This window comes from Leekyejoonella antrihumi, from assembly GCF_007845645.1.
GTDB classification, from domain to species: Bacteria; Actinomycetota; Actinomycetes; order Actinomycetales; family Dermatophilaceae; genus Leekyejoonella; species Leekyejoonella antrihumi.
The window spans coordinates 1-55,876 of sequence record NZ_VCQV01000004.1 but is presented as its reverse complement, the minus strand read 5'-3'; the positions used below and the strand labels follow the sequence as shown (position 1 = coordinate 55,876).

Below are 55,876 nucleotides of genomic sequence, written 5' to 3'. Positions count from 1 at the left end.
TCGCCACCTTCGAAAACGTGCGGTTGCCCGACCCGCTGGCCCCTGACGTCGCGGCCCGGCGGGCCGGACTGTCGATCCCCACGGTGGCCGAGCACGCCGCGTCCGTGGGCACGCTCGCCCGCAGCGACAACTACGACGTCGTGCTCGTGGAAGGCTCCGGCGGGCTGCTCGTGCACCTGGACTCCGAAGGCGGCGACCTCACGAGCATCGCCGCTGCCCTTGGCGCCGGCGAGCTGCGCGTCGGATTCGTCGTGGTCGTTCAAGAGGGCCTCGGCACGCTGAACCACACCGCCCTGACGCTGGAGGCGCTGGCGCACCGGGGCCTTGATCTCCTCGGCGTGGTCGTTGGCTCTCAGTCACCCACACCGGATCTCGCCGCCAAGACGAACGTCGAAGAGCTCTCGGACCTGGCCGGCGGGTTCCTCATCGGTGGGGTCCCTGCGGGCGCGGCCCAGTTGGACCCGGCACAGTTCCAGTCCCTGGCAGAAGGATGGGTGCATCTGTGATGCAGCGCACGACAGGTCGGCTCGCGGACGGGCGCGAGATCATCTGGTATGACGCTGACGGCACCCGGCGGGTGGCCGTCCCGGACCGGCGCGATCTGGCGCAGGCAACGAGCACCTCGCAGATGCGCCTGGATCCACTGACCGACGAGTGGATCGCAGTCGCGTCACATCGTCAGTCGCGCACCTACATGCCCCCGGCGGACCAGTGCCCGCTGTGCCCGACCACCGACGGGCGCCTGTCTGAAGTCCCTTCCAGCGACTACCAGGTCGTCGCCTTCGAGAACCGATTCCCGTCCCTGTCCACCTATCTGGACGACACCTCGGTGACGAACCTGGAGGGCCTGGAGCAGACCCGCCCTGGCGCGGGCCGTTGCGAGGTCATCTGCTTCACGAGCAGCCACGACACGTCGTTTGCCCAGCTTTCGAGCGCTGAGGCGCGTCTGGTCGTGGATGCCTGGGCCGACCGGACCCGCGACCTGTCGGGGATCGAGACCGTCCAGCACGTCTTCCCGTTCGAGAACCGCGGCGTCGAGATCGGCGTGACGCTCCAGCATCCGCACGGCCAGATCTATGCCTACCCCTTCATCCCGCCACGGGCGCTGACGGAGCTGACCCGGGCAGAGGCCTACGCCGCCGAGCACGACAGTAACCTCTTCGGTGATACCATCAAGGCCGAGATTGCCGATGGCTCAAGGGTTCTCATCGACTCGAGCGAGTGGATCGCATTCGTGCCGTTCGCGGCTCGGTGGCCTATGGAGGTGCACTTCTACCCCAAGCGCCAGGTGCCCGACCTGCCCGGACTGGACGACGCGCAGCGCGATGACTTCACCGCGGTCTATCTCGACATTCTCCAGCGGTTCGACCGCGCCTACACCCCACCGACGCCCTACATCGCCGCCTGGCAGCAGGCTCCCGTTCGTGAGCACCGCGAGCAGGCCTGGCTGCACCTCGAGCTCTACTCCGTGCGCCGCGCCGAGGGCAAGATCAAGTATCTCGCCGGATCCGAGTCGGGGCAGGGCGCGTTCGTCAACGACGGACTACCCGAGCAGCTGGCCGAGCGGCTGCGGGACGCCGCCTCGTGACCGGCCCACTCCAGCCGCCGCGAGCGATCGACGAGTCTGACGCGCTGGAGGTCTTCCATCGCGCATACGGCGGGGAGCCGGACGGAGTCTGGTGGGCACCGGGCCGCGTCAACATCATCGGCGAGCACACCGACTACAACGGCGGGTTCGTGCTCCCGATCGCCCTTCCGATCGGCACGGTTGCGGCCGTGCGGCGGCGCGAGGACCGAAGTCTGCGAGTGCGTAGCGCGAATGTCAAGGGCCGCAAGGGATCTCGGAAGATCGACCTGACCACTGTGCATCCCGGAAGCGACCTGGGCTGGGCCGCCTACGTCGCCGGAGTGGGCTGGGCGGCCGCCGAGCGCGGGCTGCCGGTGCAGGGACTCGACATCGCGTTGCGCTCGAACGTCCCGAGCGGCTCCGGCCTGTCCTCCTCCGCCGCGCTCTCCTGCGTGACCGCCAAGGCATGGGCCGACCTGCAGGGCTGGTCGCTCGACGACCCCACGATCGCCGCGCTGGGTCGCGATGCCGAGAACGAGATCGCCGGTGCACCCACCGGCGTCATGGACCAGCTTGCGTCGGTCTGCGGCCGAGCCGGCCATGCCATGCAGATCGACACCCGATCGGTCGACGTTGCCCAGATTCCCTTCGCGCTGGGCACATTCGGTCTCTCGCTGCTGGTCATCGACAGCCGGGCGCCGCACTCGCTGGTCGACGGAGAGTATGCCGAGCGCCGGCAGTCCTGCGAGGAGGCCGCCCTGCGGCTTGCGGTAAAGGAGCTGCGCGACGTGCCCGTCGAGGCACTGGACACCACGCTGACCAAGCTGCCGGAGCTGCTGGCCCGCCGGGCGCGGCACGTGATCACCGACAGCCATCGCGTCGAGCTGGTGGCCGAGATGCTCCGGTCCGGAGACGATCCCCGACGCATCGGCACGCTGCTGAACGATTCGCATACGTCCATGCGGGACGACTTCGAGATCACCGTGCCCGCCGTGGACACGATCCAGGAGGCCGCGATCGCCGCCGGCGCACACGGTGCCCGGATGACCGGGGGAGGCTTCGGCGGCTGCGTGATCGCGCTGGTCGAGCAGGACGCCGCAGGACCGATCGCCACCGCCTGCGCGGCCGCCGCGACCCGGGCCGGCCACGCCGAACCCGTGGCATTCACCGCGAAGCCGGCCGACGGCGCCAGGCGGCTGTCGCTGTAACCGTTGCCCTTGACCGCAACAAACCGTAAGTAGTAACTTACGGTTCGTGACGACTTACGATCCGGCTCTCAGCTGGGCGGCGTTGGGAGACCCCACCAGGCGCGCCATCGTCGAGTGCCTGGCGCAGCGGCCACGTGCAGTGGGCGAGCTTGCCGAGCAGCTGCCGATCAGCCGACCCGCCGTGTCGCAACACCTGAAGATGCTCAAGGACGCGGGGCTGGTCACCGACCGGGCGGCGGGAACCCGCCGGCTCTATCGGCTCAATCCGGAGGGGGTGGCCGCGATGCGTGACCAGCTCGACACGTACTGGGGCCGCGCGCTTCGCGGCTATCAGGACGCCGTGGAAGAACCGGCCAAGGAACGACCGACCCAGGAGAAGCCATGACTCGCACAACGGAAACCGCAGTGGTCCGCCGTCAGATCGTCGTCGAGGCGTCGATCGAGCGCGCCTTCACCGTGTTCACCGAGCAGTTCGGTGACTTCAAGCCACCGGAGCACAATCTGCTCGCCGTGCCGATCGAGCGGTCCGTCTTCGAACCACGGGTCGGCGGGCACCTCTACGACCGGGGCGTCGACGGCAGCGAATGTCGTTGGGCTCGAGTCCTGGCCTATGAGCCGCCGGATCGGGTGGTGTTCAGCTGGGACATCGGGCCGCAGTGGCAGCTCGAGGCCGACCCCGCAAACACCAGCGAGGTCGAGGTCCGCTTCATTGCCGAGACGCCCGGGCGCACGCGGGTGGAGCTGGAGCACCGCAACATCGACCGGCACGGCTCGGGCTGGCAGGGCATCACCGACGCCATCGGCGGCGATGCCGGGTGGCCGCTGTACCTGTCGCGCTACGCCGCACTGTTCGCCGACGGCACCTGACGCGCCACCGGGCCCCAGACGAGTGCGGTGTGATGACATAGGCCCATGGACACGCCTGCCGCCGACACCGCATACCGCATCTGCTTCCTGTGCAGCGGCAACATCTGCCGCTCTCCGATGGGCGAGATCGTGCTGCGTGCGATGATCGAGGACGCGGGTCTGAGCGACCGCGTCGCAGTGGACTCAGCGGGCACCGGTGACTGGCACGTCGGCGACCCTGCCGATCCGCGCACTCTCACGGTGCTCGAGCGGGCGGGATACGACGGCAGCGCGCACCGCGCCGGCCAGATCGACTCGACCTACCTGGAGCGTCGTGATCTGATCTTGGCCGCCGACAACGGACACGTGCACAAGCTGGAGCGGCTGGGCAGCGGCCCGGCGAAGATCGCCCTGGTGCGGTCCTTCGACGATGCGGCCGTGCGGGCGGGGAACACCGAGCTGGACGATCCGTACTTCGGCGAGATCGACGACTTCGAGCGCTGTCTGCAGGAGGTGGAGTCCGCCTGCCGTGGCGTGGTGCGGATGCTGCAGCAGCGCCCGATCTGAGACTCAGCGGACGGACAGGTTGGCGCGCGCCACCCCGGTGACCCATCGCAGGATGGCCACGTCATCGAGATGCCCCAGGGGCCCCGCGTCGGGGATGACGTCATCGTCCATGACCAGGTAGTGCAGCGCGGCGACCACCAGGCGATGGTGCGCGTCCTCGTCGCACGACCGGTCTGCGGGTCCGCTCCCGGCACCCTCCAGCAGCTCCTCGATGTGCGCCTCCACGACCGCGCAGGCAATGTCAACGTCGACGCCACTGGAGGTGTCCTTCAGCCGGCCGACTCCGAAGGCGTGGGTCTCGACCTGGTGGAGCAGCTTCTGCAGAGCACGCGGGTCCTCCGCGATGGCCGCGGCAGCCAACTGCGAACGCCGGAATGCCGGCGATGCCAGCAACCGGGTCACACCGGGCTCTTGCACGATCACAGCGTTAGATTAGGCCGCTGCGCGGCCCGGTGGGGGGGAATGCGCAGATCGGTTGATTCTGCTCGACGTGCCGCACATCGCGTCCCGACTGACAGTGGCCTCATCTAAAGTGTCGGCACGTGATCAATCCGCGATGACACCGCACAAGGAGCCACTACATGCCTACTCGTGAGACTGCCTGGTCGGCCGGCGCGCCCTGCTGGGTCGACTGCGCATTCGAGGCGGAGCATCGCGGGATGCACCATGCGCGCGACTTCTACGGCAAGCTCTTCGGCTGGCACATCGTGCAGGACGAGGAGCACGGCTATGCGATCTGCCTGAAGGATGAGCGCCCGGTTGCCGCGCTGGTGACCAAGACGGACCAGGACCAGCCGACGTCATGGACGACGTATCTGGCCAGTGCCGACGTGGATGCGAGCGCCGCGGCCATCGAGGAGGCCGGTGGCCGGACCGTGCTTGCCCCCGGCGACGTCGGCGACAGTGGCCGGGCGGCCTACTTCACCGACCCCACCGGTGCCTACTTCGGCGTCTGGCAGGCCCGCCAGCACACCGGATTCGGGCTGGTCGACGAACCGGGATCCGTCACCCACAGCAGCCTGCTGACTCGAGACCTCGAGGCGTCGAAGACCTTCTACGCCAAGGCCTTCGGCTACACGTATGCCGATGAGTCCGATGCCCACGCGACGATCCTGCTGAGCGACGGCAGCACTGGCGGCGGCATACACCGGGCCGGGCAGCTGCCGGATGACGCACCGCCGACCTGGCTCGTGCACTTCGCGGTCGCCGACCGCGACTCGTCCGCACAGATGGCGCAGGAGCTCGGTGCGACGATCCTGATGACCGTGGACACCCCCGGCGGCCCGGAGGCGGTGCTGCAGGGTCAGCACGGCGAGGTCTTCAACATCACCGCACTCCCCGACTGATCCGCAGAATCCGGACCGCGTTGCTGGGCACAGTCCGGGCTTGGGACACTTGCGCCATGCGCTCGCTTGCTGATGCCCAACCCCCGCTCGCCCTTGGTGCCCTCGACGGCCGCTACCGCGCCGCCGTCGCGCCTCTCATCGACCACCTCTCGGAGGGTGCGCTCAACCGCGAGCGCGTGCACGTGGAGGTGGAGTGGCTGATCCACCTGACCACCCACGGCGCCGTGCCCGGTGTGCGCGCGCTCACCGGTGCGGAGCAGCTTGCGCTGCGCCAGGTCGTGGCGGACTTCGACCTGGCCGACATCGCCGAGCTCGCCGAGATCGAGCGCGAGACCGTGCACGACGTGAAGGCGATCGAGTACTACCTGAAGCGCCGATTGCCGCGGATCGTCGGCGCGGCGAATGCCGCCGGGCTGGCCGAGCTGATCCACTTCGGCTGCACCAGCGAGGACATCAACAACCTGTCGTACGCGCTCATGGTCCAGGGCGCCGTCCGGCAGGTATGGCTGCCGAAGGCGCACGACCTCGTGGCGCAGGTCGCCCAGCTGGCCACCGACCTGAAGGACGTGCCGCTGCTCGCGCACACGCACGGTCAGCCGGCCACGCCGACCACGATGGGCAAGGAGCTTGCGGTGCTCACTCACCGGCTGCGCCGTCAGCTGCGCCGGATCGAGGGCGCTGAATACCTCGGCAAGCTCAACGGCGCCACCGGGACGTTCGGCGCGCATACCGCGGCCGTGCCGAGCACCGACTGGATCGCCGTCAGCAAGTTATTCGTCGAGTCGCTCGGCCTGACCTGGAACCCGCTCACCACCCAGATCGAAAGCCACGACTGGCAGGCCGAGATCTACAGCGACATGGCCCGGTTCAACCGGGTGCTGCACAACCTGTGCACGGACGTGTGGTCCTACATCTCACTCGGCTACTTCGCGCAGGTGCGCGGCCAGGGCAGCGTCGGATCGAGCACGATGCCGCACAAGGTCAACCCCATTCGCTTCGAGAATGCGGAGGCGAACCTCGAGGTCAGCAATGCGCTGCTCGACGTGCTGGCCACCACCTTGGTGACCAGCAGGCTGCAGCGCGACTTGACCGACTCCTCGATGCAGCGCAACATCGGCACCGCGTTCGGTCACTCGCTGCTGGCGATCGACAACGCCGGCCGCGGGCTGGCCGGGCTGGACGCGGTGCCGGAGACCATGGGCGCTGACCTCGACCGCAACTGGGAGGTGCTCGGCGAGCCGATCCAGTCGGCGATGCGCGCGCTCGGCGCGACGGGGACACCGGGGATGGAGCAGCCCTACGAGCGCCTCAAGGAGCTCACCCGTGGGCGCCGGATCACCGAGGCCGACCTGCGCGAGTTCGTCAAGGGGCTGGGTCTGCCGGCCGAGGTCGAGCAGCGGTTCCTGCAGCTGACTCCGCGCACGTATGTGGGTCTGGCGCCGGAACTGGTCCGCTTCCTCGACTGACCGGCTCCACCCCGCATACGGGCCATGCCGGCGTCGATATGCGGGTTTTGGGTCGGAACCACCCCGCATACGGGTATCGCCGGCGTCGATATGCGGACTCCCCGCCGGCCAACCTGGTCCGTTGACCAAGACGGTGGGCTCCAAGGGCTCCCATTCGCTAAGTTACCGGGTAGTTTTCTTGTATGGCGGACACGACGACATCGAGCACGACCAACGTCCACGCTTTTGCGCAGGATGCCCTCGGCGACCGGGATGCCACCGGAGTCGCGGCGGCGATCCGCACCGGTGAGATCAGTGCCACCGAGGCGGTCGAGGCGGCAATCGCTCGCAGCAACAAGGTCGAGGAGCGGCTCAACGCGCTGATGTACCGCGACTTCGATCGCGCTCGCGTGCGTGCCGCCGAGCCGCAGCCGGGCGCGTTCAGCGGGGTGCCGATGCTCTTCAAGGACAACATCCCGGTCGGCGGCCTGCCGATGACCGAGGGTTCGCGCGCCATGCCGCACAGCCCGATCGAGAAGGACGGCTGCGTGGCCGACCAGTATCGCCGGACCGGGCTGATCGCGATCGGCACGTCGACGATGCCGGAGTTCGGCTGGACCGCATCGACCGAGACCCTCGCCTATCAGACCCACAACCCATGGAATCTCGACTACTCGGCCGGCGGCAGCTCCGGCGGCTCCGCGGCATACGTCGCGGCCGGGGTGGTGCCGATTGCGCACGGCAACGACGGCGGCGGCTCGATCCGCATCCCGGCCGCGTGCTGTGGTCTCGTCGGCCTGAAGCCGACCCGCGGGCGGCTGCGCACCAACGAGGGCAACCGCACCATGCCGGTGCGCATCGTGTCGGACTCGGTGCTCGCGCGGTCGGTGCGCGATGTCGCCGGGTTCTTCGCGGACGCAGAGCGCGTCCACCACAACCGACTTCTGCCACGTATGGGGCTCGTGGACCAGCCGATCGACCGGCCGCTTCGCATCGGGATCATGGTCGACTCCCCGGTGGCGCCGCCGAGCGACCCGCAGACCCGGGCCGCCGTCGAGGACCTCGGACACCTGCTGGAGTCACTCGGGCACCAGGTCGAGCCCTACACGCTGCCGCTGACGGACTCCTTCCAGGACGACTTCAGCGACTACTGGAAGCTGCTCGCGCTGCTGGCCTCGCGGCTCGGCCCGCTGATGTTCGGCAAGGCGTTTGACCGTGAGCTGCTGGAGCCGTTGACTCTCGGCCTGGCCAAGGGCGGGCGCCGCAGCCTGTTGCGGGCACCCATCTACCTCCCGCGGCTGCTGGCCACCGGCATCACCTCTCGACGGGAGTTCCACCGCGGCCCGGAGGTGGTGCTGACTCCGGTGCTCACCCAGACCACCTACAGGCTCGGGCACTTCTCGCCCGACTTGGACCCGGATGAGCACTTCCAGCGACTGCTTGACCTGTGCGGTTTCACCCCGCTGGCGAATGCCGCTGGAACACCGGCCATCTCACTGCCTACCGGAAGCACCGATGACGGTCGACCGATCGGCACGATGCTCTCGGCGACCCATGGGGCCGAACCCCTGCTGCTGCGGCTCGCGCTGCAGATCGAGCAGGCCCAGCCCTGGCGGCGCATCCAGGACCAGTAAACCCCCTGCCCGGGCTATGAGGTTGCCTGCCAGCGAATCTCGCCTCCGACGACGGTCGCGAGCGCCTGGGCGTCATGGACCCGCACCGGTTCGTGCGCCAGTACCTGCTCATCCAGGATGTCGGTGTCGACGGCGACGAAATCGGCCAGCATCCCGGGCTGCAAGACGCCCTTGCGGCCCTCATCTCCTGCGGCGTATGCCGATCCGACCGTATGCGCGTGCAGCGCCTGCGTCATCGACAGCCGCTCGTGCGGCTGCCAGCCACCCACGGGAGTGCCATCGGCGCGCTGACGGGTGATCGCGGCATACAGCCCGTGGAACGGGTTGGGCTCCTCCACGGGGGAGTCCGACCCGAGAGCCAGCACGGCGCCGGCATCCAGCAGGGACTTCCACCCGTAGGACACCAGATCCTGACCCGCGAGCAGCTCGTCGGCCAGGTCGATGTCACTGTTGCAGTGCGTCGGCTGCATCGAGGCGATGACCCCCAGCCGCGCGATCCGCCCTACGTCGGCCGGTTTAAGGTGCTGGGTGTGCTCGATCCGCAGCCGCAGATCGGTGCCGGTCTCGCGGAGCACCCGCTCGTAGCCGTCGAGCACTGTTGCATTGGCCTGGTCGCCGATCGCGTGGGTGGCCACGCCGATCCCGGCGGCCACCGCCTTGCGTGTGAGCTCGGCAACCTCGTCCACGCTCATCCGCGCCATCCCGTGGTTGCCCGCATCGCCGGGGAACTCGTGGCTCATGTAGCTGGTGTGTGATCCGAGTGCGCCGTCGCTGAAGAGCTTGACCGGGCCCACCCGCATCCAGTCGTCGCCCTGGCCGGTGCGCCGCCCCTCGGCGATCGCCCGGTCGAGAGCGACCAACGGGATGGCCTTGGTCACCCGCAGCCGCAGGCGGCCCGACTCCCGCATCGCGAGGTATGCCGTGCGCGCGTCCTCCCCGTCGATGTCGGTGACGCTGGTCAGGCCTACCGAGAGCAGCTCCTCCTGGCAGTGCAGCAGCAGCGGCTCGAGCGCGCCACTGGCGTCGCCGGCCTGGATGTCGCGCAACGGTTCACTGGCCTGCTCGCGCAGGATGCCCGTCGGCTCACCGGTCTCGTCCCGCTCGATCCGGCCGCCGACCGGATCGGGCGTGCTCGAGGTGATGCCGGCGAGCTTGAGCGCGATCGTGTTGGCCCACATGGTGTGCCCGTCGATGCTCGGCAGTGCCACCGGGTGGTCGTGGCTCACCCGGTCCAGGACGTGCCGGTCGGGGATGGTGCGACCACTCCACTTGTTGGCGTCCCAACGACCACCGAAGAGCCAGATCCCCACCGGCGCCGCGGCGGCATGCTCGTGCACCATGGCCAGGGCCTGGTCCATGGACCTGGCAGGTCGAAGGTCGACACTGACCAGATCTCGGGCGAGATTTGCGGTGTGGATGTGCGCGTCATGCAGCCCGGGAATCACCAGGACTCCCGGCAGATCTACGACCCGCGCGTGGGCGGTCTGCGCCCGGGACACGGCGGCATCGCCGACGGCCACCAGGCGCTCGCGGTCGGTTAGAAGCGCAGTCGCCCAGGGACTGGTCGGGTCACCCGTCCAGATGCGCGGGTGTCGGTAGAGCACGGTCACAGCGTCACTCTAGGCAATGAGGTTCCTAAGGGTAGGCAAAGGTTCGGTCAAGACGACGCCGATGTGCGTCTGAGTGCGCGGACCGCTGCCCCCGACGAGGGTCGAAGCCGATAAGTTCGATGAAGGATTAGCTATCGAGGGAGGAAGACCGTGGAAGCCGAAGACGGTACGGCGCCGCAGCCAGGGGGCAAGACCGTGACCAAGAGGGTCCGACGTGGTCTGGGCGGATGGTGGGTGCTCGCCCTCATCCTCGTGCCCATCCTCGTCGCTGCCCTGGCCACCCTGACTCGCCACAACGGCATCCAGAATGACCTCAAGCACCGCACGCAGTCCGCCCTCAGTGCCGGTGGGGTCGACGGCGCGAAAGTGTCCTTCTCCGGGCGCGACGCCACGATCACCGTCGCACCGGGCCCCAACAGCAAGAAAGCCAAGACGATCGCCAAGCGGGTGACCGGCGTACGCACTGTCGAGGTGAAGACCTCCGGCACCGCGGCGCCCACGCCGAACCCATCGCCAACCAGTGCCGCCGGCACGGCGAGTGCCACCTGCACCGATCTCACCGCCAAGATCGGGACGCTGCTGAAGGGGAACGAGCCGTCGTTCGGCGACAACTCCACCGCCTTGCAGCCGTCGTCCGATGGCACGCTGAGCAAGGTCGCAAGCCTGCTCAAGGGGTGCCCCAATGTCATGGCGCAGGTCGCCGGCTACACCGACAACACCGGCACCGCCGACGGCAACAAGCAGGTTTCGCAGGCACGCGCGGACGCCGTGCGGGACTACCTCGTCAAGCAGGGCGTGACCTCTGGGAAACTGACCTCGATCGGGTATGGCGAGGCCGACCCGATCGCGTCCAACGACACCGACGCCGGCCGGCAGCAGAACCGCCGGGTCGAGATCACCGTGCAGGGAGGCTGACATGGGCTGGTTGTTCGGACAGACCTGGATCTGGTGCCTGATCGCGTTTGTGCTCGGAGCAGTCGTCGCCTGGCTCATCGCCGTGCTGATCTATCCCCGAGAGAGTGACGCGTTCAGGGACATCTCCCCCGACGACGACGACGGAGGTCGAGTCGCATGAACTGGCTCTTCAAGCAAGTCTGGCTGTGGATCCTGATCGCGTTCCTGCTCGGCCTGATCCTTACCTGGATCTATGTGGTGCGCAAGGCATCACGCACCGTCGAGACCACCGAAAGACCACCGTCGAAGGACGAGCCTGCGACCACCGACGATGACATGCACCACGGCGCGGCGGTAGCCGGTGGCGCCGCAGCGGCCGGAGCAGGTGCCGCCGGCGCGGCGGTGGTCGGCGGGCACCACAAGACGCGCGCCGCCGATGACCAGGCGCGCCAGGCCCCGGCGAGGGCTGCTGCCCCGGCCAGGACTGCCACCCCGGCGACCTCGCGCGATGACCAGCCGGAGGCCGCCGGAGCTGCCGCGGCAGCGAAGGCGCGTGCCCGCGCCGAGGAGCCCGCGGCCGCGCCGACCGAGCAGGCGGAGGAGCCGGCAAAGCAGGCGGAGGAGCCGGCGGCGACCGAGCAGCCGAACGACACCGCGCCCGATACCGCTGCACACTCAACCGACGGTGCTGCCCACGTGGTGGGCGCCGGCGTCGGCGCCGCCGCAGCGGCCGGTGCCGGAGTCGCGGCCGGGCACCACCACCGCGCGGCGGAGGTTGACGAAGCCAAGGCGCCGGAAGCGCCCGAGCAGCCCGCCGAGGGCCGCGCCGCAGAAAGCCCCCTCGGGGACGAGCAGCAGAGCATGGGCGCCACGGACGTGTCACCCTCGATCGTCCACGACAACGCGGACGAGCACATCGGCGAGGCCGCGCCGCCTGCGGGCGAGGCACCACGCGTCGGCAAGGCCGAGACGCTCTCGCCGAGCGCGGGGCAGATCGGCGGTGCAGCAGTCAACGACGCGGCAGCCGATGACGCTGCAACATCGGGCGCGAACAAGGATCCGATGACCGAGCAGTTCGGCCCCGGTGCCGCCTCGGCCCGGCCGGACGGAAGCGCGCCGACCGGGTATCCCGTCAAGGGCAACGCCGACTCGATGCTCTTCCACACGTCCGACAGCCCGCGGTATGCCACAACCAGGCCCCAGGTGTGGTTCAAGGATGAGGCGTCGGCCGCCTCGGCCGGCTTCGCGCACTGGGACCGGACCAAGCGCGGCCAGGCAATCGCACCGCCCGCAGCACCCGTCGACGACGCACCAGCAGTCGAGGCGCCGCCTGCGCAGGCACCCGTCGAGCACGCACCAGCGGCCGAGGAGGCACCAGCCGCCGAGGAGACACCGGCCGCCGAGGAGGCACCAGCGGCCGAAGCCGACCCCGACCCGATCACGGAGCACTTCGGTGCCGGCGCCGCATCGCCCCACGCGGACGGTTCGTCGCCCTCGCCGGATCACCGGATCAAGGGAGATGCGGACACGATGATGTTCCACACGCAGGACAGCCCGAGCTTTCAGACGACCGAGGCCGAGATCTGGTTCAAGGACGAGGCGTCCGCCAAGGCCGCGGGATTCTTGCACTGGGACAGCAGCAAGCGCTGACGCCCACAACGTGCCGGCATCAGTCCGGTCCCGTCCCGGTGTCGCACGTGCTGGTCGTCCTCGACTCGCGCCAGTGCGGTGGAGATGAAGGTGTCGATGACGCCGTCTCCGACCTCGACGTTGGCGGACTTGGCCTGGGTCACCTGCGCCTGCGCCTGCGCACGGTCGCTGGTCGCGGCGGCACCGTTGCCGGCACGCTCGGCGACGAGCATCTGCACCGCGTCCCGGGCGGCGCTACCCAGTGGCCGGCGGCATCCAGCCAGGGCTGCGCCTCCGACACGAACTCGGGATCGTTCATGTCCGCCTGCAGTGTGGCGGGGATGTCCTGGATCACCGTGAGACAGCGGTCCAAGGTGCGCGCCGCGGAGCCCGTTCCCGACTCCCACTCGGACCAGAACTGCTTCAGCTTGCCGGCCAGGACCGGTGCCTGCACCGGGTCGATCTCGGAGTAGTGCTCGAGGTCGGCGAACGCGGCCAGCGCCATCCGGGCCGAGCCGCTGGGCCCGGCGAGCTGTGTCAGGCTCGCCCGATAAGACCTCCGCGGGTTGTAGTCGCCACTGTTCCAGGCGTAGTCGGCCACCGTGAACAGGGCGACCCTGGAGGCCACCGGCTGAATCATCGGGTTGGCCGTGATGCCGTACAGCTGCGTGCCCAGGTCGCTGGAGTGCCCGACATACGGGCCGAGCAGCGGCCGGTTGGTGACGTAGTCATTGACCGGGTAGTTGTCCCACAGCAAGATGTCGTGCCCGTACACGGCCTTGGCCGCTGCGGCCTGCGCCGTGCTGATCGTCGGCGCGATCACCCCGACCCCGGTCCACCCCACGATGACCTTTGAACTCAGGTCCGCCTTGATGGCCGCCTTGTACGGGGTGGCGGTGACGTCGGAGTACTCGGTCGGGACCATCTGCAGCGGTTGGGCGCCCGGGTGCGTGTCGATGAAGTCCTTCTGCACCTCGTTCAGCACGTAGGACTGCGCCGCCCCGGCCGCGCCGCCACCGGTGCCGAACTTGGCCTGGTCCGCCGCGCAGTTCCAGTCGGTGTAGCTGATGTCGTCGAACGGGATCGAGAACGAGCGCACCCCGACATCCCACAGCGACGGAAGCTTGGCCACCAGTGCCCGCTCATCGCTCGCGGAGCTGTAGCAGATCGACAGACCCGGTGAGAGCGCGTAGGTGAACGCGACGTGAATCGCGCCAGCGGTATCCACCAGCGTCTTGATCGCCGCCAGCTGGCCGACGGGATGCGGCTCACGCCACTGAGCGCGCAGGTACGGGTCGTCCTTCGGCGAGTAGATGTACGTGTTCATCTTGTGCCGCCCGTAGAACTGCAACTGCGCCGCTCGCTGCGCGTCACTCCACGGCGCACCGTAGAAGCCCTCGATCGTGCCGCGCACCGACATGCTCGGCCAGTCGCGCACCAGGACCCCCGGCACCTCGGCGGAGTCCCCGTGCCGCTCGACCAACAGCCGCAGCGTCCGCACCGGGTAGAACGTCCCCGTCCCGTCGTGCCCGTCGAGCACCACACTCGGGTGACCTGCCACCTCACCGGTGGCGAGCACATATCCCTCCGCCGGCAGGGCGGTCGCATCACCAGCGTTCAGATCATTCAACGCCGCCGCGGCCGCGGGCACCACCTCCGGTCCACCGACATAGATCGCGGTCTCCCGCGCCCTCAGCTGGTCGATGCCGGTGACCTGGTCAACGTGGCGCACCCCGTCCTGACCCAGCATCGTCTTCAGCGCCGCCACCGAGTCCGCATCGCTACCAGTACCGGTCACCAAAGCCACCCGGCCGCCCAACCGGACCGCCTGCCCACGCGTCGACATGGAGTGCGGCACCGGATAGACCGACGGCAACGCATCGCTCGCCACACCAGAAGGTTCCGCCCCGCCCGCGCTGGGCGAGCCGGCGTTCGTCGACGAAATGGCCACCACCGTGCCGATGCCGGCGGCCAGCGCCGCCGCGGTCAATGCGGTGATGAGCGAACGACGCATTCAAGCTCCACCCGTCCGAAAACTGGACCAAGCCAAGCAATCTACGCCTGGGCAGAATGCCGCAAGCATCCACGCGTCAAGGAATTACCGACAGCACGTCGAAGCGATTCACGCGACAATCGTGTCGACACCGCACCCGGCACCCACCCGCCCGTCCGGCGCCCGCCACCTACCTGGAGGTCAGCAGTGAACGCCGAGCCACCAACGCCGTCCCGCCTCGCGACTGTCGGCGGTCGGGTCCTGCGCACCCGATGGCTGATGCGCGCGCCCATCCATCTCTACCGCGCCGGACTGGGACGCCTCTTCGGTGCCCGGATGCTGATGCTCGAGCACGTGGGGCGGACCTCGGGCGCTCCACGATACGTCGTACTGGAGGTCTTCGGGCATCCCACGCCGGACGTCTACCTGGTGGTCTCCGGGTTCGGCACGCGATCCCAGTGGTTTCGCAACCTGCGGGCCAACCCGTCGGCGCGCGTATGGGTGGGCGGCCGGCGGGCCCTGCCCGCCACGGCGGAGCGCCTGGACGACTCGGCCGCGAGCGCCGCGCTGACCGCCTACATCGCGCAGCATCCGAAGGCCTGGGACAAGCTGAAGACCGTCGTCGAGGACACCCTGGGCCACCCGATCGAAGGAGGCTCGGACCTCCCCGTGGTCGCGCTGCGCCTGCATCCCTAGCTCCCGCGTGCTGAAATGAACCATGACGACCCAGCGGAGTGCGGCTGAAGTGGCGCCGCACGCGGGGCTTGCGCACCTGTGGTCGGGGCCGTTACGAGTCCCCCGGACCGGGCTGCCCCGGCGCATGCTGGTCATCGAGACCGTGCTGGTGCTGCTGCTGAGCCTCGGGGCCTCGGCGATCTACTCGGTGCTGGACATCATGCGGCGACTTTCGTCTCCTGTCGCCCTCGGACAGCAGACCTCCAACCTCAACACCTCGCATGCCGAACAACCCTGGCTCGACCTGATCTACGAGATCGTGCAGATCGGGCTCGGGCTGGTGCCGGTGCTGCTGGTCTGCTACCTGTTGGCCCGCGAGCTGCCCTCGGCCGTGCGCTATCTCGGCATCGACCGGGCCCGTCCCCTGCCCGACCTGCTACTCGGGATGATCCTGGCCGCGTGCATCGGACTGCCCGGTCTGGCGCTGTATGTCGGGGCGCGGGATGCCGGCCTGAACACGACCGTCGTGGCGGCCGATCTGGGCTCGCACTGGTGGGTCGTGCCGATTCTGGTGCTCTCCGCGGTGCAGAATGCCGCCCTCGAGGAAACCGTGATGGTCGGCTACCTCTTCACCCGTTGGAGCCAGGCCGGCTGGCGTCTGTGGGTGATCGTCGTGGTCTCCGCGGTGATCCGTGGCAGCTACCATCTTTATCAAGGATTTGGCGGCTTCGCGGGCAATATCGTCATGGGTCTGATCCTCGGCAGCGTCTACCTCCGGACCCGTCGGGTGCTCCCGCTGATCATTACCCACAGCATCCTCGATACCGTGGCGTTCGTGGGATACGCGCTGCTGCACAGTCATGTGAGCTGGTTGTGACGACTCCAACCTTCACCGAGATCAAGGCCGACAAGGTCAGTTGCGCCGTGGGCGACATCACGATGCTGCCACCGACGACGTTCACCGTGCGGCCGGGCGAGAACGTCGCCATCACCGGCGACAACGGGTGCGGCAAGACGACCTTCTTGCGGGTGCTCACCGGCAACCTCATACCGACCCAGGGGGTGGTCACCCGTGACGGCACTCCGATCGACGAGCGGGATGGCGCGACGCGGCGGGTCATCGCCCCGCTCATCGGCCCGGTCGCCGGCTTTCGGGACATGACCCTCGCCGACCACCTCATCCTGATCGACCAGACCTGGGGAGGCGACCGTGAGGGCGCCGGAGCGCGCATCGCGGACATCCTGGGCAAGTTCGACATCTTGAAGTTCGGCAACCGTTTCCTCTCCGAGCTGTCATCCGGTCAGCGTCAGCTGGCCGAACTGGCCATGGTGCTGCTGCGCCCCAGCGGCCTGCTGGTCCTGGACGAGCCGGAGCAGCGCCTCGACCCCGGCCGCCGCGAGCTGCTGGCCGAGGTGCTCGCCGAACGGGCCAAGCAGGGCGGCGCCGTGGTGTGGGTATGCCATGACCAGGCCCTCGCCGAGAGCTCGGTCACCCGGATCGAGCACTTCCCGCAGGGCTCACGCAAGCGCTCGACACAGCGTCCGGCCCCGGAGCCTTCGGCCGGCCCGGCGAAGTCGACCGGCCCGGCGCAGGGTGGCAAGAAGAAGGGTTCCGGCGGCCAACCCGGCCGCAAGGGCAACCGCTGATGCGGTGGGACGAGACCGATCGGGACCGCCTGGCCGACGCCTACGAGCTGCGGTTCAAGGGTGAGGGCAGCCCGCTGTCGGCGGCGCTGTTCGGCGCCTACCTGATGGCGTTGCTCGGCATCATCTACGGCACGATCACCATGCACTACGTCTTCACCCAGTGGCCGCAGGTGCTGCACTGGATGCGGGCGAATGCGGTGCTGACCGTCGTTCTCGTCGTGGTGGCCATCCTCGTCGCCGCGCTGGCGGCCTATCGGGTAGGCAAGACCCGCGGCCCCGCCCTGCCCGAACCGGGCCACATCGAGATGGTCGTCGTCACGGACCTGCCGCGGGGCCTCACGCTGCGCGACAGCTGGCGGGGCAGCCAGCTGCTGGTCATCACCACCTGCTTCGGCCTGGGCGTCGCCGTCCCCGCCGGCATGACGATGGCGGGCACCGACCCGTGGGTGATCGCCATCGGCGTCGTCCTCAGCCTCGTCGGCGGCGTCCTCATCGTGCAGTCCTGGCTACGCGGGCAGGTGAGCGAGCACGGGCCGATCCGCGGGCTGCATACCCTGCCCATGCTCGAGTCCCTGCCGGCCGGCGCACTGCTGACACAGTCGCTGATGTCCGAGAGCGTCTCGTCGTCGCTGGTCAGCGGCGACACGCGGCGGGCCCGCCAGCAGGCGTTCACCCTGCACCTGCGACGCAAGCCGGAGCAAATCAAGGTCGCCGGGCGCTACCTGTCGGTGATCTGGGCCGACATCATCGGCATCCTGCGGGCCGGGTGGTCATCGCTCGGCTGGGTCATCGTCGAGGTCGCGGCCGTCGTCGCCGTCAGTCTGCAGACCGTCGTCGGAGCCAAGTCGCCGCTGGTTCTCCCGTTGCTGTTTCTGCTGGTTCACCTGTCGGCGTCCGGCCTGACCCGCGGCCTGCAGAGCCACGGCATGTCCGCCGGCGAGCAGTCGATCTTCGGGCTGACGTGGCGCACTCAGACGTTGTTGCACCTGCTTCCGCTGTCGATACTGCAGCTGGTTGTGGCCCTGGCGACCGGATTCGTCTCGGGCCTGGTTCCCGAGGCGGCGGTGTTGCGCGCCGTCGGGCTGGTGCTCGCCATGGCGGGCGGCCAGCTGTTCTATGCCCACAAGGGTCCGCCGCCGCCGAGCATGATGGGGTCGGCTCCCGGGCGTGGGATGGGTCTCGCGTGGACGGTCCACCCGGCGATCGGTGTCATCCTCGTGGCGCTCGCCTCGCACCTCGGCGACGGACCGGCGCTGCTGGCCGGCGCCGTGCTCTGCCTGCTCGGCCTCTCGCGAGCACAGTCGCGCTTCGCGCCGGCGCGGCTCAAGGAGTCGTTCATGGAGAAGGCGAACAAGGAGAAAGAAGAGCGTCAGGAAGCCAAGAAGAAGCGCTGACTGCGCCTACCTCACCGTCCTACCCGCCCCGCCTACCTCCTTGCGCCAGCCTCACCCGCCTACCCACTTCGCCTGCCGAGTTGGGTGCTCTCGTGCTCACGCCTTGCTCGGCCCTGCCCACAGGTTCAGCTTGCCGTCGACCGCGTGCTTGTCGATCGCCTTGAGCTCGGCCGGCGTGAAGCTCAGGTTCTGCGCCGCCGCGACGTTGTCCTCCAACTGCTGCACACTGGAGGCACCGATGAGAGCGGACGTGACTCGCTCGTCACGCAGCACCCACGCGATGGCCATCTGCGCCAGCGTCTGTCCGCGCTTACCGGCGATTCGGTTCAGGGCGCGCACGTGCTTGAGGTTCTCCTCGGACAGCATCTTCTTGGACAGCGACTTGTCCTGCGCTGCACGGGAGTCGGCCGGCACACCCTTCAGGTAGCGCGAGGTCAGCACACCCTGCGCGAGCGGCGAGAACGCGATGGCGCCGGTCTGAGTCTCCTCGAGCGCATCCAGCAGGTCGTCCTCGACCCACCTGTTCAGCATCGAGTAGGACGGCTGGTGGATCAGCAGTGGCGTGCCGAGCTGGTGCAGGATCGACACCGCCTGGCGGGTGCGCTCACCCGAGTAGGACGAGATCCCGATGTAGCGGGCCTTGCCGCTGCGCACCGCGGTGTCCAGCGCGCCGAGCGTCTCCTCCATCGGGGTGTCCGGGTCGAACCGGTGGTGATAGAAGATGTCGACGTGGTCCAGCCCCATCCGCTGCAAGGACTGGTCCAGCGAGTCGAGCAGGTACTTGCGAGAGCCCAGGTCGCCGTAGGGACCGGGCCACATGTCCCAGCCGGCCTTGGTCGAGATGACCAGTTCACCGCGATACCGGGCGAAGTCCTCCTTGAAGATGCGCCCGAAGTTGGTCTCGGCGCTGCCGTAGGGCGGGCCGTAGTTGTTCGCCAGGTCGAAGTGCGTGACGCCCAGGTCGAATGCCCTACGCAGCACGTCGCGCTGGGTCTGCAGCGGTTTGTCGTCACCGAAGTTGTGCCACAGACCCAGCGAGATCGCAGGCAGGTGAAGGCCGCTCGCGCCCACCCGGCGATAGGGCATGGTGTCGTAGCGGTCAGGGGCGGCAACATACGTGTCGAGAATCGGCATACGCCCACCCTAGGACCATGGGAGAGTGGCGGGTATGGGGCAGCGCATGTTTGTGGCCGTGGTGCCGCCGCCGGCCGTGCGGGAGGACCTGGCGTCCTTCCTGGAGCCGCGCGCAGGTCATCCGTGGATCGACCCCGAGCAGTGGCACCTGACCTTAGCCTTCCTGGAGTCGGTGCGCGAGGCGCGCATCGATGAGCTGCTCGACGCGCTGGCATCCGCCGCCTCCAGGCGTCGGCCCATGCAACTGGCGCTGGCGGGGGCCGGCGCGTTTCCTGAACCGGCACGCGCCAAGGTGCTGTGGATCGGCGTCGAGGGCGATGCCGAGGAGCTGCAGCGCACCGCGGGCAATGTCCGCGCAGCGGCCGCACATCACGGAGCAACCCCGGACGGCAAGGAGTTTCGCGCCCACCTGTCGGTCAGTCGGCTGCGCAAGGTGCAGCATGAGGCGAAGTGGGTCGACGTGCTCTCGACCTACCGCGGGCCATCCTGGACGGCCTCGTCGATCGAGCTCATCGCGTCCTACCTGCACGAAGGGCCGCGCGGGCGCCCGCGCTATGAGACGGTCGCCTCGTTGCCCCTCGGCGCAGATCTGCCACACAACGCTCGCGGGCAATAGGCGACCGCTCGAGTGTTCTTCGTGACCTCTCGCGTGCAATAAGTGACTTCTCGCGGTGCCGCTGGGTAGCCTCCTGGCATGACCAACCTCGCGGGCAACCTGCATCGAACGGCCGCCGCCAACCCCGAGGGCGTCGCTCTCCGCCTCGGCGAGGCGACCATGACGTATGCGGAGCTGCAGGACGCCGCGGGACGGCTGGCCGGCTACCTGCTGGCGCAGGGCGTGCAGCCCGGTGACCGCGTCGCCCTCTCGCAGCCCAATGTGCCGGCCTTCCCGGTGATCTTCTACGGCGCATTGCAGGTCGGCGGGGTTGTGGTGCCGATGAACCCGCTGTTCAAGCCCCGCGAGGTCGAGTACTACCTGCGCGACTCCGCCGCAAAGGTGATGTTCGGTATGTCGGACGCGGCCGAGGGTGCGAGGCAGGCGGGCACGCCGTTCGTCGAGGTTGGGGCCGACGGATTGGAAGACCTGCTGCGCGAGTACGAGCCGGCCACCGACCTGGTCGACCGGGACGACTCCGACACCGCGGTGATCCTCTACACCTCGGGCACCACCGGCCGGCCGAAGGGCGCCGAGCTGACACACGGGGCGCTGGACAAGAACCAGGAGGTGACCGCGCGCACCCTGCTCGAGCTCACTGCGAATGACGTGGTCATGGGATGCCTGCCACTCTTCCATGTCTTCGGCCTGACCTGCGGCCTCAACACCTCGGTCGCGGTCGGATCCACACTGACGCTGATCCCCCGCTTCGATCCGAGGGCCGCCCTCGACACGATCGCCGCGCACCACGTGACGGTCTTCGAGGGTGTGCCGACGATGTATCAGGCGATGCTCGCTGCCGGCGAGCAGCATGACGCCGACCTGTCGACGCTGCGCGTGGCCGTCTCCGGCGGCTCGTCGATGCCGGTGGAGGTCATGCGCAAGTTCGAGGAGCGGTTCGACGCCGTCATTCTCGAGGGGTACGGCCTGTCCGAGACGTCGCCGGTCGCGTCGTTCAACCACCCCCATGCGCAGCGGAAGCCGGGCTCTATCGGCACGCCGATCGAGGGTGTGGAGATGCGCCTGGCGCAGGAGGACGGCGGCGACTCCCCGGCCGGTGAGATCGGCGAGATCGCGATCCGCGGGCACCTGCTGATGAAGGGTTACTGGGGTCGGCCGGACGCCACCGCGGAGGCGATCCGCGACGGCTGGTTCTTCTCCGGCGACCTGGCGAGGGTGGATGCGGACGGCTACTTCTTCATCGTCGACCGGTCCAAGGACCTGATCCTTCGCGGCGGCTACAACGTCTACCCGCGTGAGGTCGAGGAGGTGCTCTACGAGCACCCGGACGTGGTCGAGGCGGCCGTGGTCGGCATCCCGGACGATCACTACGGCGAGGAGATCGTGGCGTATGTCGTGCGCCGCCCCGACACCCGCGTGACCGAGCGGGAGCTGCAGGAGTTCGCCAAGGAGCGCCTCGCGGCCTACAAGTATCCGCGGACGATCACGTTCATCGACGCTCTTCCCAAGGGCGCCACCGGCAAGATTCTCAAGCGTGAGCTGCGCGACTGAACCCGCTGCCGATGCGGCAGATTTGACGATGCATAGTTCTCCTATGTAGTCTGGTCCTTGTGACCACCTCCCAGAGCGACCCAGGCGCACGTCTGCTGTCGGCCGTATCCCGGCTGAACCGTTGGGCGACCCGCCATGCAGACCTGCAGATCCCGCCGGCGCAGGCGCGACTGCTGAGTCTGATCGACTCCATCGGCCCGGCACGCATCGGCGAGCTGGCAGAGGCAGACCACTGCAGCCAGCCCACCATGAGCACCCAGGTCCAGCGGGTCGAGAGCGCCGGTTGGGCGTCACGGACGGACGACCCGTCCGACCGGCGGGCCTCGATGATCGAGCTCACCGACGAGGGTCGCGACGTCCTGAACGAGGTACGTGCGGCACGTCATCGTGCCGTCGCCGACGTCTTTGCGACGCTCACGCCCGCCGAGACCGCCGCCGTGGATCAGGCCACCACTGTCATCGAAAAGTTCGTTGCACGATCCGAGTCCACCAAGTAGGGCTCGCAGTGCCATTCGCCGGGCTGTGTCCGGCAGCAAAGGAGTGATGTCGTCGATGTGGCGTCAACCGAAGGCCGTCTGGGCCGTCGCGTTCGCTTGTGTGATCGCGTTCATGGGGATTGGTCTTGTCGACCCGATCCTCAAGCCGATCGCCGACCAGCTGAATGCGTCGCCCTCCCAGGTGTCCCTGCTCTTCACCAGCTACATGGCGGTGATGGGTGTCGCGATGCTGATCACCGGCGCCGTGTCCAGCCGGATCGGCGCGAAGAAGACTCTGCTCTCCGGGCTGTTCATCATCATCATCGGTTCGGCGGCAGCCGGATCCATGAACAGCGTGATGAGCATCGTCGACTGGCGCGCCCTGTGGGGTCTCGGCAACGCGCTCTTCATCGCGACCGCGCTCGCCGCAATCGTGCAGTCTGCCAAGGGGTCGGTCAAAGAAGCGATCATCTTGTATGAAGCCGCACTGGGTGTCGGTATCGCCTCGGGCCCGTTGATCGGTGGCCTCCTCGGCTCCATCTCCTGGCGCGGCCCGTTCTACGGTGTCGCGGCGCTCATGGCGATCGCGCTGATCGTCACGGTCTTTCTGCTGCCCTCGACACCACCCGCCGGGAAGCCGACGCCACTGTCCGCGCCGTTCAAGGCCCTGACGCACAAGGCGCTGTTCGCTGTTGCCATCACTGCACTGCTCTACAACTTCGGCTTCTTCACGCTGCTGGCCTTCACCCCGTTCCCGCTGGGACTGGACGCCATCCGGACCGGTTTCGTGTTCTTCGGCTGGGGTCTGCTGCTCGCGATCTCGTCGGTGTTCGTCGCGCCGATCCTGCAGCGCAAGTTCGGCACCATGCCGTCGGTCATGGGCGCTCTGACCGGTTTCGCGATCATCCTCGCGGTCATGGGCCTCTACACCGAGCACAAGCCGGTCCTGATCGTCGGCGTCGTCATCTCGGGTTTCTTCCTCGGTATCAACAACACGCTGGTCACCGAGACGGTGATGAAGGCGGCCCCGGTCGAGCGCTCGACGGCCTCCGCGGCCTACAGCTTTGTGCGGTTCGGCGGCGGTGCGGTCGCGCCGTGGCTGGCCGGCAAGCTCGGCGAAGACGTCAGCGTGCACCTGCCCTTCTGGGTCGGCGCCGGAGCGGTCCTGCTCGGCGTGCTGGTGCTGGTGGTGGGCCGCGGCCTCTTCCACCACATCGACGAGGAGCCCGACCACGGCGCCGAGCGGGTCGGCACTCTCCAAGAGGCCGAGCTGGTCTCGGTGGCCGACGAGAGCTGATCCCGAGAGGTCACTCCCAACCGTCGAGAAGTCAGTAATGGCGAGCCCCGTCCCCCGGTGGGACGGGGCTCGCCGCTCGTTTCGGGCTCAGTGCGCCGGGCGCAGACCCGCCACGGACTTCGGCGTGGGGATCCCGTCGCGCAGGTCCGGAGCTGCCCGTATGACGGTGGGCCGGGCGCCGAAGTCGATCTGTCCGGCCCAGGCGGTGCCGGCGATATCGCTATCGGGGTCTTCGGGCCACCCATCGGAGACACGCAGCGACCACTCGGTGATCGGCATGGCCAGCACCATCGTCGCGGCGAGCTCCTTGACCGTGTGCGGCCGCACCTCCCCGGACCGGCCGGGGATGAGGCGTTCGGTCAGCACGTCGAGAGCGTCGCGCTTCTCCTGGCCGTCGAGGGAGTCGAAGGCCCCGAAGAGCACGGCGCTGCGGTAGGCCAGGGAGGACTCGAATGCAGACCGGGCGGCAATGATCCCGTCGACGGCGGTGACCGAGACAACCGCAGGTGCCCCTGAGACCAGCCGCATCCACCGGGACCCGGTCGAGCCGTGCACGATCAGCCGGTCCTCCCACCGGGCCACGGCGGTGGGCAGCACGCCAGGAGTGCCGTCCTCGGCGACGAACGCGACGTGCCCCACGATGGTGGAGTCGAGCAACGCGTCGAGCGCGGCCCGGTCGTGCCTCATCAGCTCGGGAAGGCGAGTGGGGTCGGTTCGGCTCATGCGAGTCACGTCTCCTCGACGGTGGGCAATCGACACAGCCCATGATGGTCGATCCGGCCGTACATTGAAACCACGTTCCCGTGGCAGACTTGCTGGGATGAACCTGGTGCCGGCCGACTTCGTTCCGCCCGATCCCATACAGACAGAACAGTTTCGACTCGCGCTGCTCGGGCCGCAGCACAACTCGTCGGACTACGCCGCGTGGACCTCAAGCATGGACTTCATTCGTGCACTGCCGGGATGGAGGACCTCGTCCTGGCCCACGCCGATGACGCTCGAGGACAACCTTCGGGACTGCACGTCCCACCTCGCCCGGTCTCACTCCGGCACCGACTTCGCCTACACGGTCCTGCTGCCGGACCGAGCCGAGGTCGTCGGATGCGTCTACTTCAAACCCACGAGGCCGCCGCGACCCGGTGCTGTCGAGGTGCGCTCCTGGGTCACCGCCGAGCACGCCGATCTCGACCAGCCGCTCCATGCGGCGGTGACCGGATGGGTCCGGGAGCAGTGGCCGTGGTCAGCTGTGGAGTACGCCGCGCGCTGAGCGGCCGATCCGCAGCCAGGTCGTTGCCGCAAGACCTTAGACCTCGCGGTATTGCGGCAACCGTGCGTCGTGTGAATCAGGCGCGATCGTGGAGGGTGATCCGGTAGCCGTCGGGGTCGGCGAAGGTGAACGTCCTGCCGAAAGGACCGTCGATTGGGGAGGAGACGATCGGGTGGCCGCCGGCGACGAGGGCATCGTGAATGGCCTGGACGTCGGTGGCATGAAGCCAGATCGCGGCACCGATACCGGGCTGAGCGGCCGACGCAAGATCGGTGCCAGGAACGATGTCGCGCAGAGCGAACGCAATCGGCTTCGTCTCGAAGACGACGGCATGCGGAGGCCCCGCCTTGGAGCGGACGAGGCCGAGGTACTGCTCGTAGAACGCCTGCGAGGCGTCCAGGTCGCGAGCTTGCAGGGAGATGAAGTCGGGGCCGGTGGCGGGCATGATCTTGCTCCTTTTCTGTGTCAGTCTTCTGACATCAATTAATCTATGTCAGAATATTGACATGAGTCAAGACGGTGGCGGCATCGACCTGGAGACATCACTCGGATACCTGTTGAAGGAGGCGTCGAGCGCCCTCCGCCAAGCCATGGAGGCGGTGCTGCGGCCGCTGGGTATGACTGTCACGCACTATTCCTGCCTCGAGCTGCTGGCTCAGCGTCCGGGGTTGTCCAACTCCGAGCTTGCGCGGGGGGCGTTCGTGACACGGCAGTCGATGAACGTCCTGCTGCAGACCTTGGAACGGGACGGGTACGTGACCAGGCCGGCAACGGCACCCGTCGGAAAGGTTCTTCCCACCCGGCTCACACCGCGCGGTCGGCGAAGCCTCGCGAAGGCGACTGCAGCGGTCCGATCTGTCGAGGTCCGGATGCTGGGCGGCATGACTCAGGCCGAGCAGTCGAGTGCGTTCACCAGCCTGCAAAGCATGATCCACTCCCTGCGGGACGACGCCGCGGGCGGCTAGGTCGTGTTACGAAAGTCGTTTGAGCCGGTGCTCGATGACAACCTCCGTGTTCCGCACGGATTGAATGTCCGAGGCGCTGATCTGCTCAAGGTGTTCGAGTCGATCTCGAAGTTCGCCGTTGGTGGAGACCTGACCGGCAGCCGCCTCCTGCAACTCCACCAGGTCCTCCTTGAGCCGCCTGATCTCGGCGTCCCGCTCGTCGGGTGTGAGGTCATTGGCGGCCACGAACCCGGTGATGACGAGACCTGGGATGACTGTGATCACCCCACTGAGCACGATGGACACGATGAGCGCAGCGTGGAGCAACTTGGCACGTCCGCTCGGTGTCCTCAGAAATTTGAGGCGTCCCATGATCGACCCGTTGGCCGGCTCGACGATCTCCAGCTCGAAGAGCGCCCTGGCGGCCAGTCGCTCGAGCCCGGGCCGGTCGATCTCACCCTCGGCGTGATCAACCTCCTCGACGTACTCAACACCTGCCGTCGCAGCATCGACAGCCAGCTGGAACGTTGCGAAGAGGGTGGCGGCCTCCGGCACTGCTCACCCGGACCACCATACGCGTGTGCAGGCCGCCCGAGCGGTGCAAATTACTCCGCTCTAAGCGCGAAAGACCTTCTCGTGCCAGGGTTTGCGGGCTGCCCCGGTGATGTCGGACATGATGTGCCTGACCTGGGTGTATTCGTCGAGCGAGTACGCGGACATGTCCTTGCCATAGCCCGAGGCCTTCACCCCACCGTGCGGCATCTCGGAGATGATCGGGATGTGGTCGTTGATCCACACCGTGCCGGCCTGGATCTGCCGGGCCGCGCGCTGCGCGCGAAAGACGTCGTGGGTCCAGGCGGATGCGGCGGATCGATCACGTCCTGCTGCGGCCCGGTCCCGTAACCGCCCACCCCACCGATGAAGTTGCTGACGTCTCCATAGGAGTCCATATCGTTCGTCCTTGCGTCGGAGTCGGTGTGGTTCATTGATCAGGAGTCGAAGCCCATGCCGGCCCTGTCGAGGGCCTTCAGCCACAGCCCACGCCGACCTTCGTTGCCATCAGCGCGGATCAGGGCGTCCGTGGTCAGCTTGATGCCGCACCAGGCCAGTGGCTCGGGCGGGAACGGCTTGGGCATCTTGCGCACCATCTGCAGCTGGGTGAGCTCGGTCGTCTCGCCCGAGAGCAGGTCGAGCAGGACCTTGGCGCCGAAGCGGGTCGCGCCCACCCCGAGCCCGGTGTATCCCGCCGTGAACGCGACACGGCCGTGGTGCGCGGTAGCGAAGAACGCGAAGAAACGGCTGCACGTGTCGATCGCACCGCCCCAGGTGTGACTGAACTTCAGCCCCTCCAGCTGCGGAAACGTCTCGAAGAAATGATCCGCAAGCTTGCCGAAAGTCTCTGGCCGCTGGTCGTATTCGGGCTTGACCCGCCGCCCGTAGTGGTAGACCGCGTCATACCCGCCGAACAGGATGCGATGGTCGGCGGTCTGCCGGTAGTAGTGGAACAGGTTGGACACGTCGCCGAGCCCCTGACGGTTCTGCCACCCGATGGCGTCCCGCTGCTCGGGCGTGAGCGGCTGCGTCATCAGCGCGTAGTCGTAGACGGGGACGGTGTGCGGCCGGGTCCGGCGCAGCAGCGACGGAAACACGTTGGTCGCCAGTGCCACGTGAGCCGCCCGCACCGAGCCGTCGTCGGTATGCAGTGTCACCCGGCCCGAGTCGGCGTCCAGGCTGCGCACGGGCGTGTGCTCGAACACGTCGACCCCGAGGTCGAGGCAGGCGGCGAGCAGTCCCCACGCCAGCTTTGCCGGGTGGACCAGCGCGGTGCCCCGGGTGTCCCACAGACCCGCCAGATAGGTCGGTGAGTTCACCTGCGCGCGCACCTCCTCCTGGTCGAGGAAGCGAATGCCTGCGTCCGCGTCCGCGTCCTCCCTGAGCCAGTCGACCTCGTGCGCGGCGGTGGCGACGTCGAGACTGCCGGTGCGCTCGAAGTCGCAGTCGATGCCGTACCGGTCGATGGTGGCTTCCAGCTCGTCGAGGTTCTCGACCCCGAGCCGCTCCAGGGTGTCCAGCTCATCGGGGAAGTGCTGGCGGCCATTGGCGCTGCCGTGGGTCAGGCTGGCGGCGCAGAACCCGCCGTTGCGGCCGGAGGCGGCCCAGGCGATCCGGTTGCCCTCCAGGAGCACGACCTTGCGCGCGGGATCACGCTCCTTGGCGATGAGCGCGGTCCACAGTCCGGCGTAACCGCCTCCGACGACGGCCAGGTCGCACGTGACGGCGCCATTGAGTGCGGGGCGGGCGGCGGGCCGATCGGCGCTGTCCAGCCAGAACGGCCTGGGGTTTGCGCCGGCGAGCGCGGCCCGCGCGGCGGCGGAGTGATGTGTCGTGGTCATGTTTCGGCTCCGTTCTGGGTGAAGGGCGTTGGCCGGTGGCGAGTCAGGCGGACCAGACGACGTCGCCACCGACGAAGGTCAGGTCGGTGCGCAGCGTGTGCAGGTCCGCCGAGTCCAGGGAGAAAGGGTTGGAGGAGCACACGGCGAGATCGGCGGGTGCCCCGGGCCGGATCCGGCCGGCCCGGTCGTGACGGTTGATCCAGGCCGAGCCGGCGGTGTACGCCAACAGCGCGGTGGTCAGGTCCAGCGCCTCGTCGGCGAGAAGTGGCTCCTGATCGGGGCGCCCAGGCTCCCGTCTGTTGACGGCCACGTGGATGGCCGCCCACGGATCAGGGGTGCTGACCGGCCAGTCCGAACCCATGGCCAGGTGCGCGCCGCTGCGCGCAAGAGACGCAAACGGGTACTGCCAGGCCGAACGTTCCTCCCCGAGCGACGGCTTGGTGAGCTGCAGCATCTAGTCGTCGTTGGCGGCCCACAGGGCCTGCAGATTGGCCGTGACACCGAGCTCCGCGAAGCGCGGGGTGTCGACCGGATCGATGATCTGCAGGTGCGCGATGTGGTGGCGACCCTGACTCCGGCCGTTCGCGGCGCGGGCCGCCTCGATCGCATCCAAGGCGGTGGCCACGGCGCGGTCACCGATGGCGTGCACGTGGACGTCGAAGCCCGCGGCGTCCAGCGCGACCACGGAGGGGTTCAGCACCTCGGGTGCGAAGTAGGCGATGCCGCGCTCCGAGCCACCGCACCGGCAGCGGGTCACGTAGGGGTCCTTCATTGCGGCGGTGCGGTTCTCGGGCACACCGTCGACCATGATCTTGACGCTCGTCAGGCGGAACGCCTCCGTCGACGAGTCGTCCCGGATGGCGGCGAGCGCCGCGACGGTGGCGTCGATGTCGGTGACGTCGCGGGGCCACCACAGCGCTCCCACGACGCGTCCGGTCAGCCGGCCCTGGGCCAGCGCCGCGAGGTAGGCGGGCATCACATTCGGCGTGGCGGCGTAGTCACCGATGATGGCCTCCTGCCACCCGGTGATGCCGAATCCGTGCAGCACCCGCTGAGCCTCCTCGAGCCCGGCGAGCAGCTCCGCGACCGGTGTCGGTGGTCGCAGCCGGCCGACGAGGTCCATCGCCCCCTCGTGCAGGGTGCCGGTGGGCCGCCCGTCCGCATCGCGCTCGATACGCCCGTCGGCTGGGTCCGGGGTGTCGGCGTCGATGCCGGCCAGGCGCAGGGCCGCCGAGTTGACCCAGGCACCGTGATGGTCACAGTTGACCAGGAAGGCGGGCCGGTCTGCGATCGCGCCGATCCGGTCGAGCACGGCCGCATCCGGAGTGCCGCCGGGGTAGTCGGCCATCGACCAGCCGCCGCCGACGATCCACGGCTCGTGCGTGCCGGCGGCATACGCGGCGACCGCCGCCGCGGTGGCGTCCGCACCGTCGGCCGCACTGAGGTCGCAACCACGGCGTTCGACGCCGGCCTGGACCGCGTGCACGTGCGCATCGGTGAAACCGGGGTGCACCAGCCGCCCGGCCACGTCGATCACCTCGGTGGCCGACCCCACCGCGTCGCGGACCTCACGGTCGGTGCCGACAGCGGTGATGCGTCCGCCCCGGATCGCGAGCGCGGTCGCGGTCGGGTGCAGGGCATGCCCGTCGAAGAGTCGACCGCCGACCAGCATCCAGTCCACACTCACAGCCACACTCCTTCAACACGGTGCCCGGCAGCGGCGCCCCATTGGCCACTGATCGTTGCACCCGTGAACCGGGTCACACCAGGGAACTACGGATCGACTCATTAGTCAACAATGTTGACAACGGTGTTATTGGCTCGTGGGGAGGGCGGCCGCGCGGGCGGCGATCGCCTCGATCGTGAGATCAAGCGCGAGCGCGAAGGTCGAGTCCTCGTCGATCAGCGGCAGATACGCGGTGGCGCGCGCGATCCGCGGGAACCGGGAGGCGTCGAGCACGGCATACTCCCTGCTCCAGGCGCCCTGATCCTTCGCCTGCTGCTCCTCGTCCAGGATGCGGAACCCGGCGTCCAGGCTGCCGAAGGCCAGGTTGAGGTCATCGAGCACCCGGTAGAGCCGGGCCGCCTGCTCGCCGGTGAAACCGGCAAGCTCCAACGCGCCGAGGATGATCTCGACGATGCGCATCTCGCCATCGCGGCGCGTGACCCGGATCGTGCCGAGGACGGCGGCGTGCGGGTGGGCGAGATAGACGGCGCGGCTGCGCTGCAGCAGGTCCCGGATCGTGTCGCGCCAGTCGTCCGACTCGGTGAACCCGTCGAGCGCCTGCTCGATCAGGTGATCCATGATCGCGAGGATCAACTCGTCCTTGCTGCGGAAGTGCCGGTAGAGCGCCGTCGGGTCGACGCCGAGCCGCGCACCGATCTTGCGGAACGTCAGCCCGGACGGACCGCGCTCATCGAGCATGGCAAGGCACTCGGCGACGATGCGGTCTGCCGAGAGGGTTCCGCGCCGAGTCGCATTCCTCACCATGGTGGCCATCGTGACACGACTCCCCGTGGCAGGCAGACCTCGACTACCGTCGTCTGCAGGCGACGACGGGGAGGGGAGCGAGTTCATGGGGGAGGTTCTCGCGCCGACCGCGCGCCCGTCGTTCGCTCGGTACTGGACTGCTGCCACGATCAGCTCCTTCGGCACGGCGGTCACCGCGGTGGCCATGCCGGTGCTGGTGGTCAAGCTGCTCCACGCGGCACCGTTCGAGGTCGGCGTCGTGAGCGCCGCTCAGTTCCTGCCGTATGCCGTGCTCGGGCTCATCGCCGGCGCGTACGCCGATCGGTGGCGACGTAAGCCCATCCTGGTGTGGGCGAGCGTCGGACGAGCTGTTTCTCTCGGCGCGATCCCGATCCTGTGGCTGACCGGGGTCCTGCAGATCTGGATGCTGGTCGTCACCCTGCTGCTCTTCGGCGCCTTCTCGGTTTTCGGGTTCGCCGCGACCCAGTCCCTGCTGCCTAGCCTGGTGCCCCGATCGCGGCTGGTCCTGGCCAATTCGCGGCTCGATCAGAGCGACGCCGCCGCTCAGACTCTCGGGCCGGCGATCGGCGGCGGGCTCGTCGGGCTGCTCGGCGCCCCCGTGGCAATCATCGTCGACGCGATCAGCTATCTGGTCGATGCGGCACTCAATGCGGGCCTGCGGGTCGACGAGCCTGCGCCCGGCCCCCGCACCCGCAATCTCCGCGCGGAGATCCGCGGCGGCCTGCAGTGGACCTACCGCCATCGCACGCTGAGCCCCATGGCGGCGTCGACGCACGTCTGGTTCCTCGCCAATGGAGCCGCCATGACCGTGCTCTCCCTCTTCGCCCTGCGCTCCCTCGGCGTCGCCGGCTACGCCTACGGGCTGCTGCTGGCGGTCTTCGGCATCACCAGCCTGATCGGCGCGTCGGTCGCACCAAGGGTCGGCGCCCGACTCGGACCGGGACGCACGATCATCCTCGCGCGCGAGGCCTACCCGGTCGCCTGGATTCTGGTGGCGCTCGCCGCTCCGACCACCGCTGGTCACGTCCTGCTGTTCGTTGCCATGGGCCTGCAGGGTCTCGCCGCCGGCCTGGAGAACTCGAATGAGATGGGCTACTGGCAGGGGCACACGCCGGATGAGCTGCTCGGTCGGGTGAACGCCACCAGGCGCTCGATCAACCGGAGTATGGGTGCGCTCGGAGCTCTCGTTGCCGGCGTGGCCGTCGGGCTGATCGGCGATCAGCGCACGCTCATCGGGGTGATCGTCGTTTTTGCGGCCGCCGCGCTCATCGCCGCGCTGTCGCCGCTGCGCGAAGCACCCGACGGGCAGTGACCCCGCACCGGCCGACGGTGACCTCCGACGTCCATACTGCACGCATGGGTGTGAATGAGCTGGGCCAACCGATCGGGGACATCGTGCAGGGGTGGACGGCGCCGGCCGTGCCATCCGCCACGGTCCTGAAGGGTCACTACTGTCGGTTGGAACGGCTGGATCCGGAAAAGCACGCGGAGCAGCTGTTCGCCGCCGACAGCCTCGACACCGATGGTGGCAGCTGGACCTACCTTCCGTATGGTCCGTTTCGGGATCTGGCGTCCTACCAGGACTGGGTCACGGTGAAGTCGAGGTCCACGGACCCGATGTTCTATGCCGTCGTCACCACCGATGCAGCGGGCGACGCGGCCGTCGATGCCGCGGTCGGGGTCCTCAGCTACCTGCGAATCACTCCTGCGGCGGGATCGATCGAGGTCGGGCATGTGCACTACTCACCGCTGCTGCAGCGCCAACGGGCCGCGACCGAAGCCCAGTTCCTCCTCATGCATCACGTCTTCGAGGACCTGGGCTACCGCCGATACGAGTGGAAGTGCGACGCGCTGAACGCCCCTTCACGCGCCGCGGCGCAGCGGTTGGGTTTCTGTTACGAAGGCAGATTTCGGCAGGCCACGGTGGTCAAGGGCCGCAACCGAGACACCGCCTGGTACGCCATCACCGACATCGACTGGCCACACGTGCAGCACGCCCTTACGACCTGGCTGCATTCGGACAATTTCGACGAATTCGCACGCCAACGGGAGCCGTTGCGCGCTCGCCCCGAACGAACCTGAGCCCAGGTCAACGGTCACCGAGCCCACCCGTCACGTCGGTGACCCACGGTGATGCCTGCCGCCGGCTGGGCGACAGTCGCCATAGGTTGCGTCGGTGGGCGTATGGCGCGCTCCTCGCTCCCGCCTCACCCGAATCTCGATCAGTTGCGCCACCAGGCCGAAAGATCTGCTGCGCGCCGCACCCGCCGGAACGGCTACGCTGGAGAACCCGACGCTCGCGCGCGCCTGGTCGACACCGTACTGACCGCCGCCCTCCGCGCCGCCCGACATCTCACCCCGGTCGGGCTCGCCCGCATCCATGATTCGCGACGCCATCGATGAGCACGCAGGTGCCACCACCCCCCAAGTCAGACTTGGGTCCAATCACCCCTACCCAAGCCTGTGTTAGGTACCGATCGCGGGAGCGTCGTGCCAGGGTGGACGAATGGTGGATACCCAGGAACGGCCGGTCCGCTGGCTCAAGGTGCTCGACCAGACCCGATGCATCGGCTGCCATGCCTGCACCACGGCCTGCAAGAGCGAGAACGAGGTGCCCGTCGGGGTCACCCGCACCTACGTGAAATCCGTGGATGTCGGCGAGTTTCCGACCGCCCGCCGCGCGTTCCAGGTCACCCGATGCAACCAGTGCACCGACGCCCCGTGCACCACCGCCTGCCCGACCGGCGCGATGTTTCGACGCGAGGACGGCATCGTCGACTTCGACAAGAGCATCTGCATCGGGTGCAAGGCGTGCATGGCGGCGTGCCCCTACGACGCGATCTTCATCAACCCCGAGGACCACTCGGCCGAGAAGTGCAACATGTGCGCGCATCGTCTCGATGTAGGACTCGAGCCGGCCTGCGTCTCGGTCTGCCCGACGGAGGCGATCATCGTCGGCGACGGCAACGACCCGACCTCGAAGGTTGCGCAGGCCGTGCAGCGTCGACCGGTGTCGGTCCGCCGCCCCGAGAAGGAGACCGGGCCGGGCGTCTTCTACCTCGGCGCCCACCAGGCGACGCTCGACCCGCTGGGCGCCGCCCGACCGGACGGCGGCCTCTACGCCTGGGCCGAGCAGGGCCCGAAAGGCTCCAACATCGTGCCGTCCGGCAACCCCGACGGGTCGCGCTCGTCGGCGGCCGCGCTGCTCTCCTACGACGTGCCGCACCGAGCACCGTGGGGGTGGCGGGTCAGCCTTTACACCTGGACCAAGAGCATCGGCTCCGGCGCCTTCGTCGTGGCGGTCCTGCTCGCGCTCACCGGTTTCATGGGCTGGGGCGACTCGACCGTTTCGTATGTCGCGCCGCTGGTCGCGTTGGTCTTCCTCGGCATCACCGGGGTCCTGCTGATCTGGGACCTCAAGCACCCGTTCCGGTTCTGGATGATCTTCACCCGGCACCAGTGGCGCAGCTGGCTGGTCCGGGGATCGTTCATTCTCGCAGCCTTCGCCGGGCTCGCCACCCTCTACCTGATTGCGGCGCTGCTCGACCTGCGCACCACTCAGGAGGTGCTCGGGGTGCTCGCCGCCGTCGGCGGGGTCGCCACCGCCTGCTACACGGCCTACCTCTTCGCCCAGGCGAAGGCTCGTGACCTCTGGCAGAACCCGCTACTGCCAGCGCACCTCGCGGTGCAGGCAGTGCTCGCCGGGGCGGCGGCGCTGCTGCCGTTCGCGCTCGCGCTGTCGCCGGGCTCCGCCGTCACGGCGATCGAGGTCACCCTCACCATCGCGGCGGCCATTCACCTGCTGCTGGTCTGGTCCGAGCTGACCCTGCCGCACGTCACCGCCCACGCCCACCTGGCCACCCGGGAGATGACCCGCGGCCGCTTCGCTGTGTTCTTCCGCGTCGGCCTCGTTGCCATCGCCGTCGCCGTCGCCGCCCCCTGGATCGGCGCAGTCGCCGTCCCATTCGCCCTGATCGGACTGCTGGCCCACGAGCACGCCTACGTGCAGGCCGGCCAGTCCGTCCCCCTGGCCTGAGGAGCTTTGCCCGTGATCCGTCGCAAGACTGCAGCAGCCCAACCGTCCCTTTCCGAGCGAGCACAGCGAGTCTCCGCCGCCCGCAAGGACGTCGAGGCGCGCGGTGAGACCTTCTACCAGGGTCCCAGCGGGGTCCACCTCGCGGCGTTCCCGCCCAAGGAACGCTGGGACGACTGGGTCGAGCTCGACTCGCGGGCCTGGCCCCGCCGCGAGGAGCATCACTACATGCTGGTGCCCACGACCTGCTTCAACTGCGAGTCGGCCTGTGGCCTGCTGGCCTACGTCGACCGCGACGACCTGCACGTGCGCAAGTTCGAAGGCAACCCCGAGCACCCCGGCAGCCGGGGTCGCAACTGCGCCAAGGGCCCGGCCACGATCAACCAGATCACCGATCCGGACCGGATCCTCTACCCGATGCACCGAGTCGGGGAACGCGGTTCGGGACAGTGGGAGCGAGTCAGTTGGGATCAGGCTCTGGACGCCATCGCTGCGCGGATGCGCGCGGCGATCATGGAGCAGCGTCAGAACGAGATCATGGTGCACATCGGCCGCCCGGGCGAGGACGGTTTCACCGAGCGCGTGATGGCCAGCTGGGGTGTCGACGGCCACAACTCGCACACGAACGTGTGCTCCAGCGCCGGCCGCGCCGGATACCAGTTCTGGATGGGCGCGGACCGTCCGAGCCCGGACCATGCGAACGCCAAGGTCATCTACCTGATCAGCTCGCACCTCGAGACCGGGCACTACTTCAACCCGCACGCCCAGCGGATCACCGAGGCGCGGGCCAATGGCGCAAAGCTCATCGTGTTGGACACTCGACTGTCCAATACCGCAACCCACGCGGACTACTGGCTCTCGCCGCAGCCGGGCAGCGAGTCGGCGATCAACCTCGCCGTCTGCCAGCACATCATCTCCACCGGGCGCTATAACCGGGAGTTCGTGCGCAAGTGGTGGAACTGGCAGGAGTACCTCGAGGCGAACCACCCCGAGGCACCGGTCACCTTTGAGGCGTTCGAGGACGCGCTGAGGACGATCTACGCCGAGTTCACCTTCGAGTATGCCGCGCAGGAGTCCGGCATCGACGCCGCCACTCTGGCAGAGATGGCGGAGGTCGTCGCGGACGCAGGCACTCGGTTCTCCTCCCACTCCTGGCGTTCGGCGGCCGCGGCCAACCTGGGCGGTTGGCAGATCACCCGCACGCTCATCTTGATCTCCGCACTCCTGGGCGCGATCGGCACCGAGGGCGGCCTGTTCCCCAATGCGTGGAACAAGTTCGTCCCGAAGCCGATCCACACCCCTCCTCACCCGGGGGTCTGGCAGGAGCTGACCTGGCCGATGGAGTTCCCGTTGGCTCAGAACGAGCTGTCCTTCCTGCTCCCGCAGTTTCTCAAGGAGGGCCGCGGCAGGCTGGACACCTACTTCATCCGGGTCTACAACCCGGTGTGGACGAACCCGGACGGGCTGTCTTGGATGGACGTCCTCAGCGATGAGGAGAAGGTCGGCTGCTTCGTGGCGCTGACCCCCACGTGGAACGAGTCGGCCTTTCTCGCCGACTACGTGCTGCCGATGGGGCACGGCTCCGAACGGCACGACACCCACTCCTACGAGCAGTACGACGGACAGTGGCTCGGATTCCGCCAACCGGTGCTGCGGGCGGCCCGTGAACGGCTCGGCGAGACGATCACCGACAGCCGCCAGGTCAACCCGGGAGAGGTGTGGGAGGAGAACGAGTGGTGGATCGAGCTCTCCTGGCGGATCGACCCGGACGGGAGCCTCGGCATCCGGCAGTACCACGAGTCCCGCGCCCACCCGGGCGAGAAGCTGAGCGTCGATGAGTACTACGGCTGGATGTTCGAGAACTCGGTGCCCGGCCTGCCCGAGCGTGCGGAGAAGGAGGGGTTGACCCCCCTGCAGTTCATGCGTCGCTACGGCGCCTTCGAGATCTCCAAGGGTGTCGGCCCGATGTATGAGGTGCAGGTGCCCGACGAGGAGCTGCGGGACCTCAACGTCACCCCGCAGGGGCGGGTCTACACCTCGACGGACAAGCCGCCGGCTTCGAACATGGCGCCCGTCGGGGCACCCGAACCCGATGGTCAGGGGCGGCGCCCGGTCGGCATCGATGTGGACGGCGTCGTCCGGCGAGGCTTCCCGACGCCCTCGGGCAAGCTCGAGTTCTGGTCCGGGACCCTCGCCGGCTGGGGCTGGCCGGAGCAGGCGATCCCCGGCTATATCAAGTCGCACGTGCACCCCGACCAGCTTGCTCCCGACCAGATGGTGCTGTTGTCGACGTTCCGCCTGCCCACCCAGATCCACACGCGTACGGGCAATGCCAAGTGGCTCGACGAGCTCGCGCACACCAACCCTGTCTGGATCCACCCCAGCGACGCGGCCCGGCTGAAGGTCGAGCACACCGGTGACCTGGTGCGGGTGCAGACCGACATCGGCTACTTCGTTGCGAAGGCGTGGATCACCGAGGGCATCCGACCGGGAGTGGTCGCCTGCTCGCACCACATGGGCCGTTGGCGCACCGCCAGGCAACCCGGCGAGGGCCTTGGCGGGATGGTGGCCACCGTTGACCTCGACAAGCACGAGGACGAGTGGATGATGCGTCGGATCAAGGGCGCCAGACCTTACGAGTCCAGCGACCCGGACACGATGCGCATCTGGTGGAGTGACGTCGGCGTCCACCAGAACCTCACCTTCCCGGTCCACCCTGACCCGATCTCCGGGATGCACTGCTGGCACCAGGCGGTGCGCGTCGTCTCCGCCAAGCCCGGTGACCGGGCGGGTGACATCGCCGTTGACTCGGTCAAGTCGCGAAAGGTCTACGAGGAATGGATGGCCAATACCCGACCGGCCGGCCAGGTGTCGCCGAACGGACTTCGCCGACCGACCTGGTTGATGCGACCCCTCAAGCCGAGCCCCGACACCTTCGTGATCCACGACACGTGATGCTCCGAGACCACACCTCGCAGCTGGTGGAGGAGTCGCGTCGAGCTCCACAGCACTGGGAGCTCCTGCGTGCGCTCGGAGCGGCAGTCCTGACCCCACCTCCCGGCAACGCCGAGATCTGCCGTGGTCTGGACCTGCCCGTGCCCGACGGCGCGGAACACACCGGAGTCTTCGTCCTCGGCGCACCGCCGCACGCCGCGATCCACCTCGGCCCCGAGGGCAAGCTCGGCGGCGAGGGCCTGGACCGGGTCGCCGGGTTCTGGCGGGCGCTGGGCCTGCGTGCCCCCGAGGATGCCGACCACCTCGGGGCCCTGCTGATGCTCTACGCGGAGCTGGGCGGCGCCGAGAGCAGCACCGCCGACGTCGAGCATGCCGACCACCTCCGGCGCTCCCGGTGCGCCCTGCTGCACGAGCACATCTGGTCGTGGGCGCCCGCCTACCTCGTCGCGGTCCAGGGGCTCGGCATCGACCCGATCGGCCAGTGGGCCGACCTCACGCTGCAGGTGCTGCGGTCCGAACACGACACTGCCGACCTGCCGGACCAGTTGCCGCTCGCGCTGCGCGAGGCACCTGAACCGCTGACGGCCACCGGCACGGTCGACGACGCGCTCGACGCGCTCGTGGCACCGGTGCGCACCGGGATGGTGCTCACCCAGCGCGACCTGCAGGAGGGCGCCCGGCTGGCCGCCGTCGGATTCCGGCGCGGTGAGCGCCGTTTCGCGCTGCGGGCGATGCTGGAGCAAGACCCGGTGGCAACACTCGACTGGTTGCTCGGCCAGGCCCACCGCTGGGCCGACGTGCACCGGCGCTGCGGCGACGATCCGACCAGCCGCTGGTGGCAGCAGCGCGCCGCCCATACGGCCGCCACCCTCGAGCAGATGCTCGCCGGGGCGCGGTCGTGACGATGACCCTCCGCCGTGCGGACGCGATCACGTCGGTGTCGCTGGACGACCACGTCGCGGCAGCGCTTTCCCTCGTCCAGCAGACCGAAGTATGCAGTGTGCCACTCGCGGAGGCGACCGGTCTGGTGCTCGCCGACGACCTCACCGCGCCCGGGTTCCTGCCGGCGTTCGACAACGCCGCGATGGACGGGTATGCCGTCCACCACGCCGATCTCGCCGGGACCGGCGGGGTACCGGTCCACCTTCCCCTGGCCGACGAGATCGCCGCCTGCTCGACGCTGCCCCCGCCGCTGCGCCGCGGCACGGCCGCACCGATCATGACCGGGGCGCCGCTGCCGCAGGGAGCAACCGCAGTCGTGCCGATCGAGCACACGCTCGACACGACTGCCGGAGTGGAGCTGCCGGTCGTCGTGCCGGCGGGCCAGCACGTGCGCCGCCGCGGCCAGGAGCACCTACCGGGGGATGTGCTGCTTGGCCGGGGTCGTCTGCTTCGCCCCGTCGACCTGGCGGTGCTCGCCGCCGCCGGAATCTCCACGGCGCCAGTGCATCGCCGGCCTCGGGTCGCGGTGCTCGGCACCGGCACCGAGCTGGTCGCTCCCGGCGAGCGTCGGGTGGACGGGGCCGTCCACGACGCGAACACGACCCTGCTCGCCACGTTGGTGCGGACCTACGGCGCCGACGTCACGACCTTGCCGCCGACCGCCGACGACAGACCCGACGTTCTGCGCCACCTGGTGGAACGCGCTGCGGCAACTCACGATCTGGTGGTCACGGCCGGTGGGGTCAGTGCGGGCACTCACGAAGTGGTGCGACTGGCACTGGACCGCCGCGGCAGTCATTTTCACCCGGTCGCCATCTCCCCCGGTGCGCCCCAGGGCCTCGGCACCGTGGCCGGCACCCCGCTGCTCGCGCTGCCCGGCAACCCGTCCGCTGCGCTCGTCTCGTGCGCGATGTTCGTCCGTCCGGTCGTGCTCGCTCTGGCCGGGCGCGGCGCCGCTGAATCGGGTTGGACCTCGGTGACGTTGGCGCAGTCCCTCGACCGTCGCCCCGACCGGACCCGCATCCTGCCCGTGCTTCTGGAGGAGCGCGGCGGCCGCACGTTGGCTCTCGAGTGCGGCAGTGCGCACCGGCTCGAGTCCTTTGCGGCCGGCGAGGCGATCGTCCGCCTCGAGCCGGGCGACCACCCCGTCCGCGCCGGCAGCAGAGTGCCGGCCCTGCGGTTGTGAGCCATGACCGAAACCATTGCCCCACAGGAGGACCGATGAAGCTCGCCCACCGCCCCGACATCGACGTGGATGCGGTCGCCGCGCTCGTGGGCGCAGTGCGTGACCCCGAGCTGGACCTGCCGCTCGATGCGCTCGGGATGCTCGGCGACGTGACGCCCCGCCGCGGCGGAAGGATCGAGGTCACGGTGCGCCTGACGACCGTGTCGTGCCCGCTGCGGGACCGGATTCGCACCGACGTGGCGGCCGCGGCTCGCCGGGCGGCGCCCGGCGCAGAGCCGGTCGTCGAGTTCGAGGTGATGAGTGAGACCGAACGCCGTGCCACCGCAGAGCAGTTCTTCGACGGTCGCACGACGGTCGGCGCCCGCGGAGCGAAGTCGGTGGTCGCCGTCGCCAGTGGCAAGGGCGGCGTCGGCAAGTCCAGCCTGGCCGCCAACCTGGCCGTCGCCGCGGCCGCGCAGGGCAAGCGAGTCGGGCTGATCGACGCGGACGTGTGGGGCTACTCCATCCCCCAGATCTTCGGCGTGACCACGCCACCGGTGGCGATGTACGAGACGATGCTGCCGGTCCAGGCGCACGGCGTGCGGCTGATGTCGCTGGGCTTCCTGGTCGAGGAGGAGGAGCCGATCGTGTGGCGTGGTCCGATGCTGCACAAGGCACTGACCCAGTTCGTCGAGGAGGTGCACTGGGGTGAGCTCGACCTGCTGCTGCTCGACCTCCCGCCGGGCACCGGAGACGTGACTCTTTCCGTGCTCGAGCTGCTGCCCGAGGCCTCCCTGCTGGTTGTGACCACGCCTCAGCAGGCGGCCCGCACCGTGGCCACCCGGGTCGGTGCGATGGCGCGAAACTCGAACATCGCGGTGACCGGCGTCGTCGAGAACATGAGCGGCATGGTGTGCGGAGCCTGCGGCGAGCACACACCCCTGTTCGGGTCCGGTGGCGGCGCGATCCTCGCCGAGGCGCTCGATGCTCCGCTGCTCGCGCAGGTGCCCTTCGACATCTCCTTGCGTGAGGCGGGCGACCGAGGGGTCCCGGTGATGGCGGCCGACCCGACCTCCCCGGCCGCGCGTGCCTACGCCGAGCTGGCGCGTGAGTTGCGGCCCGCACGACGCTCGCTCGTGGGCCGCTCGCTGCCGATTACTCCGCTGTGACGCCCAGCTGAGAGTGCGGGTCGCGCGCGCTGTGCGCCCGCCTGGCCAGCGCCACAAACGTGCGGCCCGGTCCGAGCAGCGACCGACCCGAGGGCCACACCGCCCGGAGGGTCCGCGACAGATCGAGCCCCTCCACAGGCACCGCGACGAGCTGGCCGTGCTCGAGCTCGTCGGTGACCGCGATGGAGCTGATCACGGCCGGCGCCAGTCCCTTCTGAACGGCCGACTTGATCGCGGTGGTCGAGCTCAGCTCGAGCATTGGCGGCGCCGTGTCGACGTCGCCGAGCGCATCGATCAGCGCCTTGCCCAGCGTGGATCGTGTGCCTGAGCCCCGCTCTCGCTGAATCAGCTTGGTGTCGGCCAGCTCTCGAGCCGACAACGGCGCCCGCCGGCGGACCCACGGGTGTGACCGGGCGACCACGACGACCAGGCTGTCGTGACCGACAACGGAGGTCCGCAGACCCCGGGGTTTCGTGGGGCCCTCGACGAAACCGAGGTCGACCACGCCCTTCCGGACCCGATGGGTGACCTCCGCGGAGTTGGCCAGCTCCAGGGCGATGCCGAGGTCGGGGTCCTCGAGGTGCGCGATGCTCAGCCAGATGGGCATCAGATATTCCGCCACGGTCATGCTCGCGGCGATGCGCAGCCGGTCGTGGCTCTCGGCGCGTAGTGCATCGACGCCGCGTTCCATGGACGCGGCCGCGCCGACGACCTCCCGCGCCCAGTCGGCGACCAGGCTGCCGGCAGGTGTGAGGGCCGAGCCATGCCGGGTGCGCTCGATCAGGGCCACACCGAGTAGCCGCTCCATCCGACTGATCCGCGAGCTCACGGCGGGCTGCGTCACGCCGTGCTCCGCCGCAGCCTTGCCGAGACTGCCCAGCCGGGCGACCGACAGCAGCATGTCCATGGCGCCCAGGTCTGGCACACGCGGGGACAACGGCATGATCGAAGCGTAGGGCGGTCGGCGACTGCGTGGTGAGGAACCCCCTCAGCGCGACTCGTCGCGAGTTCAGGCGAGGTGGTGCAGGGCGAGCAGCACCATTGCCGCGGTCCAGGTCAGCGGCGCAACCGAAGCCGGCCGACCACCCGCGAGGACCTTCTCCGGGAAGGAGCCCGCCGAGGTGCGATGATCACTCAGCCAGGTGAGCCAGTGCCAGGCCTCGCCGCGCCGGCCGCTTGCCGCTGATGCCACCGCATACAGGGACGTCTCGGGCGTCCAGCTCACACCGTCCTGCTGCCACGACGATCCGGGGGCCAGGCCGCCTGCGGGCCGTTTCATCCGGGACGCCGACCGGTCCAGCGCCGCCAGGACCGTCGGTGAAGCGTGCTGACGGAACGGCGGCAGCAGGAGCGCCGTGGCGGCATCGGGGTCGTGTCGCCGCGGATGCCGCGGGTAGCCGTAGCGGCCGAACTCTTTCTCGATCGTGGCGTCCAGACGGGTCAGGCCCGCGGCAGCCTCGGCCGCAAGCGACTTCTCACCCACCACGGGCAGCACCCGGGCCGCGGACTCGAGGCCGGCGGCGAGCACAGCGCAGGTGCCGAGGGTGGTCGTGCGCTCGGGCGTCTCCCAGTAGTCCGGGCAGGCCGCCGGCAGCCCGCTGGGGATGTCGATGCTGCGCAGGATCCGCGTCGTCGAACGCGTCAGCATCGGGCGGAGGTCACGCACCATCGCGGCCGTGCCGAGCGAGACCCCGTGGACCCGGTCGGCCGCCCACAGCACCCAGCCGGTGCCGTCGAGCTGGGGCAGCCGGTTGTCGGGTGTCCGTGCAGTGCCCGGGATGTAGCGGGCCTCGAACCAGCCATCCTCGTGCTGCACCCGCTGCAGGTAGGTCAGCGCGCGGTAGGCCAGGTCGGGCTGCCCCGCAATCGCGAGCGCGACCGACGCCGCGGACGCATCACGCGGCCATACATAACGCCATGGCCGCGACCACCCGGCCACCGGCGCCGGCAGATCCGCGGACAGCACCTGCAGGTCGAGCAACGCGCTCTGCGCGAGGTTGTGCATGGCGCCGGACCGAGACCAGGCCGGGGCGGCGTCGAGCCAGGCCTGCGCCTCCGCGACAAGGCGGTCCGTGTCGGTGCTCGCGGTGAGCACTCGGGTGCCGCCGATCATCGCACCGGCGTCCGCGGACCTCAGCAGCACCCGCTCGCCGGGCCCGCTGAACCCGACCGACCGGGACAACAGGTTGATCCGCGCATCCTGCGGTCGCGTTGCCCAGATCCCCCCGCCGGTGCCGGCGAGGAACAGACCCCCGGCAGCGCCCGTCAGCACCTGCCGACGAGAAGGTGCCCTGCCAGGACCGCCCGGCAGAGCGTCCACCGACGGCCAGATGCCCACCCGGTCAGCCTAGGTGCGCGTCGCTGCACCCGCCGGGCTGTCACCGGATCGATACGATCCGCCGCTCTGACCGGCGGACGTTCACCCGGGAGGCTTAGGCTAGCGCCATGGCCAAGCCGCACCCCGCGTCCCGCGCCGAGGATGCCCTCAACTCCGTGGTCGCCCGCGGTCTGGGGCGCCGCGGCTGGGGGCGGCGGGTGATGCCCTACACCGGGTATGCCGGGCCATCCTTCGCGCGCGTCCTGGCACGGATCGTGATGAGCAAGGACGGGCAGGACGCGCAGGAGCCGGCCGTCGAGGCGGACGGCGGGCGCCGCGGCTTCCGAGCGTTCTTCTCCGCGCCCTTGACCAAGGTCGAGGTCACCGTGACCTTTGGCGACGCAACGGTCTCGACGATCACGGATCGGGGCGGCTATATCGACGTCAACCTGGTCGGTCACGGGCTGGAGCCGGGCTGGCGGGAGGCGACCATCACCGCCGGTGACGTGCAGGCGCAGGCGCCCGTCCAGGTCATCAGCCCGGATGCCGAGTTCGGCATCATCAGCGACATCGACGACACCTGCCTGGTCACCTCACTGCCGAGGCCGGTGCACGCGGCGTGGAACACCTTCGTCCTGGAGGAGACCGCGCGCAAGGTGGTGCCGGGTATGCCTGCGATGTATCGCTCACTGCTGGCGCGCAATCCGGAGGCGCCGGTCATCTATCTGTCCACCGGAGCCTGGAACACCCAGCCGGTTCTGGACCGGTTTCTGCGACGGCACGGGTTCCCGCCCGGTCCACTGCTGCTCACGGACTGGGGGCCGACGGAGACAGCGGCCTTCCGCAGCGGGCAGGAGCACAAGCACGGGTCGCTGCGGCGACTGGCGATGGAGTTCCCGCACATCAAGTGGCTGCTCGTCGGTGACGACGGCCAGCACGACCCACGCATCTACGAGGAGTTCGCGCTCGAGCAGCCGGAGTCGGTGGACGGCATCGCCATCCGGAAGCTGACGGTGGCCCAGCGGGTGCTCTCCCACGGACACCCCCTGACGAAGGACGATGTGCGTGGTCGGCCGGTGCGGGTGATGGTCTTCGAGGGCTCCGACGGGTTCGCCCTGCACAGGCTGATCCAAAACGCCCGACGGCAGCGCGAATCGGCCGAGGCGGCGCAGCAGCGGAGCGCGGATGCCTGAGCTGCCGGAGGTCGAGGCGCTGGCCGGGTTCTTGCAGGAGCGGACCCGCGACCTGGCCATCACCTCGGTCGAGCTCGGGTCGATCACGGTGCTCAAGACCTACGACCCACCTCCGCAGGCGCTGCACGGGCTCCTGGTTTCGGGGGCACGTCGATGGGGCAAGTTCATCGACCTGGACGCCGATGGCACGCATCTGATCTTCCATCTTGCACGAGCCGGCTGGCTGCGGTGGTCGGAGCAGATCCCCGCCACCGTGCTGCGTCCGGGCAAGTCGCCGATCGCGATGCGCTGCAGGTTCTCTGACGGGTCCGGCTTCGACCTGACCGAGGCCGGGACGCGGAAGCGGCTCGCGGCATACGTCGTCGGCGACCCGCAGCTGGTGCCCGGCATCGCGTCGCTGGGGCCCGATCCACTGGCGGACGGCTTCGACGAGGCGGCGTTCGCGGGCCTGCTGGAGGGTCAGCGGACGCAGATCAAGGGCCTGCTGCGCCATCAGTCCGTCCTTGCGGGGGTCGGCAATGCCTACTCCGACGAGGTGCTGCACGCGGCGAAGATCTCCCCATATGCCGTCGCCGGTTCCCTTGACGCGCAAACCGTCTCGCGACTCTACGCGGCGCTGCAGTCCGTGCTGCGGCAGGCAGTCGAGGCCTCCACCGGCAAACCGGCCAAGGATCTCAAGGACGCCAAACGGGCCGGCATGCGGGTGCACGGCCGCACCGGCGAGAAGTGCCCGGTGTGCGGTGACGTGGTCCGCGAGGTGTCGTTCGCCGACCGGTCGCTGCAGTACTGCGCAACCTGTCAGACCGACGGCAAGGTCTTGGCCGACCGGCGGATGTCCCGCCTGCTCAAGTAACCGGCATCCGCCGGTCGCCGTCAGCCTTCGAACGCTCCAGCCCAGCGCCAGTCACCCTCGGGCCCGAGATACTCGACCCGCTGCACCGGCTCGTCGAGCTCGTCCTCTTCACGAAGCCAGGTCATTGCCGTGGCGTGGTCCGCGAACTCCTCCTCTGCGACAACATCCCCCATGCCATCAAGAAAGCGATACCGCGGCATGTCGACTCCTCCGAAGTGCGTCCGATCCACATGCTACAGCCGACGGAATGCCGCGAAAATCTGGCCGGGGCGTGCCCGCACCGCCTACTGTGTGGCTCAGCACCGCAACCACGTGAGGACGCCATGGCCGACGAACCAGTGAAGTATCTGCTCGACGACTCCGAGATTCCGACGCACTGGTACAACGTGGTCGCGGACCTGCCCACGCCGCCGCCACCGCCGTTGCATCCGGGCACCCACCAGCCGGTCGGTCCGGACGACCTAGCCGCCCTCTTCCCACCCGAGCTGATCGCCCAGGAGGTCACGACCGAGCGGTATGTCGAGATCCCCGAGCCGGTGCGCGAGATCTACCGGCAGTGGCGGCCCTCGCCGTTGTTTCGCGCGCGCAGGCTGGAGCGGGTGCTCGACACCCCGGCGCGGATCTACTACAAGCACGAGGGTGTCTCGCCGGCCGGGTCGCACAAGACCAACACCGCTGTGCCGCAGGCGTACTACAACTCGATCAACGGCATTCGGCACCTGACCACCGAGACCGGAGCGGGCCAGTGGGGCACGGCGCTGGCGTTCGCGTGCGCGCTCTTCGACATGCAGTGCGACGTCTGGCAGGTGGGTGCGTCCTTCGACACGAAGCCGGCGCGCCGCACCCTGATCGAGACGTTCGGCGGCACGGTCTATCGCTCACCGAGCCTGCTGACCGAGGCGGGCAAGGCCTTCGAGGAGGGCCACCCCGGCAGCCTGGGCATCGCCATCTCCGAGGCGGTCGAGGTCGCGGCGCAGCGGGATGACACGAAATACGCCCTGGGGTCGGTCCTCAACCACGTGCTGCTGCACCAGACCGTCATCGGCGAGGAGGCGTTGCTGCAGCTGCGCAAGGCCGGTGAGACCGGCGCCGACCTCGTCGTCGGCTGCGCCGGCGGCGGGTCCAACTTCGCGGGCCTGATCTTCCCCTTCCTGCGGGAGAAACTGGCCGGCAACCAGTCGCCGCGGCTGCTCGCGGTTGAGCCCGCGGCCTGCCCGACGTTGACGCGTGGCGAGTACCGCTACGACTTCGGCGACACGGCCGGGCTCACCCCGCTGCTCAAGATGTATACCCTCGGCCACGACTTCGTGCCGTCCCCGATCCACGCCGGCGGACTGCGCTACCACGGGATGGCGCCGCTGCTCTCGCACGTGGTGCACGAGGGTCTGGTGGAGGCGACCAGTCTGCACCAGAGCGAATGCTTCGACGCGGCTCTGCAGTTCGCCCGCACGGAAGGTGTCGTGCCAGCACCCGAGTCGTCGCACGCGATCGCGCAGGCTCGTCGGGCGGCCTTGTCCTGCAAGGAGACCGGCCAGGAGCAGGTCATCGTGATCGGGCTGTCCGGGCATGGGCTGCTCGAGCTCGGTGCCTACGAGAGCTATCTGGCCGACCGGCTCATCGACGATGCACTGTCCGAGGAGGCCCTCACCTCGGCGCTCGCCGCGGTGCCGGCGATCTCCTGAGACCGTCGGCTCAACCCACCCACCCGGTTGTGCACTTTGGCCCCAGGAGATGCCTGGATGCGGGCTCCGTCGGTGCCGGCGTCAGATCACTCGCGGGTCACTGTCCGTGCCGGCGAGGGGCTTGCTCGCGGTGGCCCAGTCCTTCATGCCGCCGGCGACGTTGACCGCGTCGAACCCCTGGTGCTCGAGCCAGGCCGCGGCCCGCGCGGAGCGGTTGCCGGAGCGGCAGACGATCGGCATCGGGTCGATGTCGGGCAGATCGTCCAACCTGCTCGGCAGCTCGCCCAGGGGTATGTGGATCGCGCCCGGGGCGTGCCCGGCGTCCCACTCGTCCTGCTCGCGCACGTCGACCATGACGGCGTCGTCGGCCAGCTCGGCCGGGGTGATCTCCTCGTTGCTCATGCCCCGATCGTCCCTCATCACCGGTCAAACGCCCAACCGAGGCACCCCGTTCCGAGGCGACCGGTCGATGTCCTCGACCGGCGCGTCCGCACCGGCCGCCGACGTGCCGTCGTGGGTGTCACCGACGTCTGTGCCGTGCAGCTTTCCCAGGAGCGGGGTGAGGATGTCCAGGGGTAGCGGGATCACCGTCGAGGAGTTGCCGCTGGCGCCGATCTCCACGAGGGTCTGCAGGTAGCGCAGCTGCAGCGTCGCGGGGTTGCGTGACATCACGTCGGCCGCGTCGGCCAGCTGCTTCGATGCCTGAAACTCACCCTGAGCGTTGATGACCTTCGCGCGCCGCTCTCGCTCGGCCTCGGCCTGGCGGGCGATGGCACGTTGCATGTTCGCGGGCACATCGACGTCCTTGATCTCCACGATCGAGACCTTGATGCCCCACGGTTCGGTCTGCTGATCGATGACCTGCTGCAGGTCTGCGTTGAGCTGCTCACGCTCCGACAGCAGCGTGTCCAGGTCGGCCTTGCCCAAGACCGCCCGCAGCGACGTCTGGGCGATCTCGCTCGTGGCGACGTAATAGTTCTCAACGTCGATGATCGCCCGGTTGGCGTCGATGACCTTGAAATACGCCACGGCCGTCACCCGGACCGGGACGTTGTCGCGGGTGATGATGTCCTGCGCGGGAACGTTCAGCGTGACCACCCGCAGGTCGACGCGCTCCATTCGGTCGACAGCCGGGATCAGCAGCAGCAGCCCGGGATCCTTCAACTCGATCAGGCGCCCGAGCCGGAACACGACGCCGCGTTCATACTCACGCAGCACGCGCACGGAGGAACTGGCCACCAGCAAGGCAGCGATGAACAGGACTACAACGACAACGATGAGGGCTTCCATGTGGGCTGTACCTCCCAGGGTGTCGGCCGGCGAACCGAGAGCGTCAGTCCGTCCAGCTCATTGATGACCACCGTCTGACCGACGGTGGGCTGTGGGTCCTCCCAGCCGAAGGCCAGTCGGGCCTGCCACAGCGTTCCGTCTGCGGCAATCATGCCCTCGCAGACATTCCAGCTGTGGATCGTGGCGCGCTGACCGACGAGGGCTTCCGGCCCCGACTTCAGAGGTTGCCGGCGGGCGAGAACGACCTCCCCGGCGACCATGGCCATCGTCAGCAAGCCGGCAGCCGCCAGCACGACGGCGATGGGGATCGTGATGAACAGTCCTACTCCCGAGCCTGCCAGGATGGCACCGATGCCACCGGCCACGCCCAGCACGCCGACGGCCCCGAGCACCCCGGCGGTCGAGACGTGCGCCTCGATCACCAGTGAAATGAGACCGATCAGGACGACGATCGCGCCAAGGACGAGCACGTCAATCACTCCTTCGACCAGGCCGGTGGATCGTCGAGAATCCGCACCATCCATCAGGCATATCGCAACTACCTAGTCCGTTCGACTATAACGATGTTGCCCGCATGCGCATCACTCCGTATCAAAAGATGGACGTCCAGGCCTCGGACAGATGCGCGGCGGCCTTGAGATCAATCGAAGGGTCGCCATCCAGCCTTCGAATCCGGCGGAACCAGTGCGCCAGGTGCACGCTGCTGCGGCGAGTCGTCGTATGTTGACGTGGTGAATCCCATCCGCGCGATCTACGGCAACCGTCAGCAAGGCGACGACCTCACCGACCAGGAGGTGGCGCGGGCCTACCCCTGGCCGGATTCCAGGCGGTGGGTGCGGGCGATGATGGTCACCACTCTCGACGGCGCCGCTGCGGGCGCCGACGGCCTGAGCGGTTCGGTGTCCTCCAACGCGGATCAGCTGGTGTTCGACGCGGTGCGCCGGTATGCCGATGCCGTCCTGATCGGCAGCGGCACCTTGCGAGCCGAGCAGTACACACCAATGCGGGCCAACCCGGAGGACGCGAAGCGGCGCGCCGCTGACGGGCAACTGGCGGCGCCGGTCGTGGCCGTCGTGACCGGATCGCTGCAGCTGCCCTGGGAGCTGCCGATCTGGTCGGAGTCCGCCCACCGACCGGTGGTGATCACGCGCGCCGACGCCAATGAGGGCCGGCTGGCGACGGCACGGGACCACGCGGATGTCATCGCCCTGCAGGAAGTCACGCCCGAGGCAGTCGTGGATGCGCTGGCAGGGCGGGGCCTGCGCCGCATCCTGTGCGAAGGCGGCCCGAGCCTGCTGCGTGACCTCGTCGCGGCGGACCTGGTGGATGAGGCCGACATCACGCTCGCCCCGTTATTTGCCGGAACGTCCGGGTCGCCGTCGACGACGGTGCTGCCCGACGTCGCCGACTTCCGGCTTGAGCAGGTGCTGGAGGGGGACGGGACGTTGATGATGCGCTACCTGGCACCGGGCCGATGATCACCCTTCGAGGGCTGGCCCAGCTGGCCGCCGATCACGCCGACGACCTCGAGCACCCGGTTGCGCCGCTGCGGCTGGGCGAGCGCGTCTACGACACCGACCGCCAACCCGTGCTGATGAGCGTCATCAACCTGTCGCAGGACTCCGCCTACCGGGAAAGCGTTGCGGTCAGCACCCAGGCGGCCGTGCGCAAGGCACATGTGTACGCAGCCGAGGGAGCGCACCTGATCGATCTGGGCGCTGAGTCCACCATTGCGACTGCCGCCGCCGTCGACGGCCAGGCCCAGCAGCGCCTACTCCTGCCCGTCATCGAGCAGCTCGTCGCCGACGACATCGCCGTGTCCGTCGAGACCTACGAGGTGCCGGTGGCCCAGTCGGCACTCGAGGCCGGCGCGTGCGTGCTCAACCTGACCGGATCGGACCACGACGACCAGATGTTCACGCTCGCGGCCGAGCACCGGGCGACGGTCGTGCTCTGTCACGTGCTCGGCCCACACGCGCGGGCCATAACGGACGCCGACGTCAGCGTGGATCAGCTGCCGCAGATGATCCACGTATTCGAGCGGCGGATCGCCCGAGCGCGCGAGCTCGGCGTCACCGACCTGGTCATCGATCCCGGCGTCGGATTCGGCTACCAGCTCGACGACGCGAAGGCCCGCGCGGAATACCAGGCCGCAGCCCTGCTGCATACCTTCCGCCTGCGCCGCCTGGGGCTGCCGATCTGTCACGCCCTGCCGCACGCCTTCGACATCTTCGAGGATCGGTTCCGCAGCGCCGAGGGCGTCTTTGCTGTGCTCGCCCACCTGGGCCAGACCGGGGTCTACCGCACCCACGAAGTGTCCCTGGTCCGCCCGGTGCTCGAGGCAATGCACTGCTTCCGCACGCAGGTCTGACTCGGCGCCGCGACGTCGTCTAGAGTCGCCGGAGTGAAGATCCTGTCGATCCAGTCGTCCGTCGCCTACGGGTACGCCGGCAACTCCTCGGCCGTCTTCCCGCTGCAGCGGCTCGGCCACGAGGTGTGGCCCGTCTACACCGTGCACTTCTCCAACCACACCGGCTACGGCCAGTGGCGGGGTCTGGTCTTCGAGCCGGAGACGATCGCCGAGATCATCACCGGCATCGAGGAGCGCGGGGTGCTGCCCGAGTGCGATGCTGTGCTGTCGGGCTATCAGGGCGGTATGCCGGTCGGCGCCGTCATCCTCGACGCCGTCACCCGCGTCAAGGCCGCGAACCCGAAGGCGGTCTACTGCGCGGACCCGGTGATGGGAGACGTCGAGCGGGGCTTCTTCGTGCAGCCCGGTGTGCCGGAGTTCATCCGCGACCATGTGGTGCCGGCGGCGGACCTGATCACCCCGAACCAGTTCGAGCTGGAATTCCTCACCGGTCGCGACATCCACTCGGTGACCGACCTGCTGACCGCCATCGACGCCGTGCGGGCGCGCGGACCGCATTCGGTGCTGGTCACCTCCGTGCAGACCGACGACACCCCCGCGGACTCGGTGCAGATGGCGCTGGCTGTCGGCGCCGACGTGTGGAGTGTGCGCACCCCGTTGCTGCCGATGTATATCGAGGGCGCCGGTGACGTGAGCGCGGCGATCTTCCTGGCGCGGATCCTGCAGGAGAGCCCGCAGGACACGCTGGCAGCGGTGGCCGACTCGGTGTTCAGCATTGTCGAGGCGACCCACCGGGCCGGCACCCGCGAGATCCAGCTGATCGCCGCGCAGGACCAGATCGCCAACCCCGCAAGGCGGTTCGAGGTGACCCGGCTGCGCTGAACGTACGAATGGGGAGGGACTCGATGGACTGTTGACTCCAAGTCCCCTGGAACTCTGGGAGTCCACTCGACCACGAACCGCCGAGTCCTCCTGGACCGTACGCATGCTCGCTGCGCGTTTGCGAGGGAGGGGTCTACTCAGTCGTCATCACGCAGCGCTCCGCCATGCAGGTTCAGCTGGGTCACGAGGTGCGTGAAGACGCGCGGGGTGCTCAGTCCGTCGTGCTCGTACTCGTTGGTCACCCACGGGTGCAGGTTGCCCACCCGGCGGGCGGTCTCCAGCTGCAGCTCCGCATCGACATACATGTCGTCGAAGTAGACCGCGGCATGCACGGGAACCTCGTTGCCCGCCAGTCGCGTCGGGTCGTAGAGGGCACTCCATTCGCGTTGCTCCGCAAGCAGATTCACCGCCTGTTCGAAAGGTCGCAGGCCACTGATCTCGGCGAACATCCACGGATAGACCATCTCGCCGGTGAAGAGCAGCGGGCGGGCGGTCTCGGCGAAGTCCGGGTGTGCGGCGTGCTCCGCCTGCGCGGCCCAGCCAGGGGCCTGCGCGAGATGACCGGACCAGTAGATGTTCTCCTGCAGCGCGGCATACAGCGGGTTGTCGCGGTATGCCGTGCGCGCCCACACCTGCGCCAGGAACGTGTCCGTCGGCTCCCCATCGTCGTCGAGCGCCTCATCGATCATCCAGTGCAGTCGCTCGAAGCCCGGCTTCATCCCGAAGTCCATGCCGAGGCTCTGCAGCCTGCGCACGGTCAAAGTGTCACCGTCGGGCAGCAGCACCGGGTCGGTGGACAGCCGGTCGGCGATGCGTGAGATCTGCTCTGCTGCATGCGGATAGCGCTGGTAGAACGTCTCGTTCTTTGCCCTCGTGCGCGGGTAGGTGCGGCGGTAGATCTCGCTGACGTCGGGGCTGATGGAGGCCAGGCCACCGGTGACCAGGCAGGCGGCCAGTCCTTCCGGCGCGTGGGACAGGTAGGTCAGGGTGAGGAACCCGCCGTAGCTCTGCCCGAGGGTCGTCCACCGGCGACCGCCGAAGAGCGTCTTGCGCAGGTGCTCGGCATCCGCGACGATCGCTTCCGCCCGAAAGTGCCTGAGATAGGAGGCTGCCGACTCGGGGTCGGGGAACGCGGTCATCGTGCGGCCACTGACCGGCGTGCTGCGACCCGTGCCGCGCTGGTCGAGCAGTATGACGCGATAGGTCTTCAGCGCCTCACCGATCCACCCGGTCGGGCTGGTGGGCCGCGGGCTCTTGCCTCCCGGGCCACCCTGCAGATACAGCAGGCACGGCAGTTCCTCGTGCCGACGCTGCGGCGCGACGATCTCGCGGGCGAAGAGGGTGAGCCGCGGCGACGAGTCCGGGCTCGCCCAGTCCAGTGGCACTGCTACGTCGTGGTCCCGGATGTGCATGCCGGGAATGGTGTATTCGCGCAGACTCATCCCTTGTCCCTTCACGGTTGCGGCCGTCACTTCAGTATGCGAGGTATCGCGCCTTGCGCTCAAGCGATTCAACCGGCCGAGGGAGCGGACTGCCGACCACCAGGTCTCAGAGCGGGTGGCCGTCGAGCCGACGCGCCATGTCGACGTCGTCGACGTCTCCGAAGGTGAACCGCAATCCTCGTGGGAGCCGGCCGATCTCCCGGTATCCGCAGGTCTCATAGAACGCGCCCACCCCGGTGCCGCCGCGGTAGTTGAGCCGGGCGACCTCCACGCCGTGATCGCGTGCGATTGCGTGCATCCCGCCCATCAGCACGCTGCCGAGATTGCGCCCGCGGTGTCGCGGGTCGACCATCACGCGCTTCAGCACGCCGATGTGAGCCACCTTCGAGTTGCTGAAGACCGTCCAAAAGGCAAGGCCCAGTAGCGCACCGGTCTGCGGATGGACCAGTCGACCCATGACCGCCGTGCCGGAGGCGCACGCGACCAGGTGCTCGTCGAGGGCGACTGCCACGTCGTCACGCGGGGCGGCTCCCTCGAACCCGACGGAACCACCCGCCTCGTTGACGGCGCACCACAGGTCGAGCGCCTCGGCATACACCGGCGCCTCGGGCACCACGTCGTCGCTGCCGGCGAGCATGCGTGGCAGCAGATAGATCAGGGCGGGTTCCGCGCCATCCGGCGGCGGCTGCTCCGGCCGCTCGTCGGTGAGCCAGAGCCCGGCACGCTCGGCCGTGCGCAGCGACGCCGTATTGACCGGCCGGATCATCGCGTAGACCTCGCGTCCAGGGCACCACTCGGTCGCGAGCGCCGTGGCTGTTCGCGCGATCTCGGCGGCATACCCGTGGCCCCGGTGGGCCTCGTCGAGGCGATAGGCGAGGTTGAAACCGTGCCTCGTCGCGCGGATCCCGCCGAATCCGACCGGCAGGCCGGTGTCGCGCCGCTCGGCGATCCAGTAGGACAGGCCGTCCTGCTCCCAGGACCCGATCCAGCGCTGCATCAGGTCGCGGGTCTGCTCGATGGAGGTGTGGCGGGCCTGGGGTGCATGGGTGAAGGAGGTCGGATCGCTCTCCCACGCGTGGATCCGGTCGAGGTCGTCCCAGGTCATCCGGCGCAGGTCGAGCCGGCGAGTCGAGGGTTCGGCTAGGTGGGCCGGAACGGCGCTGTGCGGCATACGCCGAGCCTAGAGTGGAGCGATGACAGGTGTGGCGGGAGCCACCTCGATGGGCTCCTGGCCGCGTGGGCTCCTGGGCGAGTGGTCACGTATGCACGGTGCGGCACGGCATACCCCGTGCATCTGCGACCACTCGATCCGCTACTGCGGGCTAGCAGCGTATCGCCGTCGCGTTAGATTGCCCTAGATCCACCGATCGTGGACGGCGAGCAGGACACGCTAGCGAAATATCCAAGGATCGCTAGAAACACTTATACGGTCTGATCGTGGACCCGATACGCAACCCCTATGCCCCCGGCGCCGGTCAGCGACCGCCCGCTCTTGCCGGCCGCGACGAGCAGCTGGAGATCTTCAATATCGTGCTCGAGCGGGTCTCCCGCGGGCGGCCGGAGCGGTCGGTGGTGCTGACCGGGCTGCGTGGCGTCGGCAAGACCGTGCTGCTCAATGCGCTGCGATCCGCGGCTGTGCGCGCCAAGTGGGGCACCGGCAAGCTGGAGGCGCGTCCCGACCAGCGGTTGCGGCGTCCGCTTTCGAGCGCACTGCATACGGCCGTGCGCGAGCTCGGCCACTCGCAGCCGGACGACGTGGACCAGGTGCTCGGCGTGATCAAGTCGTTCGCGCAGCGCGATGCCGGCTCGAGCGCGAAGCTGCGCGACAAATGGAACCCGGGCATCAGTGCGCCCGCGGTGCCGGGTCGGGCTGACTCCGGCGATATCGAGATCGACCTGGTAGAACTGCTCACCGATGTAGGCGGTCTCGCCGCCGACCTCGGCCGTGGGGTCGCGATCTTCATCGACGAGATGCAGGATCTGCACGAGGACGACGTGTCTGCGCTGTGCGCCGCGTGCCACGAGATCAGCCAGTCGTCGCTGCCGATGCTCGTCGTCGGAGCGGGCCTGCCGCATCTGCCGGCGGTGCTCTCAGCCTCGAAGTCATACAGCGAGAGACTGTTTCGGTATGCACGGATCGATCGACTTCCGCGCGACGCCGCCGACATGGCGCTGCAGTCACCGGCGAAGGACGAGGGCGCGTCGTTCGAGAGCGATGCGCTCGATGCCATGTATGCCGCGACCGGCGGCTACCCCTACTTCATCCAGGCCTACGGCAAGGTGGCGTGGGATGTCGCACCCGGCACACCGATCTCGATCGAGGACATCGCCGTGGCCGCGCCAGCTGCGGAGGCCGAGCTGGCCGTCGGTTTCTTCGGATCACGGTATGAAAGAGCGACACCCGGCGAGCGCGAGTATCTGCGCGCGATGGCCGACGCGGCGCAGGAGCTGGCCGGTTCGGGTCAGCTCGACGAGGTGGAGTCCGTTCCGACGTCGGCAGTGGCGGACGTGCTCGGCCGCAGACCGCAGTCCCTCTCCCCCGCCCGTGACGCCCTGCTCAAGAAGGGACTGACCTACAGTGGCGAGCGCGGCCGAATCGCCTTCACCGTCCCGCACTTCGGCAAGTACCTCCGCTCAACGAGCTGACCGCTTCCAGCGCTGTGCGCTGTCGAGGGAATCGCACCGCAGAGGCCGAGGACAACGGCCGAGCGACCGGAATCGCCACCGTGGTCTGCGGGGGTCTGGGTTGCCAATCGGGCTTCGGCCCTCGTCTCGTCGCGGTGATCCTTCTCGGCCCTGGCCGCTCGGAGCTTACTCAAGGGCGCGTAATCACTCCTAAGCCTCGATCCGTGGAGAAGTAGCCGAATGGGCGGGCCTGCTCGGCGCGTTGGAGCGTGAGAGTGCCTTCTTGGCAGGAGAATCGGTGTTGTTGACGCACTGATCTGCTCCACACCAAGA

54 protein-coding genes and 1 pseudogene (1 of these 55 cut by a window edge) are annotated in these 55,876 nt (G+C 68.8%); 36 read left to right on the top strand and 19 right to left on the bottom strand.

Annotation, left to right across the window (positions count from 1 at the left end; translation table 11 throughout):
- The 6 genes in view from bioD to FGL98_RS04080 are tightly spaced (at most 46 nt apart) and all read left to right on the top strand, a layout consistent with a single transcriptional unit that may run on beyond the window.
- Positions 1–506: the 3' portion of a dethiobiotin synthase gene (gene bioD, locus FGL98_RS04105; RefSeq protein WP_146315473.1), read on the top strand. Its footprint begins 229 nt before the window's first position; only the last 506 of its 735 coding nucleotides appear in the window; its start codon lies off the left edge, out of view; its stop codon occupies positions 504–506.
- Positions 506–1,588, top strand: a complete 1,083-nt coding sequence (galT, locus tag FGL98_RS04100) for a galactose-1-phosphate uridylyltransferase (RefSeq protein ID WP_146315472.1) — start codon at positions 506–508, stop codon at positions 1,586–1,588. The genes bioD and galT overlap by 1 nt, the downstream gene beginning before the upstream one ends.
- Positions 1,585–2,775: a galactokinase gene (galK, locus tag FGL98_RS04095; RefSeq protein ID WP_146315471.1), complete on the top strand. Its 1,191-nt coding sequence runs from the start codon at positions 1,585–1,587 to the stop codon at positions 2,773–2,775. Before galT ends, galK begins: the two co-directional genes overlap by 4 nt.
- 46 nt (positions 2,776–2,821) lie before the next feature.
- Positions 2,822–3,160, top strand: coding sequence for an ArsR/SmtB family transcription factor (locus FGL98_RS04090; protein ID WP_186525965.1), 339 nt, complete (start codon positions 2,822–2,824; stop codon positions 3,158–3,160).
- On the top strand, positions 3,157–3,642 hold the full coding sequence (locus tag FGL98_RS04085) for an SRPBCC family protein (protein WP_146315470.1): 486 nt from the start codon (positions 3,157–3,159) through the stop codon (positions 3,640–3,642). Before FGL98_RS04090 ends, FGL98_RS04085 begins: the two co-directional genes overlap by 4 nt.
- 45 nt (positions 3,643–3,687) lie before the next feature.
- Positions 3,688–4,188, top strand: coding sequence for a low molecular weight protein-tyrosine-phosphatase (locus FGL98_RS04080; RefSeq protein ID WP_146315469.1), 501 nt, complete (start codon positions 3,688–3,690; stop codon positions 4,186–4,188).
- Positions 4,189–4,191: 3 nt separating this feature from the next.
- Here FGL98_RS04080 and FGL98_RS04075 read toward each other — a convergent pair whose 3' ends face one another.
- The gene (locus FGL98_RS04075) at positions 4,192–4,611 is read right to left on the bottom strand and encodes a DUF1232 domain-containing protein (protein WP_146315468.1); all 420 of its coding nucleotides are present in this window, start codon (positions 4,609–4,611) and stop codon (positions 4,192–4,194) included.
- 158 nt (positions 4,612–4,769) lie between these two features.
- Between FGL98_RS04075 and FGL98_RS04070 the strand changes: the two genes are divergently transcribed.
- From FGL98_RS04070 to FGL98_RS04060, 3 genes are all read left to right on the top strand, one after another.
- Positions 4,770–5,534 carry a VOC family protein gene (locus FGL98_RS04070; protein ID WP_146315467.1) on the top strand — a complete coding sequence of 255 codons (765 nt, stop codon included), beginning with the start codon at positions 4,770–4,772 and terminating at the stop codon, positions 5,532–5,534.
- A gap of 56 nt (positions 5,535–5,590) precedes the next feature.
- Positions 5,591–7,000 carry an adenylosuccinate lyase gene (gene purB, locus FGL98_RS04065; RefSeq protein ID WP_146315466.1) on the top strand — a complete coding sequence of 470 codons (1,410 nt, stop codon included), beginning with the start codon at positions 5,591–5,593 and terminating at the stop codon, positions 6,998–7,000.
- A 182-nt stretch (positions 7,001–7,182) separates the two neighbouring features.
- On the top strand, positions 7,183–8,613 hold the full coding sequence (locus FGL98_RS04060; RefSeq protein WP_146315465.1) for an amidase: 1,431 nt from the start codon (positions 7,183–7,185) through the stop codon (positions 8,611–8,613).
- Between the two features lie 14 nt (positions 8,614–8,627).
- Here the strand turns inward: FGL98_RS04060 and FGL98_RS04055 are convergent, their stop codons facing one another.
- Positions 8,628–10,223: an amidohydrolase gene (locus FGL98_RS04055; protein ID WP_146315464.1), complete on the bottom strand. Its 1,596-nt coding sequence runs from the start codon at positions 10,221–10,223 to the stop codon at positions 8,628–8,630.
- Positions 10,224–10,373: 150 nt separating this feature from the next.
- On the opposite strand from FGL98_RS04055, the gene FGL98_RS04050 reads away from it, so the two are divergent.
- From FGL98_RS04050 to FGL98_RS04040, 3 genes are read left to right on the top strand one after another with little or no spacing between them, the layout of a single operon-like run.
- Positions 10,374–11,138, top strand: a complete 765-nt coding sequence (locus FGL98_RS04050; protein ID WP_146315462.1) for an OmpA family protein — start codon at positions 10,374–10,376, stop codon at positions 11,136–11,138.
- A 1-nt stretch (position 11,139) separates the two neighbouring features.
- On the top strand, positions 11,140–11,298 hold the full coding sequence (arfB, locus tag FGL98_RS04045; RefSeq protein ID WP_146315460.1) for a channel accessory protein ArfB: 159 nt from the start codon (positions 11,140–11,142) through the stop codon (positions 11,296–11,298).
- Positions 11,295–12,767 (top strand): sunset domain-containing protein, encoded by a 1,473-nt coding sequence (locus FGL98_RS04040; RefSeq protein WP_146315458.1) that lies wholly within the window; start codon positions 11,295–11,297, stop codon positions 12,765–12,767. Before arfB ends, FGL98_RS04040 begins: the two co-directional genes overlap by 4 nt.
- 139 nt (positions 12,768–12,906) lie before the next feature.
- Here the strand turns inward: FGL98_RS04040 and FGL98_RS04035 are convergent, their stop codons facing one another.
- Positions 12,907–14,760: a glycoside hydrolase family 84 protein gene (locus tag FGL98_RS04035; protein ID WP_146315456.1), complete on the bottom strand. Its 1,854-nt coding sequence runs from the start codon at positions 14,758–14,760 to the stop codon at positions 12,907–12,909.
- A gap of 186 nt (positions 14,761–14,946) precedes the next feature.
- Here FGL98_RS04035 and FGL98_RS04030 point away from each other — a divergent pair, with 186 nt between their 5' ends.
- The 4 genes from FGL98_RS04030 to FGL98_RS04015 are packed head-to-tail and all read left to right on the top strand — an operon-like array spanning position 14,947 to position 18,455.
- Entirely contained in the window at positions 14,947–15,435 is a 489-nt protein-coding gene (locus FGL98_RS04030) for a nitroreductase family deazaflavin-dependent oxidoreductase (protein WP_222432009.1), read from the top strand.
- A 22-nt stretch (positions 15,436–15,457) separates the two neighbouring features.
- The gene (locus FGL98_RS04025) at positions 15,458–16,291 is read left to right on the top strand and encodes a CPBP family intramembrane glutamic endopeptidase (protein WP_146315454.1); all 834 of its coding nucleotides are present in this window, start codon (positions 15,458–15,460) and stop codon (positions 16,289–16,291) included.
- Entirely contained in the window at positions 16,288–17,061 is a 774-nt protein-coding gene (locus tag FGL98_RS04020) for an ABC transporter ATP-binding protein (protein ID WP_146315452.1), read from the top strand. Before FGL98_RS04025 ends, FGL98_RS04020 begins: the two co-directional genes overlap by 4 nt.
- The gene (locus FGL98_RS04015) at positions 17,061–18,455 is read left to right on the top strand and encodes a hypothetical protein (RefSeq protein ID WP_146315450.1); all 1,395 of its coding nucleotides are present in this window, start codon (positions 17,061–17,063) and stop codon (positions 18,453–18,455) included. Before FGL98_RS04020 ends, FGL98_RS04015 begins: the two co-directional genes overlap by 1 nt.
- A gap of 96 nt (positions 18,456–18,551) precedes the next feature.
- Here FGL98_RS04015 and mgrA read toward each other — a convergent pair whose 3' ends face one another.
- Positions 18,552–19,589 (bottom strand): L-glyceraldehyde 3-phosphate reductase, encoded by a 1,038-nt coding sequence (gene mgrA, locus FGL98_RS04010; protein ID WP_146315448.1) that lies wholly within the window; start codon positions 19,587–19,589, stop codon positions 18,552–18,554.
- A 34-nt stretch (positions 19,590–19,623) separates the two neighbouring features.
- On the opposite strand from mgrA, the gene thpR reads away from it, so the two are divergent.
- From thpR to FGL98_RS03990, 4 genes are all read left to right on the top strand, one after another.
- Positions 19,624–20,205, top strand: coding sequence for an RNA 2',3'-cyclic phosphodiesterase (gene thpR, locus FGL98_RS04005; RefSeq protein WP_146315446.1), 582 nt, complete (start codon positions 19,624–19,626; stop codon positions 20,203–20,205).
- Between the two features lie 78 nt (positions 20,206–20,283).
- A complete protein-coding gene (locus tag FGL98_RS04000) occupies positions 20,284–21,756 on the top strand; it encodes a long-chain-fatty-acid--CoA ligase (RefSeq protein WP_146315444.1) in 1,473 nt (490 codons plus the stop codon).
- Positions 21,757–21,815: 59 nt separating this feature from the next.
- Entirely contained in the window at positions 21,816–22,253 is a 438-nt protein-coding gene (locus FGL98_RS03995; protein ID WP_146315442.1) for a MarR family winged helix-turn-helix transcriptional regulator, read from the top strand.
- Positions 22,254–22,308: 55 nt separating this feature from the next.
- Positions 22,309–23,529, top strand: coding sequence for an MFS transporter (locus FGL98_RS03990; protein WP_146315440.1), 1,221 nt, complete (start codon positions 22,309–22,311; stop codon positions 23,527–23,529).
- Between the two features lie 87 nt (positions 23,530–23,616).
- Here FGL98_RS03990 and FGL98_RS03985 read toward each other — a convergent pair whose 3' ends face one another.
- Positions 23,617–24,252 carry a pyridoxamine 5'-phosphate oxidase family protein gene (locus FGL98_RS03985; protein ID WP_146315439.1) on the bottom strand — a complete coding sequence of 212 codons (636 nt, stop codon included), beginning with the start codon at positions 24,250–24,252 and terminating at the stop codon, positions 23,617–23,619.
- A 97-nt stretch (positions 24,253–24,349) separates the two neighbouring features.
- Between FGL98_RS03985 and FGL98_RS03980 the strand changes: the two genes are divergently transcribed.
- Entirely contained in the window at positions 24,350–24,796 is a 447-nt protein-coding gene (locus FGL98_RS03980) for an N-acetyltransferase (RefSeq protein WP_146315437.1), read from the top strand.
- A gap of 76 nt (positions 24,797–24,872) precedes the next feature.
- On the opposite strand, the gene FGL98_RS03975 is transcribed toward FGL98_RS03980, so the two are convergent.
- The gene (locus FGL98_RS03975; protein ID WP_146315435.1) at positions 24,873–25,241 is read right to left on the bottom strand and encodes a VOC family protein; all 369 of its coding nucleotides are present in this window, start codon (positions 25,239–25,241) and stop codon (positions 24,873–24,875) included.
- Between the two features lie 61 nt (positions 25,242–25,302).
- Between FGL98_RS03975 and FGL98_RS03970 the strand changes: the two genes are divergently transcribed.
- Positions 25,303–25,761, top strand: a complete 459-nt coding sequence (locus tag FGL98_RS03970; RefSeq protein ID WP_146315434.1) for a MarR family winged helix-turn-helix transcriptional regulator — start codon at positions 25,303–25,305, stop codon at positions 25,759–25,761.
- 6 nt (positions 25,762–25,767) lie between these two features.
- Here the strand turns inward: FGL98_RS03970 and FGL98_RS03965 are convergent, their stop codons facing one another.
- The 5 genes and pseudogenes from FGL98_RS03965 to FGL98_RS03945 form a co-directional block, all read right to left on the bottom strand.
- Positions 25,768–26,295 carry a hypothetical protein gene (locus FGL98_RS03965; RefSeq protein WP_146315432.1) on the bottom strand — a complete coding sequence of 176 codons (528 nt, stop codon included), beginning with the start codon at positions 26,293–26,295 and terminating at the stop codon, positions 25,768–25,770.
- A 60-nt stretch (positions 26,296–26,355) separates the two neighbouring features.
- Positions 26,356–26,775 carry an aldehyde dehydrogenase family protein gene (locus FGL98_RS26890; protein WP_222432008.1) on the bottom strand — a complete coding sequence of 140 codons (420 nt, stop codon included), beginning with the start codon at positions 26,773–26,775 and terminating at the stop codon, positions 26,356–26,358.
- Positions 26,730–28,133, bottom strand: a complete 1,404-nt coding sequence (locus FGL98_RS03955) for an NAD(P)/FAD-dependent oxidoreductase (RefSeq protein WP_146315430.1) — start codon at positions 28,131–28,133, stop codon at positions 26,730–26,732. Before FGL98_RS03955 ends, FGL98_RS26890 begins: the two co-directional genes overlap by 46 nt.
- 43 nt (positions 28,134–28,176) lie before the next feature.
- Positions 28,177–29,805: pseudogene (locus tag FGL98_RS03950) on the bottom strand (amidohydrolase).
- 141 nt (positions 29,806–29,946) lie between these two features.
- The gene (locus tag FGL98_RS03945) at positions 29,947–30,624 is read right to left on the bottom strand and encodes a TetR/AcrR family transcriptional regulator (protein ID WP_186525964.1); all 678 of its coding nucleotides are present in this window, start codon (positions 30,622–30,624) and stop codon (positions 29,947–29,949) included.
- A gap of 85 nt (positions 30,625–30,709) precedes the next feature.
- On the opposite strand from FGL98_RS03945, the gene FGL98_RS03940 reads away from it, so the two are divergent.
- From FGL98_RS03940 to FGL98_RS03910, 7 genes are all read left to right on the top strand, one after another.
- Positions 30,710–31,936 carry an MFS transporter gene (locus FGL98_RS03940; RefSeq protein WP_146315426.1) on the top strand — a complete coding sequence of 409 codons (1,227 nt, stop codon included), beginning with the start codon at positions 30,710–30,712 and terminating at the stop codon, positions 31,934–31,936.
- 44 nt (positions 31,937–31,980) lie between these two features.
- The gene (locus FGL98_RS03935; protein ID WP_146315424.1) at positions 31,981–32,706 is read left to right on the top strand and encodes a GNAT family N-acetyltransferase; all 726 of its coding nucleotides are present in this window, start codon (positions 31,981–31,983) and stop codon (positions 32,704–32,706) included.
- Between the two features lie 424 nt (positions 32,707–33,130).
- Positions 33,131–34,660, top strand: a complete 1,530-nt coding sequence (locus tag FGL98_RS03930) for a 4Fe-4S dicluster domain-containing protein (RefSeq protein WP_146315422.1) — start codon at positions 33,131–33,133, stop codon at positions 34,658–34,660.
- A gap of 12 nt (positions 34,661–34,672) precedes the next feature.
- The gene (locus FGL98_RS03925) at positions 34,673–37,612 is read left to right on the top strand and encodes a molybdopterin-dependent oxidoreductase (protein WP_222432005.1); all 2,940 of its coding nucleotides are present in this window, start codon (positions 34,673–34,675) and stop codon (positions 37,610–37,612) included.
- Positions 37,612–38,514, top strand: a complete 903-nt coding sequence (locus FGL98_RS03920) for a molecular chaperone TorD family protein (protein ID WP_246136367.1) — start codon at positions 37,612–37,614, stop codon at positions 38,512–38,514. Before FGL98_RS03925 ends, FGL98_RS03920 begins: the two co-directional genes overlap by 1 nt.
- A 2-nt stretch (positions 38,515–38,516) precedes the next feature.
- Entirely contained in the window at positions 38,517–39,740 is a 1,224-nt protein-coding gene (locus FGL98_RS03915; protein ID WP_246136366.1) for a molybdopterin molybdotransferase MoeA, read from the top strand.
- Positions 39,741–39,775: 35 nt separating this feature from the next.
- Entirely contained in the window at positions 39,776–40,888 is a 1,113-nt protein-coding gene (locus FGL98_RS03910) for an Mrp/NBP35 family ATP-binding protein (protein WP_146315416.1), read from the top strand.
- On the opposite strand, the gene FGL98_RS03905 is transcribed toward FGL98_RS03910, so the two are convergent.
- Both FGL98_RS03905 and FGL98_RS03900 read right to left on the bottom strand, forming a co-directional pair.
- Complete coding sequence (locus FGL98_RS03905) at positions 40,875–41,831, bottom strand: LysR family transcriptional regulator (protein ID WP_146315415.1); 957 nt, start codon at positions 41,829–41,831, stop codon at positions 40,875–40,877. The genes FGL98_RS03910 and FGL98_RS03905 overlap by 14 nt on opposite strands.
- Before the next feature lie 66 nt (positions 41,832–41,897).
- Positions 41,898–43,226, bottom strand: coding sequence for a glycoside hydrolase family 15 protein (locus FGL98_RS03900; protein WP_146315413.1), 1,329 nt, complete (start codon positions 43,224–43,226; stop codon positions 41,898–41,900).
- A gap of 107 nt (positions 43,227–43,333) precedes the next feature.
- On the opposite strand from FGL98_RS03900, the gene FGL98_RS03895 reads away from it, so the two are divergent.
- Positions 43,334–44,398, top strand: a complete 1,065-nt coding sequence (locus FGL98_RS03895; RefSeq protein WP_146315411.1) for an App1 family protein phosphatidate phosphatase — start codon at positions 43,334–43,336, stop codon at positions 44,396–44,398.
- Entirely contained in the window at positions 44,391–45,251 is an 861-nt protein-coding gene (locus tag FGL98_RS03890) for an Fpg/Nei family DNA glycosylase (RefSeq protein WP_146315409.1), read from the top strand. The genes FGL98_RS03895 and FGL98_RS03890 overlap by 8 nt, the downstream gene beginning before the upstream one ends.
- Positions 45,252–45,271: 20 nt before the next feature.
- Here the strand turns inward: FGL98_RS03890 and FGL98_RS03885 are convergent, their stop codons facing one another.
- Positions 45,272–45,451, bottom strand: coding sequence for a hypothetical protein (locus FGL98_RS03885; RefSeq protein WP_146315407.1), 180 nt, complete (start codon positions 45,449–45,451; stop codon positions 45,272–45,274).
- Positions 45,452–45,574: 123 nt separating this feature from the next.
- Between FGL98_RS03885 and FGL98_RS03880 the strand changes: the two genes are divergently transcribed.
- Positions 45,575–46,933, top strand: coding sequence for a TrpB-like pyridoxal phosphate-dependent enzyme (locus tag FGL98_RS03880; RefSeq protein WP_146315406.1), 1,359 nt, complete (start codon positions 45,575–45,577; stop codon positions 46,931–46,933).
- Positions 46,934–47,014: 81 nt separating this feature from the next.
- Here the strand turns inward: FGL98_RS03880 and FGL98_RS03875 are convergent, their stop codons facing one another.
- The 3 genes from FGL98_RS03875 to FGL98_RS03865 are packed head-to-tail and all read right to left on the bottom strand — an operon-like array spanning position 47,015 to position 48,747.
- Positions 47,015–47,335 (bottom strand): rhodanese-like domain-containing protein, encoded by a 321-nt coding sequence (locus FGL98_RS03875; protein ID WP_146315404.1) that lies wholly within the window; start codon positions 47,333–47,335, stop codon positions 47,015–47,017.
- Between the two features lie 24 nt (positions 47,336–47,359).
- Positions 47,360–48,223, bottom strand: coding sequence for a slipin family protein (locus tag FGL98_RS03870; protein WP_146315402.1), 864 nt, complete (start codon positions 48,221–48,223; stop codon positions 47,360–47,362).
- Positions 48,196–48,747 carry an NfeD family protein gene (locus FGL98_RS03865; protein WP_146315400.1) on the bottom strand — a complete coding sequence of 184 codons (552 nt, stop codon included), beginning with the start codon at positions 48,745–48,747 and terminating at the stop codon, positions 48,196–48,198. Before FGL98_RS03865 ends, FGL98_RS03870 begins: the two co-directional genes overlap by 28 nt.
- Before the next feature lie 207 nt (positions 48,748–48,954).
- Here FGL98_RS03865 and FGL98_RS03860 point away from each other — a divergent pair, with 207 nt between their 5' ends.
- Genes FGL98_RS03860 through pdxY form a run of 3 tightly spaced genes read left to right on the top strand, consistent with a single transcriptional unit; the run spans position 48,955 to position 51,476 of the window.
- Positions 48,955–49,701 (top strand): dihydrofolate reductase family protein, encoded by a 747-nt coding sequence (locus FGL98_RS03860; RefSeq protein ID WP_146315398.1) that lies wholly within the window; start codon positions 48,955–48,957, stop codon positions 49,699–49,701.
- Positions 49,698–50,594: a dihydropteroate synthase gene (locus FGL98_RS03855; RefSeq protein WP_146315396.1), complete on the top strand. Its 897-nt coding sequence runs from the start codon at positions 49,698–49,700 to the stop codon at positions 50,592–50,594. The genes FGL98_RS03860 and FGL98_RS03855 overlap by 4 nt, the downstream gene beginning before the upstream one ends.
- Before the next feature lie 33 nt (positions 50,595–50,627).
- Positions 50,628–51,476, top strand: a complete 849-nt coding sequence (gene pdxY / locus FGL98_RS03850) for a pyridoxal kinase PdxY (protein ID WP_146315395.1) — start codon at positions 50,628–50,630, stop codon at positions 51,474–51,476.
- Between the two features lie 137 nt (positions 51,477–51,613).
- On the opposite strand, the gene FGL98_RS03845 is transcribed toward pdxY, so the two are convergent.
- The gene (locus tag FGL98_RS03845; RefSeq protein ID WP_146315393.1) at positions 51,614–52,918 is read right to left on the bottom strand and encodes an alpha/beta fold hydrolase; all 1,305 of its coding nucleotides are present in this window, start codon (positions 52,916–52,918) and stop codon (positions 51,614–51,616) included.
- 106 nt (positions 52,919–53,024) lie between these two features.
- Positions 53,025–54,089, bottom strand: a complete 1,065-nt coding sequence (locus tag FGL98_RS03840) for a GNAT family N-acetyltransferase (RefSeq protein WP_146315391.1) — start codon at positions 54,087–54,089, stop codon at positions 53,025–53,027.
- A gap of 266 nt (positions 54,090–54,355) precedes the next feature.
- Here FGL98_RS03840 and FGL98_RS03835 point away from each other — a divergent pair, with 266 nt between their 5' ends.
- Positions 54,356–55,564 (top strand): ATP-binding protein, encoded by a 1,209-nt coding sequence (locus tag FGL98_RS03835; RefSeq protein WP_146315389.1) that lies wholly within the window; start codon positions 54,356–54,358, stop codon positions 55,562–55,564.
- Positions 55,565–55,876 lie beyond the last annotated feature (312 nt).

Bases quoted from the DNA above. Each gene is read 5' to 3' on its own strand.
- galT (WP_146315472.1), top strand. From the start codon at position 506: ATGCAGCGCACGACAGGTCGGCTCGCGGACGGGCGCGAGATCATCTGG.
- FGL98_RS04085 (WP_146315470.1), top strand. From the start codon at position 3,157: ATGACTCGCACAACGGAAACCGCAGTGGTCCGCCGTCAGATCGTCGTC.
- FGL98_RS04080 (WP_146315469.1), top strand. From the start codon at position 3,688: ATGGACACGCCTGCCGCCGACACCGCATACCGCATCTGCTTCCTGTGC.
- FGL98_RS04070 (WP_146315467.1), top strand. From the start codon at position 4,770: ATGCCTACTCGTGAGACTGCCTGGTCGGCCGGCGCGCCCTGCTGGGTC.
- purB (WP_146315466.1), top strand. From the start codon at position 5,591: ATGCGCTCGCTTGCTGATGCCCAACCCCCGCTCGCCCTTGGTGCCCTC.
- FGL98_RS04060 (WP_146315465.1), top strand. From the start codon at position 7,183: ATGGCGGACACGACGACATCGAGCACGACCAACGTCCACGCTTTTGCG.
- arfB (WP_146315460.1), top strand. From the start codon at position 11,140: ATGGGCTGGTTGTTCGGACAGACCTGGATCTGGTGCCTGATCGCGTTT.
- FGL98_RS04040 (WP_146315458.1), top strand. From the start codon at position 11,295: ATGAACTGGCTCTTCAAGCAAGTCTGGCTGTGGATCCTGATCGCGTTC.
- FGL98_RS04035 (WP_146315456.1), bottom strand. From the start codon at position 14,760: ATGCGTCGTTCGCTCATCACCGCATTGACCGCGGCGGCGCTGGCCGCC.
- FGL98_RS04025 (WP_146315454.1), top strand. From the start codon at position 15,458: ATGACGACCCAGCGGAGTGCGGCTGAAGTGGCGCCGCACGCGGGGCTT.
- FGL98_RS04015 (WP_146315450.1), top strand. From the start codon at position 17,061: ATGCGGTGGGACGAGACCGATCGGGACCGCCTGGCCGACGCCTACGAG.
- mgrA (WP_146315448.1), bottom strand. From the start codon at position 19,589: ATGCCGATTCTCGACACGTATGTTGCCGCCCCTGACCGCTACGACACC.
- thpR (WP_146315446.1), top strand. From the start codon at position 19,624: ATGGGGCAGCGCATGTTTGTGGCCGTGGTGCCGCCGCCGGCCGTGCGG.
- FGL98_RS04000 (WP_146315444.1), top strand. From the start codon at position 20,284: ATGACCAACCTCGCGGGCAACCTGCATCGAACGGCCGCCGCCAACCCC.
- FGL98_RS03990 (WP_146315440.1), top strand. From the start codon at position 22,309: ATGTGGCGTCAACCGAAGGCCGTCTGGGCCGTCGCGTTCGCTTGTGTG.
- FGL98_RS03985 (WP_146315439.1), bottom strand. From the start codon at position 24,252: ATGAGCCGAACCGACCCCACTCGCCTTCCCGAGCTGATGAGGCACGAC.
- FGL98_RS03980 (WP_146315437.1), top strand. From the start codon at position 24,350: ATGAACCTGGTGCCGGCCGACTTCGTTCCGCCCGATCCCATACAGACA.
- FGL98_RS03975 (WP_146315435.1), bottom strand. From the start codon at position 25,241: ATGCCCGCCACCGGCCCCGACTTCATCTCCCTGCAAGCTCGCGACCTG.
- FGL98_RS03970 (WP_146315434.1), top strand. From the start codon at position 25,303: ATGAGTCAAGACGGTGGCGGCATCGACCTGGAGACATCACTCGGATAC.
- FGL98_RS03955 (WP_146315430.1), bottom strand. From the start codon at position 28,133: ATGACCACGACACATCACTCCGCCGCCGCGCGGGCCGCGCTCGCCGGC.
- FGL98_RS03945 (WP_186525964.1), bottom strand. From the start codon at position 30,624: ATGGTGAGGAATGCGACTCGGCGCGGAACCCTCTCGGCAGACCGCATC.
- FGL98_RS03940 (WP_146315426.1), top strand. From the start codon at position 30,710: ATGGGGGAGGTTCTCGCGCCGACCGCGCGCCCGTCGTTCGCTCGGTAC.
- FGL98_RS03935 (WP_146315424.1), top strand. From the start codon at position 31,981: ATGGGTGTGAATGAGCTGGGCCAACCGATCGGGGACATCGTGCAGGGG.
- FGL98_RS03930 (WP_146315422.1), top strand. From the start codon at position 33,131: ATGGTGGATACCCAGGAACGGCCGGTCCGCTGGCTCAAGGTGCTCGAC.
- FGL98_RS03920 (WP_246136367.1), top strand. From the start codon at position 37,612: ATGCTCCGAGACCACACCTCGCAGCTGGTGGAGGAGTCGCGTCGAGCT.
- FGL98_RS03915 (WP_246136366.1), top strand. From the start codon at position 38,517: ATGACCCTCCGCCGTGCGGACGCGATCACGTCGGTGTCGCTGGACGAC.
- FGL98_RS03910 (WP_146315416.1), top strand. From the start codon at position 39,776: ATGAAGCTCGCCCACCGCCCCGACATCGACGTGGATGCGGTCGCCGCG.
- FGL98_RS03905 (WP_146315415.1), bottom strand. From the start codon at position 41,831: ATGCCGTTGTCCCCGCGTGTGCCAGACCTGGGCGCCATGGACATGCTG.
- FGL98_RS03895 (WP_146315411.1), top strand. From the start codon at position 43,334: ATGGCCAAGCCGCACCCCGCGTCCCGCGCCGAGGATGCCCTCAACTCC.
- FGL98_RS03890 (WP_146315409.1), top strand. From the start codon at position 44,391: ATGCCTGAGCTGCCGGAGGTCGAGGCGCTGGCCGGGTTCTTGCAGGAG.
- FGL98_RS03885 (WP_146315407.1), bottom strand. From the start codon at position 45,451: ATGCCGCGGTATCGCTTTCTTGATGGCATGGGGGATGTTGTCGCAGAG.
- FGL98_RS03880 (WP_146315406.1), top strand. From the start codon at position 45,575: ATGGCCGACGAACCAGTGAAGTATCTGCTCGACGACTCCGAGATTCCG.
- FGL98_RS03875 (WP_146315404.1), bottom strand. From the start codon at position 47,335: ATGAGCAACGAGGAGATCACCCCGGCCGAGCTGGCCGACGACGCCGTC.
- FGL98_RS03870 (WP_146315402.1), bottom strand. From the start codon at position 48,223: ATGGAAGCCCTCATCGTTGTCGTTGTAGTCCTGTTCATCGCTGCCTTG.
- FGL98_RS03865 (WP_146315400.1), bottom strand. From the start codon at position 48,747: ATGGATGGTGCGGATTCTCGACGATCCACCGGCCTGGTCGAAGGAGTG.
- FGL98_RS03855 (WP_146315396.1), top strand. From the start codon at position 49,698: ATGATCACCCTTCGAGGGCTGGCCCAGCTGGCCGCCGATCACGCCGAC.
- FGL98_RS03845 (WP_146315393.1), bottom strand. From the start codon at position 52,918: ATGAGTCTGCGCGAATACACCATTCCCGGCATGCACATCCGGGACCAC.
- FGL98_RS03840 (WP_146315391.1), bottom strand. From the start codon at position 54,089: ATGCCGCACAGCGCCGTTCCGGCCCACCTAGCCGAACCCTCGACTCGC.